Here is a 57,671-nt window from a genome sequence, read left to right on the forward strand (position 1 = left end):
CATCGGTTGCACATGCTACTGGTAAATACAAAGCTAGCAAAATTGTATCAACATCGGATAAATACGATAATTCATCGGGTGATGTTTCTTTTGAATTATCAAGGGTTATCCAAAGATCCCCTAGTTGTTCACGTAAGACATTTAAAAACTTCTCTTCATCTATGATAGGTACTGTTTCACTTTTATCATTATATTCTTTCGTTACTCCGTTGATTGTAATGTTCACAAGGCGCTCTTTAGTTCCTGTAATTAACTCATGCCTATTTGCAAACTCATAAGTTGAATCTAGCGCTTTAAAATGACCATTGTTCGTATCATATTTTGACAAGTCTAATGGACCAAAAACCTGTAAGTGTCTTTGGTTTGGAATTTGTTCCTCTATGAACTCTTCTAGGTTCATGCTTTTGATAAAGCCCCGTGCTGGATGCTCGCTGTTGAAGCGGTCATAAGCTTTCTTTATCCAAGGTGTTGCCAGCAAAAATATTAATAAATTCCATGCTTGACTGGCTTTTGAAATTTGAAAAATAGTGACTTCGCTAAACTTATTTTGACAAAATAATGGAAGCCAATTGTTTGTTGGTTTACATAGGTGTTCTGTTGAATACACCAACTCACTTAGTAAAGGCACGTAGTTAAGCCCGATAGCTTTGAATATGCTATGTATCCACCATAGAGGAATAATTAAAATGCCTTTTGTGTATACTAAAAACCCTACAATTTGAGGTTTATAAGCAAACCATACAGCCAAAAAAGCCACTAAAACCATAACAACAGTAAATATATAAATATGATTCTCATGTACAAGCTTATCTTTTGGATCTGCCATTTTATAGCCTATTAATATGTGTATTGTTGGGTATTATATAGTTAATATTGGTTTTAATCTAATTCCCCTTAAACCTTTTAAGGATTTTAAGTCTGGTTTTAAGCTCTTGACTAAAGTGGCATTTAATACCTTTTAAAGCTTAAATCAGGTCAATCTCAACACTAAGCCAGTATTCTTGGTCAAATACTAAAAAGAATGAATAAGAAGCCCTCCCCTACTAGACATTTAAGTGGATTAACCGCCTATATAATAAATTTCTCTATAAATATTGTTGGTAGTCTTTTTATTGAATAGGGCACTCCCCTACTCAGCTAATATAGATCATTTTCAGTTGTGCATTTCACAACGTCTACTCATTTATTTAACTGTAAGTAGTAGTAAGCCCTCCCCTCTTCTTGGCAACTCCATTTTTATCAGTCTGATAATGAATAAATCAACGATTTAGAATCGAAAAACCGTTATCAGCCTGATAATGAAAAAACCACGCCAAGGGATCTAAAGCTGTTATCAGTCTGATAATGAAAAAAACCATGCCAAGGAATCTAAAGCTGTTATCAGTCTGATAATGAAAAAAACCACGCCAAGGGATCTAAAGCTGTTATCAGTCTGATAATGAAAAAAACCACGCCAAGGAATCTAAAGCTGTTATCAGTCTGATAATGAAAAAAACCACGCCAAGGGATCTAAAGCTGTTATCAGTCTGATAATGAAAAAATCCACGCCAAGGGATCTAAAGCTGTTATCAGTCTGATAATGAAAAAATCCACGCCAAGGGATCTAAAGCTGTTATCAGTCTGATAATGAAAAAAACCACGCCAAGGAATCTAAAGCTGTTATCAGTCTGATAATGAAAAAAACCACGCCAAGGGATCTAAAGCTGTTATCAGTCTGATAATGAAAAAATCCACGCCAAGGGATCTAAAGCTGTTATCAGTCTGATAATGAAAAAATCCACGATTAAAAATCGAAAGCTGTTGTCAGTCTGATAATGAAAAAATCCACGATTAAAAATCTAAAGCTGTTATCAGTCTGATAATGTAAAAAACCACGCCAAGGGATCTAAAGCTGTTATCAGTCTGATAATGAAAAAATCCACGCCAAGGAATCTAAAGCTGTTATCAGTCTGATAATGAAAAACACATAAGATATGGACACATGTTAGGCATATAGATTGAAAAAGTTGAAATATATTAAAAATAAAGTGAAAAAGTATTTTAAATATTTTTCAAATATTGTATTGTTTGACTTTACTTGAAAGGTGATTGAAAAATGGAAAAGAACTCAGGAAAAACTTATATTTGTACAAGCATCCACTTTAAAGGTGGTGTGGGCAAAACAACATCTACGGTGAATTGTGCTGCTAAGCTTGGAAAATTAGGTTATACGGTTTTAGTAATCGACTTAGATAGCCAACGTAATGCAACAAAACATATTTCAAATGTTCCAGATATTAACGATATAGATGGCACTCTAAAAGATATTTTTGAAAACTATAAAACAATTAACATTCACGATGTTATACAAGGTCCAGATAAAACCAACTTTGAAAATGTGTCTTTGATTGCTTGTGCTAATAACATTCGTGATGTTGAAATCAATATTCAGCGTTCTAGTCCAGTTCCTAATGAAATTATTAGAAGTGTATTAAGAAAGATAAAAGGGGATTTCGACTTTATTTTGTTAGATTGTCCACCGCGAATGGAAACTCTAACTTTTAATGCTTTGTTAGCATCAAACAGTTTATTAATTCCATTACAGGGTGAATACAGTATTCAGGGTTTGGAAGATATACTTAACTCTATGGATGACTTAGAGACAAGCAATCCAGATTTAAAAATTCTATCGCCAGTACTAAACTTTTATAACAAGCGTAATACAGTGGATCTTACCTTGGCTGAAGATATTCGCAATGAATATGCTCAACCAAAATTGCAAGAAAAACTGGTAAATAAGGAATTAATCTGTATTCCAAATGCTACGGTTTTTAGTCAAGCATCATATGTTAAGTGTTCCGTATTTGATCTGGATGCTGGAAAAGAAACACCAGCAAAACAAGCAATTAATCAACTTGTAGATCTAATGGTTTCTGAATACAAAAAATTATAAGGTGCTGATATGAACTTTAAAGATAAAGTAAAAAGCATGAAAAAAACATCTGTTGCTAATGCAACAGGGAGTGATGCTCAAGTTACTGATGTAAAAGAAAATACAGCGACTCCAACCATAGAAGAGGGGAGTCTTAACCCACTAGCTAAGCGAGAAACAAAAAATATTGTTAGCGGATCTCATTTAGAATCAATCGACATTGATTTAATTGATCCATCACCTTATCAACCACGTATCATGAATAAACGTGTATATGAGAAGTTGCCAATTTTGGCTGCTGATATAGAAACTAATGGACAAATTAACCCGATTACAGTTCGACAGAAGGGTAATCGTTACGAGTTAATTGCTGGTGAGAGACGTTTTAGAGCAATTAAAGAGATTTTAAAGCTCAAGAGAATTACTGCTTTAGTTAAAACATCTATGAATGATGATAAAGCTGCTATAACAGCTTTATTGGATAATACTGCTAGACAAAATCTTTCAGATTTTGAAAGCATATTAAAAATCAAGCAATTATGTGAAGAGTTTGGTTATCCTTTTGAAAGTTATGAATTTGTTACTGAAAAATTTGCGATTGATAAGTCGAAGTATTTCCGTCTCAAATATATTCTAGACTTACCTGAGTTCATTTTGGACTCTTTGAACGAAGATCCTGAGCTAATTTCTGGATATATTGCTCAAGAAGTGAATACCGCAATAAATAAAGCTTTAGAAACTAAAACTGAAAAAGCAATTTTCGACTTGTTAAGACCAGAATGGGATAAATACGTTGAAGAATTTAAATCCACGGGCAAGCGTCATAAAGGATTTATAGCTATTTTGAGTGAAGAAGAAAAAGCAAATAAGGCGACTAAGCCTGAAAAAACTGAAGAAGCTACTACTGAAGAACAACCGAGTAAGATTAAATTCGATTTTAAGACAGATAAGGGCGTTAAATTTGGTTCTATGAGTTCTGAATGTGGTACCAAAGGTAAGAGTGTACTTAAGTTGCGAGTAGCCTTGGATGCAGATATTACAGAAGAGAAAGCTAGAAAAATTGAAGAGTTTTTTAAGAGCTTGAATGATTGAAGTTTCAAAACTTTGAATGAAAAAAACCGGCATTGCCGGTTTTTTTTATAATAGATCTGGATTAAAAGTCTGGTTAAGCCAATCCGAACTACTTGGATTGGTTACTGGTTTTGATTCAGATACGTTTTGACTTGGTTTAGCATTGTTAATTTCGGACGTTTCGGTATTTTGAGATGTTTCAACGGTAGGGGAGTGGTCCTGAATGTTTTTATGTTCAGTATGTTTAGCTTCCTTTATCTTAACTGCTTTTTGAACAGGAACCTCCTTGCTCTTGATAGAATTAGTTACGGGCTTTTTAGGTGATTGTTCAATTTGCTCCTTACTACTTTCTGGTATTTGTATGGATATATGATCAAGATACTTTTTTTCAAGATATTCAATATCGTACACATAGTAAGCAGTATTAAACTTGGTGTATGTTTCAACACAAGTACTTAAGCCAAACCTTAATAGGAAAGAATTGACAGAATATAGGCTTGCCATATCCTCATTAACTTCATACAACTTATAAAGGTATGAAAGCTCAATTAGAACCGCTATACCAGCATGTAAAACAGCAGTTATGTAATTTCTACGAAGCTTTCCTTGAGGATGTTTTTTAATTGAATTAAATAGTTTTTGATTTGCATTTTTATCTATTTTCATTCGTACAGGCTGTGCAAACGTCTCGTCTATTTCATTTTGCACTGGCGCATTTAGAAAAATCTTCTGCTTGTCAGTACAAAAGATAAATCCTAAATACAGCAGACTTAAACTAAAAGCGTTTAAGTCTAGACCTGGTAGATTTCTATTAACATTACTAATCACATCAAGATCTTCTCTTGTTAAGTGAATTAATTGATAGGATAGTTGTATGTAGTTTGAATCTGTCATTTGATTTCTGCGTACATTTTATACATGTATTTAGCTAACTTATATAAACCTTTAGCATTGGCGTACTCTGGTGATTCAGCGATTCTTACGTTCGGTAAGTCGTACTTTTCTTTAATCTCTTTTTCAAGAAAAGCTGCACCGCCTCCACAAAATAATACTAATGCTAAATCATCGCCTCCACCGATCTGTTTAGAGATAAAGTTATTTAATTCGATCATGAATTCGTTTTTAGCTTGCTGAATTAAACCTGTAATATCTTTGGCTTGAGATCCTATACCATAAGTTCCAGATTTTAGTGCGAAATCTAGCCAGTTAGCGTTAACTGTTTTATAGCCAGATTCAAGAATTAAGCTAGTGATTCGTTCATAGATGGTAAGAATACCAAGGTTACGTGATGTAGAACGATGGCCATCAAGCATGTTTCCTCCATCTAATGTGACTACAATATCAGTGGTTTTACCGCCAATATCGATTACAGCACATTCAGAACTTATTAAAAGATCACTATCTTCTGAACCGTTTCCGTGTACATCAATAATCTCATTAAAATAAGCTGTTTGAGCTTCACATTTAACAATATGTCTTTTAATGATATTAAGCGGTTTACCAGCTTTATGATCTTTTAAGTTGAAGCAAACATCACCATTGAGTAGAAAATTAGTTTTCATATCAATAAGTGGCATGTTTTTGGTTTTTTCAGGTGTGTAATAGCGACTAACAGGAAGTGAAGTAGCGATTGCAAACGCTCTACCATCATATGTTCCGATATGGTCAATATAGGCCTTAATTGCCTGGTGTATTAGTGCCTTGTTATATTCAGATGTCGGGTATTCGTCTGTTCTGGTATCCAGAGGAACACTACTATTGATCTTCTTACCAACTGTATAAAAGTTTTCATTTACTTTAACCACATAATAGTCAGTAGAATCCTCTTCGCCAGTGAGGACTTTTCCTGAATAAGCAATACTAGGAATAGTCAGTTTGATTTCATTTCCATCTTGATCTAGACCAGCATAAAGCTTTGTACCGCCATGTCCATCATCAATACCTAGAACAATATAACGTTCTTCAATCGCTGGTTTTTCATTTTGAGTATTTTTCATAAGTTTACCTTTCAATTTTTCAAGATTTACAACGAGTAACGTCTTCTACCGCGTCTAGTGTATTTATTGCCCCCAAAAACTAAGCGTCTAAGAGCAGAGGGGATATAGCTGTATTTGTATTTAAATACTTTTTCAATAACCAATGTTGCTACTATCAAGCCGATGAAAAGCATAAGTTTGAACAAGGAAAACTTAATAACAACAGCTAGAAAAGGTATAAACAAATATCCGTTTAAACCGCCCCATAGGATTAGATTTAATCTAAATTGCGACCAGTGTGCATATTGATCATCCATATTCGCCTCTTAATAAATCAGTTTGTAATAGTAGTCTTCATGCAAACGACCAGCTTTGAGTAGATCGTCAGCTTGTTTCCTGAAACTCTTACTGATGTTTGGATCTGAACCATCAGAATTAATCATTAACTCTCGAATAAACTTCTGTTGAGCATGAATATCATCAATTAAAAGCAATTCTTCTTTCAGTTGAGGTGATAAAATTAAGTGTTCCCTTACAGCAAATACCTTGCCGTTCACATCTTTAACAAGACGTTGAGCAATCAATGTATAAACTGAACCAATAATGTCAGCTGCAGCCTGAAGATGTTCTTCATGCTTAAAGCGCTTCAACATACGTGGAATAATTTTGTCTACGGTGGTTGCGTGAACCGTTGCAAAAACAGGGTGGCCAGTTAAAGAAAGTTCTAGAGCTGCAGAAATTGTTTCTTTATCTCGCAATTCACCGATTTCAACTGCAGCAGGACGTCTACGCATCGCCTCTCTATTTGCATCCGCAAAAGTCTCGAAGTTATTGGGGATTTCGCTTTGACTAACAATACTGTGTGTGCTTTCAATTGCGTCATACTCGTATTCGATAGGCTCGTTGTGAGTCAAAATATTTCCACGAATATGAGTATTATTTTCCAACACATAGCGAATATTTGAAGCTAGTGTTGTACTTTTACCAGAACCAGTGATTCCGCCAATGATGTAGCAACCATTGTGAGGTAGCGATCTTTTAATGAAATCTTCATCTAAACCCACTTTTGAAAAGTGAGGGGGAATGCCAGAAATTGTACGTAACGTTATCTGAAAAGAATCTCCAGATCCACGATACGAAGTTCGAGATACGTTCACACGAAAGTTATAACGAGTTTCCTTACCTGAAGCGTCTTTCTGCAGAATACGATATGCCTTATTAATAAACTTATTATTAATAAGGACTAAGTAGGCATTTTCATCAGCAATCGTTCTTAGGATGTGTAGAGCTTCATCACGATTGATAATACGGTGTGTTAACGAATATAACTCCAAGTCTTTCATCATTGTGATGGGGCGATCTGGACTAATGAAAATATCTGAAGCACCATGAGCTAATGCTTCATATAGAAGACTTTCAAATTCATCGCGACTTTTAAACCCTTGTTTCGGATCTTTGTATGTCGTTATGGCTGTTAATGTAGCCAAACCAAAACCACGGCTAGAATCGTAGTCTTTGCGAATGTCTTTGGTAGCTGTCAGAATCTTATTTTCAGATCCTTTAATCTTGTTAACATCAAATAATGCAGATTTTGCTTTTAATGTCGAAACCTTCATTTGCATTTAAAACTTCCAATTGAGTTAGCGAACTTAAGGTTCGCTAACAAGGTTAATTTTTGGAATTTGATAGCTAGGTGCAATTTGTTCAGGTTGGAGAATTGGTTTCCAAGTTTCAATATTTGAATTGAACTGCGGTAATTGTTGGATTTGAAGCAATTTCATATCAAGAGCAATAGTGTCTTGTGTAGAAGAAACAGCCAGTGATTGACTGCTAATTGCTGGCATTGATAACTTGCCCTCTAAAACAAACTTATGGAAAGTAACCATCCCCAAATAATCTCGTTTAAGACGATCTACTGCATCTTCAACAATATTTCGGCCCTCAACTAAACCCATTTCATAAGACTTAGCAGCAGTCTCTTTCCATATTTTTCGTTCTTGTTCGTTAGCTGGTAACATTTCTTTCGGAATGAAAGTCACGTAATCAACATTGCTATCAAGTGTAGGGAAAACAAGGTACTGACGCCAATCAGGTGCACGAGTACTGAAACGAGCTTGTTTCAAGATTTTATAAGTCTGCTTAGTCGTCTTGTACGACATGGCATTAGGTGTCTCAGTTACATCTTTTGATTCAATAATAACCGGGGGAACAACAACATCTTTGATCATGTAAGGTTTAAAGTTAAAGATTGTATCAAGGTTACGCTCTTGGCTTTTGATGACCTCACGAGCGTTGCTTAAATAAGTATTGATCCCTAACTTAATACCTTTTTGCTTAACTAATTCAAGCATGGCTTCATAACGAGCTTGCTGTTCAACATTACTAACATGAACTTCTAAAGAAGACTGGTTAGATGGGTTTAGTAGCTCTTGTAATGAAGCATTATTAGAGTAGTCCATAAAAACTCCAGATATGTATAAAAGGATTTAAAGGGTATTAGTTATAAGTCAATAAAATACTTTTATTTTGATGATCTAGAGTTATCGAAGCAGTATTTAAATATGCAGAAACATCGCGTAAAGCTTCTACACCAGTAAGACGCTTTTTATTAAAATTAACAATTGGAAGCTCATGAGTAGGACCAGCTTCTACAAAACGGTATCCGTATTGGCTAGAAATACTTTTAATTAAAGGTATTGGATCGCCTATGTAGTCGATATTTAAAAGGTCATGGTTGATGCTACCTTGTTTCTTCTGAACAGTTTGCATTTGAATTGCAGAAGAGTTCTTTAAGTTCTGTTGTGCAATTAAAGCCTCTTGAGATGCTTCAGATATAATAGATAAAGGGCTTGCTACGTTTAATTGCGTTACATCACGACTAGCACACCCAGACATCATTAAACCAATTGCAAGAACGCTTAAAAGCTTTTTATTGTGCTTCATTTTTACTCCGGATTAAGTGGGTATAAAGACAAAATGATTTTAGTCTAAAAACTATTAAAATGCACTTTATTAATTATAAAAAATCCCTTAAAAGGTATAAAGCCGACTTTTAGGCACTCGCTTAAACCTAATTTATAAGCTTTAACGCTTATCTAAGGGCGTTCTTCAGGCAGTCGTACCTGGCCTAAACAAGACAAATCTGTAAAAAATACTCTTTTTAAGTGCATTGTCTGTCCAAAACAATGCTTTTTTTTAGTAGTACCTATCTGAAATGGAAATACAACGTACTTTTTTCAATCAATTATAGAGAGTAAATGAGCTCTTATAGTTTGCTGGACGTCTTTTATATTCCTTTATAGTCTTATTCTTTCTTTTTATTATCTTTTCTATTCTTTTTTGTTCTTTTTTTAGAATATAATTTATACAGAAAATAACAAAGTACATTTATTCTTTTTTTAATTAAAATATTGTTAATACTGTAATTTATATTTTACAGTATAGAAGTATATTAATAAAGATGTTAATATGCTTTTTTTAATTAATATTAAAAATATTATTGGTGATAATGTAATTTATTTATAAGCCAGCTTCTTTAATATTAAATAAATTGATAAAAACTGTTTGAAGAAAAAATGCATCTTGGTATATACCATTCCTAATTTAAAAGTTTAAAGACATTAAAGCTGCTACTTTTAAAAACCTACCTTATGGTTTAGTGCTGTGCATCTTAAATATAAAGATTTGACACCTTAAACACCAATTAAACTGCAATAATGATAGGCTTAGAGTCGTATTTTTCCCTAAAAATTTAAGGCATCGCAACTGGCAAAAGACTATTGAAACTATGCATATCAAGCACTTCACTGTAAAAAAGGTCCACTGTGTTTTTATGATTTATCAACTTCATTTTTTTGATTTTTCCACTGTACTAACAAGAGAGGAGTCAAAAAAGACATTCGCATTTATTGGGCTTAAAAGTGAAAAACATTTTGCTTAAAGTGAAAAACGTTTTAACGAGTACTTTTAGAAAGGTGTTTAACGTTGTAGTATGTGCTCATGTTTTGCATGTGGATAAAGGGTGGTAGTGGTGAGCAGTTTTGAGAATCCTAATAGCTATCCAAAGACATTAAAAGAATACACAAGTCGTATAGAGGATTTTCCGTATTCTACTAAGACCAAATATGATATTGAGCTTAAGCAAAAAATTGATAAACATTTAGATAGTTCAGAGCTAGATTTAAAAATGTTGTATGAAAACATATATTCTGAATTTAAAACTAAATCTGAAAATGGTTATTACGCGGAATCTACATTTAGAACATATCGTGCATATTTAGTGTATGGAATCGGTCTAAAGCTTAATGAGCTAAATAATGGCTCTATTAATGATGAAGATATAGATGCTGGTTTTGATGAATATTTTTTAGAAGAATTATATTTAAGAATCATTAACACAAAATATACAGCTAATAAGGACAAACCTAAGCGTACTTCTGAGCTGAAAACAAAGTACTTTGAACGCACGTTTTACAACTACTTGATAAGAGAATTCGAGCATAAGAACGAGAGTAACACCAGGGTTAGTGAGTTTGATCGGATGATGGTTGCTTTTGTTGATGCCAATCTTGTTGTTGGATTGCGTCCTGTTGAGTGGTTTTCCGTTTCATTCTGTTGTGCAGTAAAAGGACCAAAACTGATCATGATTGTGGAAAATGGCAAGGCTACACATGGTCGGGCTAATGGACTTAAAAGGTATTTAATACTTGATGACCTTAAACATGAAGATCAAGAAAAGATATACCTTTATTGGAACTTGCTAAATAGGTATGTGAGAAAGGTATCTAGTTTAAATAAAAGTAGTGGCTATACCTTTGGATGGGATGAAAAACAGACTTTTATTAAAATACTGCAAGAGCGTTTACGTTTAAGTTATATCAATTACTTTAAGCTTAGAGGCAAGGTTTTAACTAATGAAGATCAACGACCTACTTTATACAGTACAAGGCATCAATGTATTGCAAATGCTAAGGTAAAGGGTATTGATAAGTTTGTGATAGCTGGTGCTTTTGGACATGCTGGTAAAGATACTGCTTCTAACTTTTATGGGCGAAAGTGGAGAGGCCATAGTGGTTTTAGTATAAAGCCTACTTTAGATTCTATTGAAAACGTTAATGGTAGCCATGAATTTGTTAAAACACTTTTAGCTAATAACCTAGATACCTTTTATTATTTTGATCTTAATATAGCAAATGAGTTTAATACCGACTATTATAAGGACGAATTAAAGTCGGGTTTAGTGATTGACTAAATGGATAACTCTAAAACTAATTTGACTACTTCAACATGGGGTTCTCCTTACGCTGAAGTATCAATAATAGGTAAAAGAAAATACGCAAGGCTTTTAAGAGTGTTGGTTAGTACGTTTGCCTCATTGTGCATTTTAACCGTTTTAACAACGCTTAGTTTTGTAGCTTTTAAACTCACCACAACAGATTTTGAATCTTTGGTTTTTGATGACGGCACACCAGTTAAGTGTGTGCTTAGCTCTAAATCAGATCGTCCAATTCCATCTGTTATATATCAGCCAGCGAAATAGGAGTGCTGTTGTGTCTAAAGACAAATCTAATGAAAACGCTGAAATAGGTTCTTGTGATCCTAGTCTTTGGCTCAGAAAACAGGTGGATGAAAAAGATAAGGAGATTGCAAAGTTAAGACGATGGCTTGTTTTCGTGTTTTTCGCTTTTATCGTGAGTGCTGTTCTTGCGATGATTATTTTTGCTGCCTTTAATGCATACCCAAAAGTCAAAGCTGTTCAAACAGTAGATAACTCGGTTATCTGTCCAATCGAAGCATCAAAAAACCCTCGCGTTACTGACGTTGTTATTTCTGAATTCGGTAAGAGTGCAATTCTTTCTGTCTACAACTTTGATTTCTTGAACTGGCGTGACGTTATTAACAATGCTGGTTCAATGTATTTCACTGAGGGCGGTAAAGATTCATTGATGAAGCAAATCGCTCAATCACAAACAGTTGGCACAATCGTACAAAACAACCTAACGATGCGAACTACTGCTACTGATGTTCCACAAATCGAAAACCGTGATTTACATGCTGCAGAACCTAGTTGGACTGTTCGTGTTCCTATCACTACTCAATTCTTCTTAGGTGACAAACAACCTAAAGAGACTCACCGCTTCATTGCGACAGTTACTATTGTTGAGCATCCACGTTCTTATCTGAACTACAACGGTATTGCTGTTAAGACAATTACGTTAACTCCAGCGCGTTAATTGGATGATACTTATGAAATTGAAAAAATTATCTTTGGCTCTTTTTGCTTCTACTGCATTAACTACAATAGTTAATGCTGCTGATATGCCTCCGAATACTTTTGCGGATGCTCAATCTCCTTTGGTTGCACCTGAGGTAGTTGATACAGCATCGGAAATTGACAGACAGGTTCACAATCTTGTTGGTTTGCAGTTCACACCTGAGCAAACAAAAATAGTTAAAGGACTTTTGTTGCAACAAAAACGAAGCCTTTCTAGTCCTTATGTAAATACGCCACAAGCGAAAACCCGTAGTTTGGGTATTTCATTAAACCCTGGTGAGGAACCGCCAGTAATTCGTTTAAGCGCTGGCATGCTATCTACTATTGTCTTTACCGATTCTTCAGGAAATCCATGGAACATTGAAAAGATTTCTTTGGACCGTGGACGTTTCTCAGATGGCTTAGGTGAGCAAAACGAAAAAGAGCCAGACGAAATCCCTGAAACTAACATCCTTTCAATCGAACCATTAGATCCAGCTGCTTTCGGAAACGTAACGGTCACATTAAAGGGATTGGGTGCTCCAGTAATTTTGATGTTAGCTACTGGCCAACGTGATTTAGATGTTCGTGTAGACGCACGTATACCTGGTCGAAGCCCAACAGCCAAAGCTATGTATTCAACAGGCAATCAAACATCGATTATTCCAGATGGTGTGAGTTTGCAATTTATGGATGGCTTAGCGCCTGAGGGTGCTGTTGAAATGCGAACCGATAGTCCTAATGTCCGTGCTTGGAAGTTTGGTGGCTATATATATGTGCGTAGTAACTTTGGTGTTATTCAACCAGCCTTTTTGAGTTCTTTCCGCGCTAACAACGGTATGAAGATCTTCCGTTATGAAGATTCTGAAGATCTGAAGTACATCACATTTTCAACGACTGGCGGTACACCTAAAACTGTTTACCTCGAAGACGCATTTTAAGTCATTAAGTGAGAATTAAAAATGGATTCAACGAACCAACAAAATAACCCGAATGACATTGAAGAGAATTCTAGTCGTAGCACTGAAGTAGGTACTACCGATGAAACTATTATTTCTGCAAACCAAGTTCATTCAGAAGAAGACCAACCTAAAAAACTGAAAAATACAAGTATTAAAACTGCTAACAAAAAACGTGTTTTTGCAGATACGCGCTTTCGCGTTGTTGCAATTATTGGTTTGGTAGTAGTTGGTGGATTAGGCTTTTTTATGTTTAACCCAATGGGGAAAAGTGACCAACTAGCTTTAGATAATCAGGTTGCTATTGCTACACCAGAAATCCAAGGACAGGGTACAAATGTTATCCCTCCTGAATATGTAGAATATGAACGTCAAAAACAAGCTGAAGAAGCTGCTCGAGCTGGCAAAAATGGTGAAAGCTATTTGCCCGAATTTAAAACAGTTGCAACACAAGATCCAAACGGCGATCTGAACGATCAGAATTTTATTACAGGTCCAAATGGGCAACCTGTAAACGGTTCTGCAACAGGTGGTACACCAAATATTACGCTTGAACTTGACCAGATGGCCAGAGCTAATATGGCAAATCAAGGTGGTGCATTACCTCAACCAACTAGCGGTGGTCTACCACAACAACCACAAACACAAAACGGTGCTAATCAAAACGCACCGATTTATCAAACTAACTACGCGCAACAATATGAACATGCTTCATCTGCTGCTAATGATGTTGCTAGTGTATATAGCCAACAAGCAGCTGCTTATGCAGAACGTAATGCTGCAACGCGTGAATTAAGTCAAACTGCTTTTGTTGATCAACTTGCTGCGTTTTCTAATACAAAGAACAAGGTCAACGGATATTCAACATATAAATATTCACACAACACTAAAGCATCGGAAGGGCAACAAAACCTTGGAAGCTTGAACGTTGCGAATACGACTAGCGAATCTACTAAAGGACTAGCAATCATTAAAGCTGGTACAACAATGAAAGCGCGTTTAGATACAGGTGTGAATACTGATAAAGGTAAAAACCTATTTGCTACTGTTATTGGCGGTAAATTTAACGGCGCAAAACTTATTGGTACTGTTGGTCTGAATACTGCGGATATTGAATTTAACTTTACCCGTATGTTGTTTAAGGGCGAAGAGTATGCAATCCAAGTACGAGCTTTAACTCTTGGAACAAAACAATCGGGCATGGCTGATAAAGTCCAAAAACACACTTTGCAAAAGCTTGGCGGTATGGTTACTGCTGGAATCTTTGAGGGTTACGGACAAGCCTATCAAAACATTGGTACAACCCAAATCACAAATACTGGCAATGTTGTAAGCACGAAGGAAGAGCCAAACGATAAAGAAATTGCCGGGAACATCATTGGTAACGTTGGTACGGAAATGGCGAACATGGCACGTACATCAACAGTTCGACCAACTACGTATATCGTTAACAGCGGAAAAGTATTTGAAGTCTTTTTTGATGCTGACGTAACAACACCGAAAAGTAAGGGGTAAGCGAAATGTCTGATAATCAAATGACTGCTGAACAGGCAAAGAAAAATCTAAAAGATGCTGAAGGCAAACCCCAAAAAGGCGAAGGTAGTGCGAAGGGTGGTATTCCTCCAAAACTTCTTATTGTTATTGGTGTTATTGCCTTAATTATGATTGGTACTTTCTTTTGGATACAAATGAGTAAACCAAAAGACGTCAGCACGGCAGTTGCTCCAGAACAAACACCAGAATCCATTGATACTGTTGGTCAAGGCATTCAACAAACACAAGCAACATACAACCAAAATCAACAACCTTTAAAGGACAATAGTATTGCTGATGATACGGCGTTCATTGTTGATGAAAATATTGTGTTTAAAGATCCTACCACTGGTCAATACATGATTATGTACAAATCCATGTCGTATCCGATTGATTCTGATCTAGGAATAGAGGCAGTTAACTTCTATCAAAGTCAGGGTACGAATGCACTTATTTTATTACAACGTTTGAAAGAAAAAGAGCAAGCGCATGGGCAAGTACAAAACGGCGAACAAACTGCAGTTGCTCAATCAGAAACCATAATCAAAAATGAACAACTGAAAGCTGAAAATGACGATCTTAAAAACCTTGTTGAATTGCAAGAACAGGCAATTAAGGAATTAAAGACTAGTTTAATCAAAATAGCTAAAGACCAGACTAAGCAAAAGGCTTTAAGTACATCGGGATCTAAAACCTTATCAATTCCAAAAGGTGCAAAACGCTTGGATGCTTTTGCGGTTGTAGGCGATCGCGCTTGGATGACAGATTCTCAAAACCATACATATACAGTCTATGTAGGTCAGAAGATGCCAGACAATCGCACGGTCTATGCTGTTGACGAAAACGAACAAGCCATTTGGGTGAAATAAGGAAAATAGCGTGGATGCATTAGATATAGTTAAAGCGATATTAAACATATACGGTCCACTACTAAGCTTTATACGCATTTGCTTTGTTGTAACGGGGTTGGTGATTACTGGCACGGCGCTTTTTGACTTAATGCAAGCATCATCACCTCAACAAAAGTTCTTTGGTCATGGAATGAAAGAGCCTACCACTGGTGGGGCATTGTTGAAGATTCTTATCGGTGGTGCTTTTGCATCACTTGGATATGACGGATATATCATTGGTGCACTAGGTTCTTCATTGTTTGGTGGTAATGGCATAGAACTTGTAACGGTACAAAGTTACTTGCCTGATGCTGGTGCTAATGATTTAGGTGCATATATCGTTACGGCGGTTGTAGGTTTTACGCAACTGGTAGGGATTATAGCCGTAGCTCGTGGCTTATATGGTTTTGTAGAGAAAATTGATGCTCAAGGCAATGCGACATACCGCAAAGCATGGGTTTTAATTATAACAGGTGTATTATGCGTATACGTTCAGGACGTACACGATGTCTTTGTTAATACCTTTGGAACACAAATAGGAGGAACCTTTTTTACAATATTTTAAACAATCTTCTTAAAATAGGGTGAGAGTTTCTTAAAAACCTTGTATAAGATATTGAAGATATTTAACGAGAAGTTTAAAATTAAGCAACTTAAAGCAATAGGGTTTTAAGAATGTTTAATTACAGTGCGGAGATTAGCTCCCGTATATTAAATAAAAGGAAAATGACAATGGTATCATTAGTAAAACACTCAGTTCGCACTGTAAAAGCGACTGCATTCCGCGCAAAAGTAATGTTTTTAGCTTTTGTTTCTGCATTAATGGGTCAAGTTGCATATGCAAACACTGGCACATGGAACCCAGGTGGTACAGCTTACGGAAAACACGCTGCTGGTTCTGATGCGAATGAAATCTTAGGCCGTGGTGAAACATTAGGTCAAAACGTTTATAAATTCTTAATCGTAGTGTTCATGGTGCTTGGTTTAGGCTTAGTTGGTACTGGTTTGTATATGATGTATACATCAGAAGAAGATCAACAAAAGAAAAAGAAAACTGCTTGGATCTGTATTGGTGTGGGTGGTGCGTTATCAATCGTAGGCTTCATCATGTTCTCTGCTGCGAACACTATTACTGGTAAAGCGTAATACAATAATAAATAAGTTTAAAAGCGTGGCTTAGGCTGCGCTTTTTTTATTTTAAAAATAGTATATACATGTTTTAATTAGACCTTACTTAATAGTATTAAGGGGTTTAAGTGAAACATATAAACCGTAAGTTTGGTATTTTAAGACCTATTAACGGCGTAAACGACAAGCAAGAGATACGTCAAGATAAAACTATCCATGATGGTTTTAAAACCAATGAGACAATAAAGCAAATAATGTCTTCACAACCAGCTAAATGCTATTTTTGTGATTTCTATGACGAATACTTTTTAGAGCCACATCACTTAGACGGCGATCATAGCAACCATACGGCTGAGAACATTGTAGCGGTCTGTACGCTATGCCATGCACAAAACCACATCTTTGCACTATCACTGGAAAAGAAAGCTGAAATATGCGTATTGAGTACGAACATACCTCAAGAGATCTTTAATCAATATCAACGTGCATTACTGGTGTTATCGCATAAGTCTGACAACCAAGATCCTGAGCTTGCTAAGTTCGCACGGCGACATCGCCAAAGCTTGCTTGTAGAGCCGTTAAAGCGCCATCAACGCCCTAATCCTACAAAGATGTCTGAAGCAGAATACGCACGTAATATGTTTGAGGATATACAGGCGTTTAATGCGATTAAGACACGAACCCAAACAATTGATACCCAACTGTACTTCACGGACATTAAGTTCAACACAATGGCTGAATATGAAGAAGCCAAGCAAGAAGATATGTTGGTAGCGAACGTTGATTACGTAGACCAGCTCCGCAAGTACAAAGAGTGGTATTTGAATGCCATCAAAGAGAACAAAAACTTTTCTTTGTATCAACTCGCAAAAGCTTTGGAAAAGGTATCAGACGAAGCATACGAGAGCTTTAATCTGCCAAACCACTACATAGTATTTTCCCCGAATATCTTTACTGACGAGCAGTATGAGTACTACCAAACACTAGATGTATTTAAGGGTTTGGGTGATAAGTGAGTTCACATAAATGACAGAATGCTTAACAGATACCGAATACATAGATATGAGCTTAGAAGACGTTATATCGGGCATAGTGTTACAGCCATTTAAGCCTGACATAGTGAATGATATAGCGGTATTGGATAGCGTATTTGAGACGGACATATTGAATGATGATGAATACTCATTTATTGGTCCATACATCTACAAATATTGGGAACTTGGGATAGATGCACTACCAAAGGAAACGCACGATCAGCTATCGATATTTCGCTTATGCGTTATAGGTACTGAGGCTTTCAACTTCCTGAACGATTTGTATATACCAACGACACGCGACACTGGTCATACATCTAACACGCTAATGCTACTCCATGTTGTACATATAGCGATAGGGAATCAGACAACAACTGGTGAAGACTCAACGGGGCATTTTCAAGATCCACTGATTAAAGCGCTACTGTTGATGAATATCCCCGTTAACAGCGATTGTTTGCTGTTGGATGACACTTTGGTACACCTAAACAAAATAACGGCGCTGAGTGGCTTAGACGTTGAAATACAGGTTAAGCAAAGTGTGAGTGTGAAGCATAAGAAATTACTGAGCACCAACTTTGGATTTGACAATCCATTATCAATTATAAGCGTTTTGGAACAAAAGAAACTGTCTGAAGAACTGACACGCTACTTTCCGATGATACATCTACCAACGTCCGTAGAAGATGCGACAAACCAGATAGATACGGGCAACTTAAAAATGAGTTCGCTGCAATCTTTTTGTATATACCAAAACTTAAAGCTATCGGTGTCTAAAGTTTTCCACGAACAGGGCTTATACCAGAACAAAGAGATCTACATAGAGCTTGATAAGGTTCACTTCCAACTTAAAAATACAGGTTCCTTAAACTTCAAGGTGGGTACTTTAGGTGAAAGCCAAGAGGTTTTAGAAACGGCGTTTTGGCAACTGCTTAATAAGGGTTTAGTGTTTGACCTAAATAGTTTTAAGAAGTATGTCGAATTAAAAGAGGACGAAACCGTTAAAACTGATGTATTTACTAATTCAAAAAATGATAATATCCCTTTTAACAGTACCTACTATGAGCTTTTATTAAGGTTGGTTTTAGATACGAGCTTAAAACCCTCTGTTAAAAGTCTTGAGGTCGCAATTCAAAATAAGGATTTCGACAGTGCGATTAACGTTTTAAGAGAATTACCGTTTTTTAGTGCTTAATGCTTAATGCTTAATGCTTAAAGGCATGTCTAATCAAAGATAGACGTAGAAAGGTGAATAAAGGTGTTTAAATGAGTAAGAAGAAAGCTGAGAAGTCTGGTTATAAAAAGACTGGTTACTCCAAGATTGAAATTATATTGATGTTATTCCTACAAAGCATGAAAGCTGACGTAGAGGATTATTGCGATTTAGAAACAGTATCGGACGAACATACGTTTGTCACAAAAACTGGTGCAATGATTACGATCATCGAATACAAGGGGATTAAGAGTTTAATTAGTGGTGATGCATTCAGCCGTCAAATTGGTTTGATGACGAGCAACATGCGTAACTACTTCAAAGACCGTGGACATACGATTCATCTAGCGTTCAAAGTAGACCATGAGACGCCATACGCGATTCATGACTTGAATGCCATGCAAAAGGCGACCACGGCGCGTTGTGCGATGAATCTAGACATCATCATTGATGAAATGACAGAAACCATTTCAGGCGGTGTATTTAACGAAAGCTGTTATATCGCTTTAATCTCTGAGCCAACCTTACTATCGCCAATCGATAAGGCTCAAGACTCAAAAAACCGTAAAAAGCTACTGTCGCAAATTACAATGCCAAGTACGGTCAATGCTCAAGACATGCTTAAATCATCGGACAGCTTATACGTACACCATGAGTCTTTTGTCTCACAATTCTTAAACTCACTCTCAACTGAAGAATTTCCAGCAATCTATGAAGTATTGAATGTTGTTGAAGCTGGTCTAGCGATTAAAAAACAAATTGCCTCACATTCAACTTCAGATGACTTCACCTTGTCTGTGCCGATGCTGAATACACGCTTACCGATGCGTTGGAAAGAAATACCATCAGAACATGATGCGTCACACGTTTTGTATCAACCGATCTCAGAACAACTCATGACGAATGCGATCTTACCTGGTACAAGTCAAGGTTCATTCTATCCAGTGGGAAGTGTTATCACTGACGGCGTTGTATATGCTCCATTGATGGTAGATATATATCCAGCGAAGACGAATACGTTTGAAACGCTATTCCGCTTATTACACCAGGCCAAAACGCACGACACTAGCGGTAACATCCGTTCTATCCCATATGCGGTGAGTTACTGTATTACTGGTGATGGTATGGCTGGAACCATGATGAAACGCACGTTATCAAGCGTTATTCACTTTATGACGGCACAAAACAAAGCCATTCGTAATGCTGGTAACATTTTGATGGCCACTAAAAATGACCTAGATCAAGTAGACACTGTTGCTGGTCTGCAAATGACCATGATGACATGGGCACCAAATACCGAAGATGGTGTAAACATTCTTGTAGGACGGCGCCAAAAGCTTTGGAAGAGTTTTGAAGCGTGGGGCGGTGCAAAAGTCATGGAACAGGCTGGCGATCCTATTTTGACTTGGGCATCACATATACCGGGCTTGATGGTACGTAATCACGCACCTATTTCACCAGCACCGTTGTTTGATGTGTTCTACATGTTACCGCTGACACGTATTAACTCACCATTCCATAAAGGGCATCAGCTCAACAAAACCTTAGACGGTAAACTGATTATTCTTGATTCGTTCTCAAATGAAGTGACTGTATGGACGACTATTAACATTGGTAAACCGGGTACGGGTAAATCGGTCACAATGAACAAAGGCATGCTTGAGGACATCATGATGCCTGGTAACGAGCGTATCCCGTTGACCTATATTGTCGATGTGGGTGAGTCAAGCCGTGGGTTAGTAGAAACAGTGCAAGATTCATTGCCTGAAGAGCTACGTCACTATGCCATCTATAAGCGTATTAAAAACTCAAAAGAAGAAGCGATTAATCCGCTTGAATTCAGTATGGGCTTACGCTACCCGTTAAACTACGAAATGCGTCAAATGACAGCGTTTTTAAGTTCATTGGTAACACCGCCTGAATTGAAAGGGCAACCAGCCAAAAATACTTCTGACGTTATTGGTGCGGTCCTACGCCGTACATTCTATTTTGCTGATGATACGAATGCTGATCATAAAGCACGTAAGTACATGCGCTTTGCAGATCCAGAACTAGATCGCATCATGGAAAAACACGGACTGATTGAGCCACATTCTGAACAAGGTAAGGATATTTCTTATTACGCTCTACGTGACCTTTTCCATTCTTTGAATGAGATCCGTGGACGCACGTTGGCACACCGTTACGCAATGCCGACTATTGGCGATATGATTGAAACCCTTTCTGATTCATCAATTTTAGATGTTTGGAGTGATGTTCATATTGATAATGAACGAGCACTGGACTTTTTGGCGCATCAGATTATGGCTGCACAAAATACCTATCCAGCATTCTTCTATCACACTAACTTTGACATCGGTAACGCTCGTGTAGCTTCTATCGACTTAAACGAAGTTGCGACATCATCAGATCCTAAAACTACATCGCTATTCTTCCAGATTGTACGGATGTTCATTAAACGTAAGTTCGCCGTGAGCCGTGACGATATTCCAAAATTCCCACAAGCTTATCGTGAATATGCAACCCAACTGATTAATGAGCTTCTTGAAGACCGCAAAATTATGTCTTATGACGAATTGCACGTTGCGAAAGGCGATCCAATCCTATTAGAAGAATTGGCTGAAGACGCACGTACATTGCGTAAATGGGGTGCTCGTCTTAACTTGGCATCTCACAAAGTAGAAGACTTTAAAGACTTGGTGGGCTTTGCTACGGCGTATGTGATTGTCGATCCTGGTACACGCGAATCTCGTGAAGCTATTCGTGACAGCATCGGTCTAACTCAACTAGAAATGGATGCGCTTGGTTCAGGTAACGTAGGTTTCTCAGATCAAGGCTTAACGTACTTCAGTAAAATTAAACTCGAAAAAATGGAATGTTCGGGCTTATATACCGTTTCACTTGGTCCAATCCTTTTATGGTCACTCAGTACACATCCCGATGAACGTGCGCTCCGTAACTACACGTATGACCTTATCGGTGAACGTGGTAAGGCGTTGAAGGTCCTTGCACAATTCTATCCAAAAGGTGCGAAGAATCAGATTAAGACACGGCGTACCATGATTGAGAAAAATGCCAAAAATAAAGGCACGGACTTTGATGAAAACAAAGCAACTGCTTCAGTGATTTCTACCATGGCACAAGAGATGGTTGTTGAATATCAACGCTATGAACTTGAGCAAAACATGAAGAAAAAATTACTGAACCAACGTAAGTCTGAAGCTGTTTCTTCTTAACTCCAATCAGCTACATAGATTTGCGTTAATTGGTATATACATTGAAGTGCTTGGATATGGGTAAGGTCGTTAAACAACGACTTTGCCTATTATCCTGAAGATAAAAGAGTAGGTCGCAAAGTATGGCTTCTACACAAAAATACGGCACACAAACAAAGTTCAGACCTAGTTCGCTTAAGCGTGATACACGATCAGGCTTAGAGAAAATCCATTTAAAACTTACAGCGCCAGACGGCGCTAATTATTTGGTTGGCGTTCTTGGTGCTATTGCAGTTATTTTGTTTGTTGTTCCGTTTGGCGGTGAGATATTTATAGGGATCGCGTATTACCTATTAAAACGCTACACACATCCGAATGATTACTTTTTTGAGTGGCCATTCCGTGCGCCGTTGCATTCAAACTCACTGGATGCGTCAACTGACATTACATCACGCGTAAAAGATGACGTACTGGACAATCCAAAAGCCTTTTTGGAATACGCACGTACCAATCGCGATAAGCTACAAGGTGAGGGTGTGACTTACCTTGGTCGTTGCCGTGAAACTGGTCTACCTGTTTATGCATCCAACTCCGATGACCGTACACATCAAATTGTGTTAGGTACTACGGGTTCGGGTAAAACAGAATACATGCTAGGTAACTGTGCCAACCAGTACGTACAAAACTCAGGTTATATCTTTGTAGACGCAAAAGGTGATACCAAGGCTCAACAAGACCACTATCGTTTATGTAACCGCTTTGGGCGTAATGAGGATCTATTAACGATCAACTTCATTACCTCAGGTCGTAACATGCTACGTGCACAAACCGACAAGATGACCAACTCAATGAACCAAATGAGCAACACCAGCTCAGGGATGTTGATTGAATTCTTGATCAACTTGCTTGATGACTCAGGCGGTGGCGGTGGTGACATGTGGAAAGGTCGTGCGATGGCCTTTATCGCTGCACTTACACGAGTTTTGGTCTATCTACGTGACAATGGCTTCATTCAGCTTTCACCAAAAGTATTCACGCAATACATGGAACTTGAAGCACTTGAAGAATTGGTATTTTGTCATAACGATAAATACGGGATTGACTTTGAACGTGTGGCTGAACAGCTTCAAGGCTACCTCGTTTCATTACCTGGTTATTCAAGCAACCCTAAAAAGTTAAAGAAACAAGAAACCAAAACCCGTGAGCAACACGGTTATATCACCATGCAGTTAACCAAGGCGATTAACGACTTGACGTTTAACTATGGTCACATCTTTGGTGTAGAGCATGGCGGTGATATTGATATTTTTGACGTTGTACTTAACCGCCGTATCTTAACTGTGCCATTACCAGCTCTTGAGCGTTCACCAGACTCACTCAAAATGCTCGGAAAATTAATCATTGGCTCAATTAAACAAATGATGGCTGGTTCCCTTGGTAACAAAATGGAAGGTTTACGCCGTGCCATTATTGACGCACGACCAACCAACGCCTCTACTTCATTTAAGCTATTTTTGGACGAATGGGGCTACATCGTTATTGTCGGTGCTTCGGTTTTACCAGCTCAGGCACGTTCGCTTAACTTCTCTATTACGTTCGGTGCTCAAACATTTGAAGATATTGAACGTGGATCTAAAGAGGAAGCAGCTGCTACATGGGGTAACACGACCGTTAAAGCCATTGGACGTACTACTTCGGGTGCTGAAAGTACAACATACAAATTGGTTGATGGTTTTGCTGGTGAAGAGTGGCAAGGTAAAGTTAACTCAATCAATATGTATCAAGGTCTAGTATTCAACCGTTCGGTACCACAAACAGAAGTCCAGTTCGCCAAAGAAAAACGTGTGACAATTGAACAAATTGCCGGACAGCACAACGGCGAATTTACCTTGCTCATATCAACTAAAGGGGAAGGTGGTAAAACTTCAGACGTTAAAATCGTATCAATGTTGGCGTTCTATGTGGCTGATACTCAACCCAAGTACTTACGCTTAAATGACCTTTGCCCAATCTTCAATATCCAAAAATCTGAAATCTACGATCCTACTTTAAAAATTGAAGACTTCATTCATGAGATTGAGGAAAAACACACGCTACTGACAGACAACAATTCATCTGCCAATGTCACGGCGCTTGGTGATTTTGAGATCTGCAGAAAGCTCAATAACACCTTGTACGAAAACAACAACACGGTAAAAGACTTTACTCAAGATTTTGTACATCAGATTCTTGAAGCAAGACGTCTTGAATCCATCACACCTGAAGGGATGGCACCTGGTCAAAGAACAGTAATGTCTTCGTCCACGGCGAAAGGTGAAATCTCCAAAGAACAAAAACACCGTGAAAGTATTGTTTCAGCACAAAAAGAAGCAAGTGATAAAGACCAGACTATTGAGAACCGAAAACAGTTGCAGTACTTCGGTAGGGGTTCTGATATTTCACCTCAAGTAGAAGCTGGTGCTTACAACAATGCGGATCTTGATGCTGAATTTAATATCTATGGTGAACGTATAAGCGAACCTGAACAGGCTCAACAGGAAAGTGATGCTGAAACTGTGACTCGCGCCGTTATCACACCAATGAACCTAGACAGCTACTATGATGAATTGAAAGAGATCCTAATGGGATATGAGGATTTAACAGTAGCTCCAATTACTGAATATCAGCTTGTTCAGATACCACGCCATGTAAAACCTGAAGATCAGACACAATACATTGCGGAAAACAAAGCCAGTCTTGATCAAGCCATCTCACATAGCACTAAAAATGAAATGGAATTCGTAGAACAACAGTATGCAGCTAAGTTTGAAAAAGCTTTGATGAAAAACCCGTTCTCGCACGAATGCGTTACTTTTGAAAAATTGTTGGTGATACTTGGTTCAAAAGGTTCTTCAGCTTCATTACGATCAGGCATTACAATCAAAAAAAAGGATGACTAAACGCATCCATGTAGAAGACATAAGGCTGGTTATCCAGCCTTTAGTTTTTTTGGGTGAGCTGTTTGTACTTAATACGCCTTAATTCATCACTCGGCATGTATTGGGCTATTTCATATTCGCTCTTATACGGCGTTTCATTGAATATGGCCAATAACAACAACTGCGACAGCGGAATGGCTTCAGGCACCATCATTTCGATTAAGCGAAACTTTTCAGACGCATTCACATCAAATGCAACCAATAGCGCCGTATATGGAATGTGGCGATCTGCAAGTGATAAATCGGGGTAAATAGGTTGGTCCTAGTGCTAACGTTTGAAAGTCATACATATTCAAGCAAGAGATAGCTTTAGGTACATTGGATAGGTTCACGGCGTAAGATTCAATGTTTGAACACATATTGGCATCCAGTTTGGTTTTAACCCTAGTTTAGATGCATTTTAATATAATAACTTAGTTTTAACGTGCATATTCTTAAACATAACTAAACCACTTCTTAAAACCTTGTTTTGTTTTAGGCTTAATCGGTATATACCATTTCATAAAAAGTTTAATGAACTGTGTTTTACCCTTTACAATCCTTAATACATCAATTAAATTGCCCTTAAATCACATCCAATATACAGGATATAGGCAATGACTAAAGAACAGCTAGACAACTTACAAACACTTGGAATGACTGACTATAAAACACGTTTACACGTTAAAGGTGTGCGAATTGTTGAAGTGCAACAGTACTCAAAGTCTGTCGATAACAACGCCGTACAACCACTTGCAACTAATACCACTCAACCGCAATTCTTAAATTAATTTTCCAAAAAAATACTTATAAGCACTTTCTGTATTAATATATCTTTATTAGTTTTAATAAAGCATTAATCAATGGAGTGCTTAAAATGTTAGACACTTTACTTTCGGTATTTTCAGCAAAACATAAGCTTTATAAGAATCTCAAGTTAAAACCCTTTATTGATACCCGTTTAGTCAATTCTGACAGCATCGCCATGACCGATGTTTTCCCTTTTCATCAAATCAAAGATTCTCTTTGTATGACTGGTATATCTCCTACTAATTTTGTACCAGGCAAAAACATTGTTTTGAATCCACATGCCAAAGATAACGATTCCATCAGCTACCTTGGTCAAGATACGCAAAATCATAAGCCGTTCTACATCTCTACCTTTGCTGAAGAATTGGCTGAAGTATTTAACCCGATTTTTGCAGAAATCATTCATCTTGAAACACCATGCTTACTTGACCTATCTGAAATTGGGGGCTTCTCAAATTCCAAGTCGGATTTAAGCCAGTACCGTAGCATTGATGATTTTGTAAAAAACGCATGCCCTGATTACATTAGTGATGTGAGTATGGAAAATTTAGATCGAATGTTGTTATGGCCAGAAATCCGTTTATTGAACTCTCCAGATACAACCACTGATCAATTTTTTATCTATGGCTGGAGTCCTAAGATTTTTGTTCAAAATGCTGGTGGATCACATCACATGGCTGCTGCACATTACTTGGCTAAGAAACTGAGCCAATGTGTGCCGATTCAAGGCAAAGTAAGTTTGAATCTAATCTCAAATAAAGCACTTCAAAACTTTGATTCAAAATACGCTGCGTTCGCCGTACCAGATGATGCATTGATTGATATGGGGAATGATTTATCAGAATCAGGGCTTGAATATCAGCTGGTGTTTTTCCGTGAACGTGAAGTTAATTTTATCTTCTTCAAAAAGAATGATCAGAATGCCCGTGTTATTTCGCTATTCAACAATCTGCATGCTTCATTGAATGGTGCATTAAAGACGGCGGTTCAAGCGCAATTCAAAAATGAAGCACTACTCACCATCATGAGTGCTAACCTCTCTGATACATCAAAAGATCAATTTTTTAGCACACGCCCTCACTTGGCTGAGATCTACAATCACGTTCAAAACGAAGTTTGTTTGAGTGGTCCTAAACCGACTAGCCCGACAATCTAAGGGGTAGGGAATATGGATCACCAATCATCAACTACACCACATGCACTCATTCTCGGTCTGACACTTGAACAGGCCATTTCTGTTTTAGCAAAGAAACCCGTTGATGCTACCCACTACAACTATCTTGAAGATGACGAGTACAACACCTACGTCATGATGAAACCTGAGTGGACTAGTCTCAACAAACATGCCTACCTACATGTAGATGGCTTAACCCATGAGCGTAAATGGATGTTTATGCCGAATGCTTCAGGTGAGTACAACTTGCTAGAGGGCTGTATTGACCTGTTTGAACTTAACCAGGCCATCGAACAGCAATATCTTGTGTTTGAACAATTCCTGAATAGCCACGGCGCACCGTTCCGCAAAGTTGGTGAGAAGTTTTCTTTTGTCACTCAACTTCTCTTTGATGCATGGGTGATAGATCCAGAACGTGCGATTCAAAAACTTCATGAGATGAAGGAAACAAAAATCTCATTACAAGTGCCTTTGCTTCATGGGGATAGTCAGCATGATTGATACGCAAAATACTAATGAAAACATTGCTTCAGAAATTGAAGCTCGTAGCGCTTTTGAAAATAGATACGGCGTGGTCGGTAGTCTGTTGGCCAGTGGCAATTATTCTTCTTGGGTGCATCAGGCGAAATGGGAAGCTTTTCGTGATGGTTGGATGCAAAGTGAAGTAGAAACTAAAAAATCTATCTATCAAATGCAAACACCAGCCATCAGCGATGACCAATTGGAAGTGGAAAAATTACTGCAGTTGCTCGATGACTTTTGGAATAAGAAATGGGGCGATTGGAAATCATCTGCAGATATGGTGGCGCAAGGTGAGGCAAATGCCTATGAACATGCGAGAGGATTGCTTGAAACGGCGATAAAACAAGATGAAGCCACATGCCAGTGGTTACGCAATCAATTGGCAACGATTCAAACTGAATTGGATGCTTTTATCACATTCGTTAATGAACACCTTGTTTACCATGAAAGTGATGGTCCAGATTTAATGTCGAAGATCCAGAAGCTCAAACATTTGATAAAGGTTAAACCATGATTACGGTTCAAATAGAGATGTGTGGCTTTGGGATTAAACGGCGTTGGGAGTTTGGAGATCCGCGCCGTGCGCCAATTACAGTTTTAGAAATGGGCTTCATTAAGGTTTGTAAAATGCGTGGTGATAGCAAACTGGTTGAGTTCATGAGGGGTTATGCAGACGACAAAGAATTCAACTGGCATCCCAAAGTTCGCATTGCACGTAGAAAAGCAGAACGTAAAGCCTATTCGTACTATGACAACCACTACAAACAGCAGATTAGAGAACTTTTCGATCGCCAAAATGTAGACCGTCAAAAACAATATGAATTGGAACGCCAAAACAAAGCGTTATTGGCTGTTATTGAACTTAAAAAAGAACAATCGTAGGTATATACCATGACGGGAATTGAATATTTTCAGAAGTATGGCTGGAGTCACGCCGTCCAGTCCGTTAGTCGAATTCCAAGTGAATACAACGAATATTCACCAGATCTCAAAACTGTTGTTGTAAACGGCAACTTTCGTTATGCGATGGCTGCGGAAATCAGCAAAAAGAAAACTGAAGTCTATGTTACTGAGCTCAAACAAATCATTGAGAGTGAAAAGCTACTAGAAGACTTCTTTAACTTGAATCTGGTTGGTATAGAAAAAGGCTTAAGTAATGCTAAGCGTGAAATGCAAGACATGGAAGAACAGGGGATTGTTGAATTCAACCATCGTTTTGATGACGACCTGACTTGCACCACGGAACGCATGAAACTTGCCATCGCTCAAATAGACCATCTTTATCAAAACAACATTACAAAAAGTGAGTAATGCCCATGTTAGAAATGTTCCAAAATCAAACCATGCGATATATCTCTATTGCCATTGGCGTGATTAGTATCTTTATATTCCTATACCTACTTAAACTCGGTGAGGGGCTTGTCATTAGCCTTATGGTTGCTGTGTTCATATGTGGTTTGAGTTTATTCAAACTGAAAAACTACTATGAAAAAAATAACCCATACATCAATGCAGAACACCTTGCTTGGCTGTATGGTGAATTGCAAGAATATGACCAGGATCTATTCACAACTGTCAGCAATCTGACCAAGAGTACTGGACGTTTAGAATTGAGCCAGCTTAAATCAATCCGTAACCGCTATGCTTCTTCCATGAACGAAACTCAACTACAAGCATTGGCCAGTGAACATACTGAAGAAAGCAAATATCGCTTAGACCAGTACAACTACTCAATTTATGTGATGGATGAAGTCATTAATCAATATTAATGGCTGTAATCTAATGGTGAGAAATATGAGTCAGCAAAAACAAATTAAGCAAAAAGTGAAGCTTTTAGATATATCCCCTCTATCCGCTTTTTTTGGATTTTAATGTCTGAACTCTCAGTCGTTTATGCGTTTTATTCGCCCTTATATGATGAATTATCGGGTGCCAACCTGATCATCATTCTTTATGCAATCTCTATTAACATCGCCGTGTTATATATCTGCTATACGCGGTATCAAATGTATAAAGAGCTACAAAACTATTGAAAGGTTTATAAAATGAACACAACTCTACCTATTCTTATTCATAGCGTTATTGGTGGTATTGGTGAACATCCAGATGCTAAAAAACGAAGCTTAGGATACGGCGCTATCATGCTGTATATACCGATTGAACATATGGTCGGTTCAGGTGTACTTAAGCTGATGATTGATGTGAATACACTGTCGATCTATGCGTCTGAAAATCCTAATTACCTAAAACAACCACATACCATCAATGAAGCTTCTCACTTGTGGAATGCATTGCGCTTTGACAGTGCTTCTAAAGCCAGTCGGAAGGTCATTCATGATAATGGGTATGTTGAGTGTTTGTTTTCCATTCCTATGAAGGTTCTTGAGCCATTTATGGGTGCTGAATTGATTCAAAACGAATTAGGACTTCCATACATGGCCATCGATCAAAGTGACAAGTCGAAATGCATGCCGATTTGGTATGATGTCAGTAAATCGACCAATCAATTTATTGATGGCAACTACAACGATTATCCTGGTGTACAGCCAACTTAAATTTTTAAGAAAAGTTTTTAGCTTTGATGATTTGTTAATTATTTATATCGACCAGATTGGCGATGATGAAGAGAACAGACTCAATATGGCCCGTTTAATGGGCCACATTTATTTTTATAGATTAGGGATGCTAACTGCGTGAAAACAAAAATCATTTTAAACATCATTTTGTGGACCTTAACCGTCCTAACTTGTTATGCGTGGATTGCCTTTACGTTTATTGAACCAGTTGGCTACACCATGACTTTTCTTGTTATTTTAATATTGATGACAGTAGTGCTCAGCTGGTGCTTGGCAACACCTTATATTAAGACCAAAGACCGAACCAAGCGACTAGACGAAAACTTTAAGCTACTTATGCTCTCTGTTGCTGTTGTTCCACTCCTAATGTTTCTACTGTCATATGGTTTTATATGGTGTTTCAAAACGCTAGAAAAGAAACAGTTCAACCATGACCATATTGCTGCGATGGTACCGGGTAGTAACTTCAATCAACTACAAAAGTTTGCCAAGGAAAACTACAACGCGCCACTTGTGTTAGGTGACTTTAACGAAAGTTGGGCTTTAACTTCCTTAGATATACCGCAAGCTTCTCCAGCTTCATTAAGATCTAGTACAGGATATTGCCTGGTGAATATGTCTAAAACCAGCATGAACACCATGTATAAAGAAGCAAAAACCGATGTAAGCTACAACGATTGGGAAATGCTGATATTAGCGCACGAGTTATCTCACTGTTTAGATCGTGCGACCGATGTGCCTGGTGAACTTGGCCAGCCACTTAAAGCATTAAATTCAATTGCGCCGTCTGATCGGTCCAAAGTAAAGATGGATGATGTATCTACCTTTGTAACGGCTGAAAGTAGCGGTAAAACGCAACTATGGCGAGAATCTTATGCGGATCTGTTTGCGGTAGGTTTTATGTCACTTGATCCAAAATACGATACTGCAGCGTTAAGAGAAAGCCTGATTAAATTACGTGAAAAACGTAAGGCACAAGATCCAACCCATAATTCGGTGTGTTGGTTGCAGTATTCTAAGAGTCAGCCTTTCCCACAAAAAGGTTCGGATGTTTATTCTTGGGCAAATAACATCAGAATTAAAGCGCCGTGCGAGTTGAAATAACTTGTCTTCAGACAAATTAAAAGCCCGAATTTCGGGCATCTTTTATACCAGCTAATTAACAATAAAAGCCAGGGCTTATAGTTGGTGCAGACATATCATCATAGATGCAATCTATACTGACTGCAGGTTTATCAATGTGGCTAAATAAGCTTGGATTGACCAATTGATTTGTTAGCTTAGATTTTTCTATACTAAAGCCAACCAGTTCAACTTCACAATCACACACGTAATGGAATTTTGCCTTACCGTACAACACAAATACATTAGGTGACTTCTCATACATCTTGAAGTACTCGGCTTGAGTTTGTGACAATGGAACCTCCAGCACCACAAAGCCATTTGGTACGACAAAAACTGCAGATCCATCTTTTACTGAGTAAACGATGGCTTGAACATCAGAAGCACGTTCAAAACCCACACTTTTTTTTATCATTTAGATTACCTTTTTATTTTGTAATATTCGCCTCGAGCGCAGCGTTTCGTACATCAGCTAGGTTTAACCAATGGCGGTGCTCAGCTTTAGTTTTTTCAATTTTGTGTGGTGTTCTTGGGTATTCCCAACTCCAGTAATGCTTTTTATAAATCTCCTTATCTTTCACAAGATACGCCTGTATAGATTGACTATCCTCATTAGTTGCATAGCCAACGCCAAAGTAAATATCTAAACCTTGCTTTAGTGCAGTTTGATAATCGGCTTCAAATTGAATAACAAGGGATTCAATCCTAGCTTCATGAGAAAAGATACTAGATAGTTTTAACATCACACGGCTCCAAGTTTAAGGCAATATGCCTCGAGATAAAACCATTATAACGGTCAAAATCCACTAAATTAGTTTATTTAAAAAAATTTCATTAAAGTTAAACCCTTGAAGATTAAAACATACGGCGAAAAACTTAGGTTTTTTATTCAATATTAATCAGACTTACTCAAATTTAGTCTAGATGAACTGGTATTTTTAAAATTAAGGCTGCTTCGCGTTCCCATTTGTGAACAGATTCTCATTTTTGAGAATGAATTATATTTCATTTTTTGACTGACACTGGAACAATTAGCCATAGACGAGTAGGGGGTGGGTAAAGCCATATACCACATTTAAGAAATAACGCCGTAGTGGTGTTAATTCATTGTTAATTGAATATGGTTTGAATTAAGGCTTGATGGAAATGCATTAGTAGAATTATGGGTGCTGAATTATCAAAATTAAGTTTTGGATTATTTTAATCAATTAAAAAAACATCGTTTGCGTTTATAAAGCCAGCAGTTGATCAATTAGCTGATCAACGCAAGGGTATTAACCTTTTTTATGGTTTAAATACTTTTGAGTACGTTCTAATAATTTCGGGATGGTTTTTTCTGCTTCTTCTTGGGTGAGATGCAAACCATAAAATTTATTAGTTGTTCCGTAGCTTTCATTAAGTACTGAATAGGGAATATATAAGGTGTACATGTCTTGTTCTACTGAGTACAACGTGATGAAGTCAGTCGTATATGAAAACTTGCCATTTTCGCTCTCTAGCTTGATTTGTTGGTGTTTAACGAGCTTGAGTGGTGAAATGCAGTCACCGCCATAGATCGCAACTGTGCCACGCTCTTTGTACAGCTTAATGAGTTTTTTGGTGCATTTTAACGGCTTGCCGTGTTTGTCCAATTTTGGTTGGTTGCGAACAAAGATGTTATAGCGAAGATTCGAGTCACCAAGCATCCCGCTTGTTGTTTCACTGATGGTCAATTGGCGTTTAGACTTCTTATAAAACTCTAATAAGCGTTGCTGTAAATTGAACCGTGAAACACCGCATTCGATGTCAAAATCTAGACTTTTAAAAGCGTTTTTATTACTGTTGTTTCCAAAGTAACAAACTGCATCGTTAAACATTTGCGTTAAGTTTGCAAAAATTAAGAGAAAGTCGTTTTGTGGGTACGGACGTTTTTGATACATGCACCCAAACTCACTGTCTGACAACTTATAAAAATAGGTGCGAACGCCAGTATAACTGCAAAGTGAATCATAAATGCGTGTGCCTTTAATTTGAATCTGAGTAACATAGCTAGATGAAAATTCAGGGGTAGCCCAAAGCATAGGGCTGAACAGGATGTCTTTCACTAATCCATTGTCGTATGCACGGTCGCCAACGCGACTCTTTTGGTTAATGCGGTCGTTTTGGGTGTAAACATGGATGTTCTTCAGCTCCAACGTTTCACGTTTGAACACGGTCTTTTCAGCGGTAGCAGTAGCGGTCGTCATGGTGAAGTTCCTTATCGGCTTAAATACGTGTGTGCAAAAATTGCTTGCATGGTTTTAAAAATTTGGTCTGTTTCAAAGTAGTCAGAAATTTGCTCTTGGAATGGGCTTTGATGGTTGCGAACCAACGTGCGAATCGCAGAACTATTTAAGGTGTCTGAGTTGGTAAAACCATTTTTTAGTACTTTGATCTCAAAATATGGGCTAGTGGATGCAATCACACTGACAATAATGTTGCCGTCTTGGTCTGTCTTAACTGACAAATCAGCAATTGGGCTTAGCTCATGGCGTAAAAAATACATATTGTCGGGGTTATAGATTGCTTTAAATCTGATTCCGTCTTGGCATATAGCGCAAAACAGTTCATTCACCGACTCAGCAGTAAAGATCGCCCCAAACGTCACAACAACAGGCCCGACATTTTTTTGCTGTTTTTCATCATGTTTGATGGTTAGCTCGCAATGCGCTGTAATTAGGTTTTGCATGGTTTATATCCTCAAATGTGATTCAGTGGCATACGCACGTTATCCGTGCGTATGGGTGAATTGAATTAAGAAAGTTCGCGTGACCAACAATCTTCTATACGGTCGTATGCGTAGCCGTTTTGAGCCATTAACGTGCAAATGTCTTCAAGGTTTTTGCCAAAGATATTTACTGAGGTAACTTGGTCGAGTACTGATGTATGACCAAAGTTTTCTTTTAATGTTGCAACGTAGATTTCAACGTCCATGAAGAAGAAATTTGTTTTATCAGCCAATGTCGGCATGTGCTGTTGAAATTGAAGTTGAGCATAGTCACTATCCGCTTGAAGATCCGCAAGGGTTAAATCACAGTTGTTGTCGATGTAATCTGAGATTTCATCAAACAATGTTTCCATGTGAGCACCGCTAAAAGTTTTAGGGAAACCGATGTATAAAGTGCCTTGTAACTGTACTGATTGAGCGTTTAAATTTGACATGCTGTTCACTCCAAGTTTTAAGCTTTCTGCTTTTGATAGTTTCATTTTATGGGAAAACACAACCTGGCAAACTTTTCTCGAAAAATAAGATTTTCAATCTTTTTTAATCAATTAAAAAACATCGCTTGCGTACTAATATGATTTTTCTATTAGCCGTATCGCCGTAATGCATTAAGAATAATTTAACGAGCAATTAGTTAATTAATTAAGTTTAATTAAATTGTTAAGTTTTAAAACATATGAAGATGAACCAGCTCAAGACCGTCTTGTGCTTGAAAACATCACCATTGCTGAAGCGATGAAGTTAGCTGAAAACAACGGATTCTTTAAAGCAAAGTACCAGGTGCTTAAAGTGATTCAATATTTTGATGTTGAATTGGTACTCACGGCGTCTGATGTTGAGTACTGTGCTGAATTACACCAGTTTAGCGGTGGCTATAACGTGACGGTGCTTGCTGATACACCTGAACAAGATCTTATTGCAATTCTCAATTCATTGGGGATATTGAATTAGAGCCATCTCGTGATAAGAGAATGCAGCTCCGAAAAATGGAGTCTAAATTTAAATCTGCCTTTAAGGGATATGATTTATCCCAAGTATCCATAGTGATATGGTCAGTGTATGTTCACCAGTGGCACGATCGCAAAATTAGTACCGTATATATCTAAAAAAAAACCACAATAACAATAGAGATGGATCCGGAAATTTGAACAACTCCTATAAGTGATACTCTGCTCCTCAAATGATGTTATAAACATCAATATATGGAGTATTTTATGGCACGTAGACCAAGAAGAAATCATTCAAATGATTTTAAGGCTAAGGTAGCACTTGCTGCGATCAAAGCAGAAAAAACACTTGCTGAATTGAGTTCTGAGTTTGATGTTCATCAAAACCAAATTATTGACTGGAAAAATCAATTGATCTCAGCTTCCTCGCAAGCTTTCGATCAATCAAAAGCTCCATCAGAACCACCCATCGATCTAAAAAAACTACATGCAAAAATCGGTGAGCAGGCATTAGAAATTGATTTTTTAGAAGGTGTGTTGAAGAAACTGGGCCGCTTCAACCACAAAAGTTAATCGATCACTCACTTCAGATTTCAGTATCTAAACAAGCTAAGTTACTGAAAGTCTCTCGTGGTTGTTATTATTATCGCCCAAAACCTGTTAGCTCATCAGATCTGAAGCTGATGCGATGTATTGATGAATTACATATGCAATATCCTTTTGCAGGCAGTCGTATGATGCGTGATTTGTTGAATCGTCAAGGGCATCATATAGGACGACGTCATACACGTACTTTAATGAAGAAAATGGGTATTCAGGCGTTATATTGCAAACCAAATTTAAGCCAGGCTAATCAAGCTCACCGTAAATATCCATATCTGCTCAAAGGGTTGGCTATTCAGCGCAGTAATCAAGTGTGGTCTACGGATATAACGTATATCCCTATGGCAAAAGGCTTTGTTTATTTATGTGCTGTGATTGATTGGCATAGCCGCAAGGTACTTGCGCATAGGGTATCGATTAGTATGGAGGTGGATTTTTGTATTTCGGCTTTAAATGAAGCGATTGAAAAATATGGTCGACCTGAAATATTTAATACAGACCAAGGCAGCCAGTTTACCAGTGATGCATTTATTGATGTATTGAAATCAAATGGCATTCAAATCAGTATGGATGGTAAAGGTCGATGGGTAGATAATGTGATGGTTGAACGATTATGGCGGAGCGTTAAATATGAAGAGGTGTATCTCAAAGCTTATAGCAGTGTCACAGATGCGAAAAAGCAATTAAGTGCATATTTTGAGTTTTATAATTTGAAACGACCTCATTCGAGTCTAGACAAAATGACACCAAATGAGTTTTACTATGATCAGCTACCCCAACAAAACAAGGTGGCTTAACTAGAGCGGAATATCACTTATAAATACGCTTTTAGTTGTTCAAACAAGTGGGACCACCTCTCAATTGATGGTTTTTTAATGAGCTTTATAAAATGGGTTCATCATACGCACGGCGTTTGTGTTTTACATTTGGATCTATGCCAATTTGATTCGGATATAACAGGTTTAATACCTGGTTAATGCGATCAACTACGCATTGATTAAACAAGATATGACAGTTACCGTTTTCGTAGATCTTAATGCGTAATAAATTATCATCAATGCTATGCCAGATACCACGATCTAACCTGAGTTTATCTAATCTAGTGTGGTCTAAAGGCTTGCCAAATAACTGCCTTGCTATAAAGCGTACTTCTTCCACTAAATTATCTCGTCTGCAATAAGAATGGTAGCTATTGTGATGAATGATCACGCACGGGTTAATACCAGCACCAAGATTGGTTTTGTATTTGCTTGATAATTGGCAAAACAATGAATCAACTTTACGAGCATATGCCATGTGGCGCGTAGACCAGATAGATTCTAAAAATACATTCACGTTATCCATCGTGAAATCTTCAATTTCATGACGAGCAATTTTATCTGACAACGCATCATATTCTTTTTCAGATATAAAGTTTCTAAGATTGATGATCTCAGTTAACTTCCTCCAGAAGCATGACGATATTTGTTTTAAAGCAGATTCTTCAGTATTGAATGATGATGAATATGATTTTCGGGTGATTGCACTCACAATCTGGTAAGCATCAAGTTCAATATCTTTGATGCTTTCATAAATAACCTTTATTGACGATTTTGCTTTTTCGCATTGCAAAATTAGCTTTTCGACTTCAATAAAGTCTAATTCAGATGCTTGCACTTCTCTTTTTATATTTACCAACATATTCATAATTGCCCACCTAATTAGCTTAATTGTCTATATAGATATTTTAATAAAAACCATGGTCATTAATTTTTTTTTAAAATTTATAAGCTAACTTTTTCACTATAATTAAATTAAATAAGCACAACGCTTAAAACTTGGTGTAGTGGAATATGGCTCAACCTTTAAAATTCCTTATTACCTCTACTCATAAATGATGATGTCGATATGCTTATGAAAAAACAACATTCAGTTATGTTCTCAACTGATCGAACAAATACCAATGCTATAAAAATCTGTAATGAGGATATTGTTAAATGAAAAAACTCTGTACACGACAAATTTCACAGAACCCTTATCCTATCAGGATTCTGCCTTCTTAAAATTGCCAAAATTTCCTTAAACTCTTCTTTTTTCCCAAAACCAATTAAACGCTGAATCGCCATTTGAACATAGTCTAAACCATAGCGAAATAAACTCATTGAGAGTCGTCCATGCTTCTTTATTTTTATCGCTTTTTTTTGATCATGTTGCCATTCACCCGTTAAGTAACACCAACAGAAGCTTATAGCTAACACCGCAATCAATTTTTTCACTCGTCTAGGGTCTGTCAAGCGCGTATTTTCAAGATTAAACCCGCGTCCTTTGAGACAACTGAATAAGGTTTCAATTTCCCAGCGTAATGCATAATCCTGAATAGCATTGGCATTAAACTGAGGAGAAACGACGAGTAAAAGCTCTCCATTTTCTAACTGTAGTGCACTTATATATAGTTTCACCCGACCAACCAAAATCCGTCGTTTACGACATTCAATTTGACCAACTTTAAGATGGCGAAATAAATCACTAATTTTATGATTCTTTCCTAAATGATTGGTGACAATGAAGTTTTTTTAACACGAATGCAGAAGTTGATGTCTTGTTCAATTAACCATGTAAACCACTGCTCACCGATAAACTCTCTGTCTGCGAACACATTCACAATACGGTCTTTACCAAAAATGGCTATAAAGCGTTGAATCAAAGCAATACGCTCTTTCGTATCTGAATTTCCACGTTTATTAAGCAATGTCCAAAGGATAGGTATCGCTATTCCACGATAAACGATTGCGAGCATCAGGATATTAATATTTCGTTTTCCCCATTTCCAATTGGTTCTATCTAAAGTCAGTTGCACTTGGTCGAATGAAAACATATTGAAAATCAACTGAGAAATTTGACGATAATCAAAATACTGACCTGCAAAGAAGCGCTGCATACGTCGATAAAATGATTGTGGTAAGCACTTGATGGGCAAGGCTTTAGATGCAGAAGAAAGATTACATGTTTGCTTTAAAATAATCACAAGCATGATGAGCGCAAAGCACTTTAAATGTGACTTGTTCCATTTTAGAGATTTGTTTAAGATAAGATATAGAATATCTCCATTATTGTCGCCGCCAGCCTTAGTTACAGCTGCTATGATGAATGAGATCGAAAACTGAAATCCCCCACTAGAATTGTTGACTGGAGTCAAAATGAATAAAAAGCGGCCGGTTAATCTTGATATTCGAACCATTCAGCTTCCTCTCACGGCGCTTACATCGATTCTGCACCGGATTTCAGGAATTATGCTCTTTATTTTTCTGGGACTGATACTGTATATGCTGAGCAAATCGTTGGAGTCAGAAAAGGGTTTTAATGAAGTCAAGGAGATTTTTTCTTCACCTTTCGGCAAAGTTAGTTTCTGGTTGGTATACTCTTCATTTATTTATCATCTCGTAGCCGGAATTCGACACCTAGTTATGGATGTGGGTGTTGGTCATACTTTGAAAGGCAGCAATCGCGCCTCTACTATTGTTTTAGTAGTGTCGGGTGTTTTAATGGTTGCTGGCGCCGTATGGATTTGGTAGCTGTGGAGTCGTAATGCGTATTTACAAGGACTAAAAGCGTCCTTTAAAGCTAACTTACGAAAGTATTTATAATCGACGGTTCACGCTTAAACGGTTGAATCCTTTCGGGCTTCCGAATAGCTGTTAGCTGAAAGCTATCATGAGCTAAGTTTTCTGTGCATCATCAAATGTGTTAATGGGAGCGCCATAGTACTAGGTACAAATATGGCTCTAGGACAATGTTAGATGTTTTGGATTTTGAGGCGGATCGCTCTTATCGAAGATCGTCTAATTCGCTCTGAAGCGCAGGTTTTTTGAAACTATCACCTGGTTGGCACACTGTGCGAATCAACATCAGATATGAGAAAGCCAATCAGGTGAACACTACCCTCGAGGGCTCATCTGTCCAGTTAAAGCCTCGAGTCTTTCTGGGTGCGCAAAAGACAAGAAGGTTATATGGGAAAATTATGAGGCCTGGATACCATGCGTCATGGGCGTGCCGATGCTGTGAGTGACAGAGCGAGAAGCAAGTGAAAGTCCCTGAAGTAGGGGCGGGATGCGCCCGAGTGGCATTTTTTGTCTTAAGGTAGATCGCGTAGCTGTTCTTCAGAATAATCTTCAGAGCGTTGACGACAGCCATCGCTGTGCATTCCTCAAGAATAGAATGTGTCGGAAGGGTGGCGTCATTGGTGTTAGTCATCGCTTAGGATTTCTCAATCTGGCTTACACGGGCGCCTGTACCGATATCCCCGCGGATGGCGACGTATCGATGTTGAATTCCTCGCCAGACGAAGTGCAATGAGCTGCGGCTATAGGCTTGCGCAGCCTTAGATAGCCGGCCGTCGCAGGCGCGCCGGTTGGCCGGGATCTTCTTCTGCCCGTCAGGTGTCCGGTCGGAACTCCAGCACGAACGCTACGACCTTTTCGGCGGACATTTCGCACGGCTTCAACAATGTCCTATCTGATGTAACGCGGAAGAGGTTGAAGCTGACAATGTCAGTCCCGTCCAACTCCCTGGCGAACAGACTGTTGCGACGTCCGTCCCCAGATCGCCGGACGATCAAGCTGAAACGCCGGCCTTCATAAGTCCCTTCTCTGTATCCCTCCGCAAGCTTCGCGAAAGCGGCATCGAACTCGGAATGCTCCATGTCATCCATCCTTATTGATAGAACAGAGGCGCGGCGGGTGCGAGACCGCCAGTGCCGGGTCGCGCTAAGGTGCCGGGCAGATTCCTGCAGCCGACGAGGCCCGGGGTGGGCAGGATAATTGAGATGTCGGCGCCCGCATGGCTATCAGCGAAGTCGTCCGTCCAGTCTGCTAGGCAACGTCCACGCCTTTCCAGAAAGCGATGTAATCCCGGATACCCTCGGCATCCGGAGTGGGGGCGGGATAGGTCCAAGCGGCGTTCACGTTGAGCGCGTCACCCGCGCGAACATGAAAGAAGCGCGCGGCGCCTTTGATCGGACAGACAGATGTGTGCGGGCTCATCTCAAGCAGGCTCAGGTCGACTCCTGACGGTGGGAAGTAGTGATTTCCCTCGACGATGACTGTTTCGTCGCTTGTGGCGATAGTAGTGTCTTTCCAGATGGCTGAGACCAACGGACTCTCCTTTTGTATTCATCAACCGGCGAAGGCTCGCGGGCTGGCTGCCCCAAGCCGCACCTCCTCAGGTGGCAGGCGGGTTGCGCCCGAGAAGTTTGTCGAGCTCGCCTCTGACATCGAGCGCGAATAGCTCATCGGAGCCACCGATAAGGGTGCCATTGATGAAGATCTGCGGCACGGAGCTTCGCCCCGACGCTTCCGCCATGGCCTGCCGGTGAGCCGGATCCGCCTCAATATCGAGCTCCTTCCATCGCACGCCCTTTTCCTTGAGGAGCGCCTTCGCTCGGCGGCAGAACGGGCACCAATTCGTGGTGTACAGCAATACATCAGTTGTCATATTGCATCTCCGGCAGTTGCACGCGGATCGCTGTCATGGCGTTGATCTCCAATTCGCGGCGTTCAAAGATGGCGACTGCACCTTGGCCGACATCGGAGCAGATGCTGACGATTGGCCGCTATCCAGGCGACATGGCCCAAAGTGCTTTCACCGCCAGGCAGAGGCCGCACGCGCCTCCTGTAGCGCCGAGCCGATGCTCTAAGGTAACCGAGCCTCGATTGGGACGGAAGCGGTCCCGCTCGAATCGCCCATCATGCTGGTCGAGCATATCAGGACGACGGATAGTGCAGGAACTTTCAAATTGAGCTTGATGTCGAGCCAGGTATCGCGAGCGAAGGCGTTCTAGAGGCCGGGGGGTACGAAGACTGTGTTCGGCAAAACGGTTCACGTTGATCGCCAAAGCTTCCCAGGGCGCACGTCTACGATCGGCGCGACGTGAGATAGCTCGCGCCGCTAGCCCCCGTAGCGCTCCGTCTTGATGATGGAGGCGTCCAAGCCCGCCAGCAGCGCGCTATCGGTTGCGATGTTGACGAATCCGTTAGACCCGCAGACGAACACTTGCGTCGGCTTTCCCTGAAGCCTGGTTAGAATTTCTTGGACCATCATGCCGTCGATCCGTCGCGCAAAGTCCGATGCGCGAACCGGTTTCTCGCGCGTAATCGCGAGCGCCAGGACGAACGCCGGATCGCTGATTTCGATGCAATGAAGTTCTTCTGAGAAGAGAACGTCCTCGGCGGTTCGTGCGGACAGGAGCAACGCTGTCGGAACGGCTTGGGCCAATGCGCGGCGCTGCCGGATCATTGCCATCAACGGCACGAGGCCGGAGCCTCCCCCGATCAACAGAACCGGATCTATGGCAGGCTCAGGCCAAAGGAAATGGCCACCGAGCGGACCGCGAACTTCGATTTCGTCACCAATCGCCGCGATGTCGTGAAAAAACGGCGAAACTTCGGCATCCGGCATGCGCTCGATAGCTATCTCGACGATCGGGGTCGAAACTGCCGATGACGCGATCGAGTAGCTGCGCATTGCACTGTAGCCGTCGGGCGCGGTCAGCCGGATATCGACGTGCTGACCTGCGGTGTGCGCGAACGGCTTGCTCAACCGAAGGAAGAAGCTCTTGATACTCGGTGTTTGCTGGATGATGTCGTCGATCACGCATGATTGCCACGAACGGACTTGCGCTTCGTTTTCAGTCATGGGTGTATCGTTGTTCGCGCCACGGATCGCCGTAGATGTGATAGCCGTGCAGCTCCCAAAAGCCGGCCTCGTCACGCGTCGTGAATTGCAGCGCATTCACCCATTTGGCGGATTTCCAGAAGTAAAGGTGCGGCACTAGAAGACGCGCCGGCCCCCCATGATCGCGGGAAAGTGGCTTGCCCGCATAACTGAGGGCGACCATCGCTTTCCCGGAAAGCAGATCCGTCAGAGGGACGTTTGTCGAATAATTATCGTAGCAGTGCGCCAAGACGAAATCGGTAGGCCGATCAAGCTCTGCATCTGCAAGGATGTCTTCAATGAGTACACCCTCCCAAACGGTATCCAGTTTGGACCAAGAGGTGACGCAGTGAATATCCTTTGTCACCTGGGTCTTTGGTAGAGTGTTGAATTCGCCCCAATTCCACGTTTTGACGGGCTTCGGACCAATTTTGACTGTGAATTTCCAGTCGGAGGGCTCTACCCTCGGCGTAGGGCCGGCCGACAGAACAGGGAAATCCTCCACCAGATGCTGACCTGGCGGAATCCGATCGGACTGGTCGCCTGAACCGCGACCGGTGAAACCTCTGGTGACCATAGTGACCCCTCTTGCTCGATACGGCAGACCGAAGCCGGCCTTCATTTCAGTACTCTGCGTAAAGCATTTGCCCGCACATCCGCCGAATAAGCCAATCGACTAAAAATCAGATACAGATGCTCTATCATCGTAAAAAATCGCGTATCGAACATAGCGTCAGGCCAGCATGATTCCCAATACCCAATGGCTATAGGGTAGATAACCCCAAGGCTGCGTACGCTGATCTGCGGTATGCGGAGCGGAAGTTGCAGGTTCGCTCTCAAACGGATGGGCAGCGTGCAAAGCTCAAGGCTCACCAGCGCATGGTTGCCCAGTTCGCGCTCGCCGGCAGCTTGAGTATATTAAGGACGAAATGTCGATCTGATCTATTCTGGCTTCAGGAAATAGGGAAAATAAGGTCGGACGTTCGCGCACCGTCGCGACGCGCGATCATCCACTAAGCTTCTGTATCGGGGTTGGAGGATCAGATGAACGAGATCGAACGACAAGCGCCTGAGCTGCGGGTGCAAAAATGGATTGGCAAAGATGGGGAAAGTATCGCGCCGTTCAAACTGTCAGATATCGGGCCCGGCCCGAAAATCTTGTTTGCCTTCCAGCATTGGTGCCAAGGTTGCCATTTGCATGGGTTTCCGACGCTACAAAAGTTGCATGCAGCGTTGAGCTCAAAAGACGTGGGGTTCGCAGTGATCCAGACCGTCTTCGAAGGAACGCATGAGAATACCTTCGAGAAGTTGCGCGTGAACCAGCTCAAGTATGAGCTTCCTATCGTTTTCGGTCACGACGAGCAACCGACCGGCTCGCCGTTTCCAACCTTCATGGAAGACTACCGCACACGAGGAACTCCGTGGTTTACGGTTATCGACGCTGGCGGTAGCATTGTTTTCTCGGACTTCCATCTCGACGCGGAGCTAGAGTATGGCTTTTTGCGTGTGCGCTGTGAAGATTGTCATCACGAGCGTTTGGTCGCTTTCAGCTGCAAACGGCGTGGTTTCTGCCCCAGCTGCGGTGCCCGCCGGATGGTGGAGAGTGCCGCACTTTTGGTGGATGAAGTATTTCCCGCAGAGCCTATTCGCCAATGGGTGCTGAGTTTTCCTTTCCAGTTGCGCTTTTTGCTGGCCCGTTACCCGGAGCTGATGGGCAAGGTCTTGAGCATCGTTTACCGTATACTCTCAACCCATCTGATTAAGAAAGCGGGTTTTACCAAGGCTACGGCACAAAGTGGATCGGTAACGCTCATCCAACGCTTTGGCTCCGCGCTGAATCTGAATGTACACTACCACATGCTGTTTCTCGACGGGATTTACACCGAAGACGGCCATGGTAAACAGCGCTTCCATCGGGTCAAAGCGCCGACCCACGATGAGCTGAATACCCTCGTCCACACGCTTAGCCATCGCATTGCTCGCTGTCTGGAAAAGCGAGGCGTATTAGAGCGCGATGCCGAGAATACCTGGTTGACTCTGGAAGAGGAGGAAGGCGATGTGCTGACGCAACTGCAGGGCGCATCAGTGACCTATCGCATCGCCACCGGTCCTCAGCAGGGGCGCAAGGTCTTCACCCTACAAACCTTACCGGGGCGAGAGAATCAGGCCGACACCAACAGCCGAGTGGCGAACTATGCCGGCTTCTCGCTACACGCCGGTGTCATGGCCGAAGCGCATCAGCGAGATAAGCTTGAGCGCCTGTGTCGCTATATCAGTCGGCCAGCGATCTCGGAAAAGCGTCTGGCATTGACCGCCAATGGACAAATCCGCTACGAGCTCAAAACCCCTTACCGCAATGGCACTACGCATGTGATCTTCGAACCACTGGATTTCATTGCCAAGCTAGCGGCTTTGGTACCCAAGCCTAGGGTCAACCTTACTCGATTCCACGGGCTTTTTGCACCGAACAGCAAACACCGCGTTCAAGTAACACCCGCTAAGCGGGGCAAAAAGCCCGATCAATCGGAAGGTCTCGATACTGGCTGGTGTGACAAGAGCCCCGCAGAGCGCCACCGCGCTATGACCTGGATGCAACGACTCAAGCGTGTTTTCAACATCGACATCGAGGTCTGTGAACACTGCGGTGGCCAAGTCAAAGTGATTGCAAGCATTGAAGACCCGAAGGTGATTGAGCTGATTCTTAATTACCTCAGGCAGAAAGCCGCTAAGGTTGACGCTGCCAAACAGCACGAATTGCCGCCAGAGCGAGCCCCGCCACTGACTCCCAGCCTGTTCGACCCATCGCAGACTTGCCTATTTAATTGACGCGCCTAAGTTCTCAATCCATGCACTGTCAGCCTTTGCGGCAGGCCGGTGGGGCAACTGTCGGCTAGAGATCCATTCGCCAGGCACTTTTCGGTCAAATCGACCAAAATACGACCTGCTTTAGGCGCTGTGAAGCTAAATTCTGGGGCTTAGGCAATAAAAATGAGCAGCAATTTCGGGTATGATACTTCAGCTTAGGGGTGAAAAGGTGCTTTATACTTCCTATACTCAAATCTATATCTTTAATGCGTAGTTGTAATAACTCTGTCAATCTCATGCCTGTGCCATAGAGCATTTTAGCCATTAACAGATGAATACCTGATAAATGTTTAAAAACGGACTGAACCTCTAGGTGTGTTAATGCTACAGGTAATCTTTTGGGTTTATTGGGTCGATTTAATTCTAGTAACCAAGGTAGCCCTACGCCAAGTACCTCCTTATATAAGAAAAGTAATGCTGAAAGTGCTTGATGATGTGTAGATTGTGAAACATTTCCCACGTTCACCAAATGTGACAGATAAGATTCCACTTCCAATCGACCCATCTCTTGTGGATGACGCATTTGATGAAAAATTACATAGCGTTTTATCCAACCACAATACGCTTGCTCAGTTCGATAACTCATATGCTTATAGCGTATACGTTGTCTAACTAAATCGAATAGTTTTGGGTGCTGAGTTGTCATCATATTATCCTTGTTATTTTTTTTGTTTAATGATAATTTTAGTTTAAATAAATCAATGCTTTTTGTTGTATTTTTAATCAAATAGGTGTCTTATGCAGCAAGTTTTTTTTTCATCTTATGTGTCACCTCTGCCGCATAAGAGTAGTTGGGCGTCTTCATCCAATCTGTGAGGCTTTCATCCAATGAAGAAAGCAATCCTTCTCGTTGTGTCTCATGTGTGCGTTCTCGCGGCGGGCTTCGCGCTTGGTGTCTATGCGCTTCCTATCCTTACCGCCCCTACTGCACCCACGCTAGCCGAAACCTCGCTAGCAGCGAGCCAAAGCATCTACAAGGGGGAGTTCCGGCGCGACCTCAAAGACAGTGACGCCCTCCATTGGGGGCAAGGCACAGTGAACGTGGGCTCAAAGAGCATTGCGTTCACCGGCAAGCTAGCGCCTGGCCCTGACTACAAGCTCTACCTATCTCCTGAGTTCGTGGAAACGGAAAAAGACTTTGCACGTCTGAAGCCGCAGATGAAACGCATAGGCGATGTTCGTACCTTCGAGAACTTCGTGGTTCCTGTGCCTGAATCAATAGACGTCTCGCAGTACAAAGCCGTCATCGTCTGGTGTGAGTCTTTCTCACAGTTCATTACTGCCGCTGAATACAGGTAGTCCATGCTCAGTGCAAAGACGCCCAACACTTCCATCGAGAGGGACGTCCAAGGGCTGTCGCCCTCGGCCGCCCCTCATGTCAAACGTTAGGCAATAAAACTATGTCATCATTTTCAGACTCTAAGGCAATCAGTGGCTACGCAGAAAACGCTACATTCGATAATCCCACAGAGCGACTAGTGAAGCAACTTGAGCAAGGTTAATCGTTGGAAGGTGGGCAATCATCCTGATTGCCACCCATCCCCTGATGCCCACTACAGGCGTTGCGCGCTGTAACTCTGTTGATCAGCGTGCGAAAACCCGGATCCGGATAGGAGGAGCGTCAACGATTGAATCAATCCGTTGGGAGAGGGCGGCTCCGCTCCGTCAGCTCGGCAATAGATAACCCATTCTCGCCGAGCAACTCTCTGATCCGATCGACGATATGAGCCCCTAGCGCCGCTGTCTTGGTCCCCCCCACAGATTCCCAAGATGCGAGTTCACACGCCGATACCTCGTGGTCAGCGCCGAAGTGCTTCTGTCGGTATGTCACCGCCGCCCTTCAATGATAAAGGCGCGGTAACGGGAACCGGCAAAGCGTTGAGCAGCGATGGTTTGGTAGGCGGGACTGTCATACCAGTCGCGAGCGGCCTGCATCGTCGGGAAACGCAAGATTACGGCCCCTTCGATGGGCGGCCCCTCCAAATGCTGGATCGCGCCATAAGCGGCGAGAAAGGTAACGTCGTGACCATCGAACGATGGTCCGACGCCTGCAGAATAGGTTGCGAGTGCATGTGGGTCGCTGGTTTCTTCCCGCGTAAAGACGACGAACGCTTCCATCATTAGGCCTCTCAAAGGTTGGATCTGTTGGCCATTACCACCGGTGATGGCCTCACAGTCGTCAGGCTGGCAACTGGAACCCGATTTTCATGAGTGCCTCGACGCACGCATCCTGATCCTGCTGATAGTTGCCTCCGGAGATGCCTATGCCGCCGATCAACTTCCCATCCTCCAGAATCGGATAACCGCCGCCGACAGCGACCATCCGAGGGCGATAGGCTAGCGGCGCCACTTTTGGATCGTTGGTCACATAGTCGTTCCAGACATGGGTCGGGAACCCAAACGAGGCGGAACTCCAGGCCTTGTCGATGGCAACATCGACGGTAAGGAACGGCGCATCGTCGGTGCGCTCGAACGCGCGCAGGTTACCGGTGGCGTCGACGACGGCGACGGCAGCCGGGATGCCGATGGCACGGGCCGCAGCGAGCGCCGCGTCGATGAGGGCGACTGCGGTTTCGCGGTTGATCGAGGCGGTGGCAATAGATTTGGTCATGGGATTCTCATCGCTGGGGCATAACCCGTTCGGCTTTTTGAGGTTGGACAAGATGTTTGGCGATCGCGGTCGTTAGAAGCCTTCGAGGACGATCTTGCCTTTAGCCGCGCCACTTTCGATCAGTGCATGCACCGTCTTCAGATTGGCGGCATTGATCGGCGACAGTCGCCGGGTCAGCGTCGTGCGGATTTTGCCGTCGTCAACCAGCGCTGCCATCGCATCCAGAATCTCGCCCTGCTCATTCATGTCGGGCGTGCCGTAGATCGACCGCGTGAACATCAGCTCGTGGTGGATCGACACCGCCTTGCGCTTGAAAACCATGATATCGAATGCCTTGGGATCGTCGATCAGTCCGAACCGTCCTTGTGGGGCGATCAGTTCGGCGATGTCGGCGACATGTTGCTCGGTATGTGTGGTCGAAAAGACGAAAGCGGGAGCACCGATGCCGAGTTCGGCGATCTGTGGCGCGAGCGGACGAGAATGGTCGATGACGTGGTGAGCTCCAAGCCCTCTTACCCACTCTTGGGTTTCCGGTCGAGAGGCTGTGGCGATGACGGTGAGGTCCGTGCGCTGTCGCGCGATCTGGACGGCGATCGACCCAACCCCGCCCGCGCCACCGATGATGAGGATCGCCTCCGCCGCACCGGGTACGGGCTTCGCCACGTCCAGGCGGTCGAACATCGCCTCCCAGGCCGTCAACGTCGTCAGCGGCAGCGCCGCCGCTTCCGCCCAGGAGAGCGACGCAGGTTTGTGACCGACAATCCGGGCGTCGACGAGATGGAACTCCGCATTGGTACCGGGCCGTGTGATCGATCCGGCATAATAGACCTCGTCGCCTAACTCGAACTGCGTGACGTCGGGGCCGACCTCGCGCACAATCCCGGCGGCATCCCATCCCAGCACCTTCCAATCGCCATCTGCCGGCGGCGTGCTGTTGCGGACCTTGTAGTCGACCGGGTTGACCGAGACGGCCTTCACCTCAACCAGGATATCGTATCCTGCAGCGACAGGCCGAGGCAGATTGATGTCGACCAGCGCGGCATCCGCGGCGATGGGTCCCGGAACCTTGTAACCAATGGCTTTCATAAATGTCTCCAGCTTGCTTGATCGGATGACGCGAATGCTCGTTAGTCAACTTCTTCTACATTGAGGTCCCGACTCTTGAACTGGGTCGCGGTAGCAGATTTCATCGAACACGTCGATCAACAGGCCTTTATGCTCTGTCGCCGGATCGGTGATCGCGTAGATGTTGGAGGCATCTTCGCCGTCGTCCCCGCTCTCGAGGCGCAACGCCGCATCGACGCGAATGCTGCATGCATCGAGGGTTGACCCTAGTTCGAGATCGACGAGATTGCCGTCCTTGACGCGGTATTCGCGGTCATAGCCGTTGGCGATGAATGACTGGACTGCTTCTAGAACGTCGGTCACCTGGGAGGTCATGGAAGCACCTTCATCTTGAACTGGATTGGACACGCTCGCGCACAAAGCGCGCTGTGACTCGGCGGACGGAGAAGCTCGCGAAGTGCGTTACTCATAGCCACTTGGCCTTCTTGAAGCGCATGAACAGGAGAAGGCAGAACACCGCTATCACTCCGAGCACGACGAAGTAGCCATATGGCGTGTCCAGTTCCGGCATGTGCTTGAAGTTCATGCCATATATTCCGGCGATCGCCGTCGGGACCGTCAAGATCGCCGCCCAGGCCGCGAGCTGGCGAGTGACCACACCGATCCTTTGCGCTTCCAGAAGGCTGCTGGCCTCGAAGACCGTGGACAGGACAAGCAGGAGGCCGTCGACCATGGACTGCACGCGGTGGACATGGTCCGCGACGTCGTGGAAATATGGTGTCATTTCGGCGCTGATGCAGGGAAAGTGGCCGCGAACGAGCTTTCGCACCAGCTCGGCCATAGCCCCGAGCGTGCGCTGGAACCGCGTGAGTTCGGACCTTAGTTCGAAGATTCGCGCCACCTCTTCTGGCCCGAGGAAATCGTGCAGCGACCGTCGCTCCATCGCCAGGACGTCGTCCTCGATCATTTCGAAGATGGGCAGATACTGGTCGACCACTCGGTGCAAGATCGCGTGCAGCACATAGTCGACACCCTTGCCGAACTGCGTCGGCGATGCCTCGAGTTGCTCCCGAAGTTTGCCCAGCGCTCCGGCATTGCCGTGCCGCACGGTGATAAGGTGATTGTGACCGGTGAAGATCGCCATCTTGCCGTAGCTGATCCGGTCGCCGACCAGCTCGGCGGTCTGGGCGACGACGTACAACTCATCGTTGTAGACCTCGAGCTTGGGCGGGCACAGCGGGTGCATGGCGTTGTCGATCGCCAAAGGATGGAGGTTATACGTCGTCTGGATCGCGCTGAGTTCGTCTGCGGTGGGCTCGCTAAGCGCGATCCAGCAGAAGCCCGAGCGATTCTCGTTTAGTTCGACGTGCTCATCGAGCCTGATTTCACGGACTCGCTTACCTTCGTTGTAATAATATGCGGCGATAATGGTCATGCAGGCCTCGCAGGAATTCGCAGGCCACGCTGTACAGCCGGTCGCGCCAGCCCGCGTTCGAGCCATGCCTGCACGTTCGAATAGCTACTTAGGCCGAGGATGTCGCCCGCTGCGTAGAATTCGACCAGCGCATTCACCCAGCCAAACGTCGCAATGTCCGCGATCGAGTAATCATCGACAATCCATTCGCGGCCCTCCAGCCGGTGATCCAGGACCCCGAGAAGACGCCTGGATTCATCAACAAAGCGCTGCCGAGGTCGCTTGTCCTCATAGTCCTTGCCGGCAAATCGCAGGAAAAAGCCTAGCTGTCCGAACATCGGCCCGATGGCCGACATCTGAAAGAACACCCACGCTAGGGTCTCGTAACGCTGGCCTGGTTCGGTGGAGATGAACTGACCCGTCTTGTCGGCCAGATAGAGGAGGATCGCACCGGATTCCCATAAGGCGATGGGTCTACCGTCAGGGCCAGCCGGATCGATGATCGCCGGTATGCGTCCGTTCGGGTTCAGCGACACGAACGCCGGATCCTTCGACTCGTTGTTCGAGATGTCGATCAGGTGGGGCTCGTACGCCAGGCCAGTCTCCTCAAGCATGATCGAGACCTTGACGCCATTGGGCGTAGGGGCTGCGTAGAGTTGCAGGCGATCGGGATGAGATGCCGGCCAGCGCTGCGTGATCGGAAAGGACGAGAGGTCTGGCATAAATCTGCGATCCTGGTGTTGCGATGGCGACTGACTGGAACGAGCCGTCACTCTGAAGTAGGGTTCGATGACCGCGTCGCTGAACGACGCGGTCACGAAGATTGCGGACCGGACCGGCGCAGTGGCAACGGCAGTGAAGCCTATTCCGCCGCGGTCCCGGCCGCTGGCTGTACGTCGTCAACCTTTTGGCGCTTCGGAAGCACCCAGCCGGGACGGACGAAGTGGCAGGTGTAGCCGCCCGGGCGCTTCTCCAGATAATCCTGGTGATCGGGCTCGGCCTCCCAGAACTCGCCGACCGGCTGGACCTCGGTCACCACTTTGCCATCCCACAGCCCCGAGGCATCCACATCGGCGATCGTATCCTCGGCGACGCGCTTCTGCTCCTCGTCGACATAATAGATGCCCGACCGGTAGGAGAGCCCACGATCATTGCCCTGGCGGTTCAGCGTCGTCGGATCGTGGATCTGGAAGAAGAATTCCAGGATGTTCCGGTAGCTCGTCACTGTCGGGTCGAAGACAATCTCGATCCCCTCGGCATGCGTGCCGTGATTACGATACGTGGCGTTCGGAATATCGCCGCCCGTGTAACCCACACGGGTCGAGATGATGCCGGGCCGCTTGCGGATCAGATCCTGCATGCCCCAGAAACATCCTCCTGCGAGAACAGCGCGCTGATGCATGTTAAGCCTCCTCTACTTGATCGAGATATTCACCGTATCCCTCGGACTCCATCTCGTCGCGCGGGATGAAGCGAAGGGACGCTGAGTTGATGCAGTACCGCAGACCGCCGCGGTCGGAAGGACCATCGGGGAACACATGGCCGAGATGACTGTCTGCGTGTACTGACCTGACCTCCGTCCGGACCATGCCGTGTGCGCTGTCCCGCACCTCGTTCACGTTTGCCGAAACGATCGGCTTGGTGAAGCTGGGCCAGCCAGTACCCGAATCGAACTTGTCCGTCGAAGCGAACAGTGGCTCTCCCGACACTATGTCGACGTAGATGCCAGGCTCCTTGTTGTCGTTGTACTCGCCCGTGAAGGGCCTTTCGGTGCCCGCCTCCTGGGTAATTCGGTGTTGCTCGGGAGTCAGGTGGTCGATTGCTGTCTGTGACTTTTCAAACTTCATTACAGTCTCCAATACTTATCTAGAGGGCCAGGCACGCTACCGCTAATTTTTTATGTCTCCTGATTTGCTCCTACAATGGTAGTGGGATGGCAAACGAGGTTTTACTAAGTGTTGGAAAATTAGAGATTTAAATTTCGCGTCTATTAATTCTAGCGCAACTGAGTGGTTAAGCAAGTACGTAATCAGTAAATATTAAAAAAATAACACAAAAGCACGATTATATAATACAGTGTCAGTGTTTTATGATAATCAACAACGCCTGTTTAGATGCTGGTAGATGCGAATTTTTTGGCGTACAGTCAAAATTTTCTGATGGTTGCTTAGTGTGTTGGCGCTGATGGAAAATTGACCCACCCTGCCGATTGAAATTTGACCCAGGGCGGATTGCTGATTTTGTTACCAGCAACTGTGGATAAGTCTACCAGCGCAGCTGCTGTTGCCCCCACTCCTTCGCTAGCCCAGTTCAGTTGTTTAAGACCTGCCACACGCAGCCATGTAGCAGGCCGTCGTCGCCATGAAATCAGAACGGCTCATCGTCCTCCGGTTCCTGGCCGCCCTTACGCTTTCGCTCCCGTGATTTGATCTTGGCCTGGGCCGCCAAGCTACTGTGTTGCAGGCGATAGGACTCGTTACCGGTTTCGACGATGTGGCAGTGGTGGGTCAGCCGATCCAGCAGGGCGGTGGTCATCTTGGCGTCGCCGAACACGCTCGACCATTCGGCGAAGCTCAGGTTGGTGGTGATCACCACGCTGGTGTGTTCGTACAGCTTGGATAGCAGGTGAAACAGCAACGCACCGCCGGCCTGGCTGAAGGGCAGATAACCCAGTTCGTCGAGGATGACCAGATCCATGCGCAGCAGAGCTTGGGCGATCCGCCCGGCTTTGCCGTCGTGCTTTTCGCGCTCCAGCAGATTGACCAGATCGACCGTGGAGTAGAAGCGCACGCGCTTGCCGTGCCGGGTGATGCCGGACACGGCCAGCGCAGTGGCCAGGTGGGTTTTACCGGTGCCAGGCCCACCGATCAGCACCACGTTCTGCGCGGTGTCGGTAAAGGCCAGACTGGCCAGTTCGCTGATCAAACGAGCGTCTGCGCTGGAGGCGCTGAAGTCGAAGCCGGCCAGGTCGCGGTGCATCGGCAGCTTGGCCATGTTCATCTGGTGGCTCACCGAGCGCATGGCGCGATCTGTGTGCTCTTGTTCCAGCAGGTGTTCGAGCAGCCACTTGGACGAGGCTGTGTTCGACTCACCCTGCGCAGTCAACTCCGCCCAGGCCGTGGCCATGCCGTGCAGGCGCAGCTCCTTGAGTGATGTGTGCTGAAAAAACAGGAGGTTTTAACTTGGTAAACTAAACACACTCATCAGGAGTTTACCATGAGCAAGAAACACAAGACTTACACCACAGAATTTAAAGCTGAAGCCATCAAATTAATTGAAGCCAATCAAGGCAATGTCTCGGAAACAGCTAGACAACTTAGCATTTCAATGCAAACTCTTTCAAATTGGAATACCAAAGCAAAGGCTGGAACTTTAGCAGGTACAAAACAGTATTCACCTGATCTAAACGCTCTACTCGAAGAAAATAAAAAACTCAAACAACAGCTCAAAATAGCTGAAATGGAACGTGAATTTTTAAAAAAGGCAGCAGCGTACTTTGCCAAAGAAAGTCAGTAAGGTACGCCTATATGAAACAAAAAAGATATTCTTTTCCAATTACCTTAATGGCTCGATTACTTCATGTTTCAGTTTCATGTTTTTATGATTGGCTCAAGAGAGGCGTGAGCAAAAGAACGATTCAACGAAATCAACAGACGATATTGGTGAAAATAGCCCATGAGGAGACAAGGCAGAGCTATGGTTATATTCGATTAACCAAATACTTACAAGCTCAGGGCATAAAAATGAGTATGTACGCTGTACGTCAGATAAAAGCGCTGAACCACCTGTATTGTAAGCGACACAAGCGTTTTAAAAGGACTACGAATAGTGACCATAATCGAGCGATCTATGAAAACCTGCTGGAGCAACAATTCTCAATGACTAGACCAAATCAAGCATGGTCAAGTGATATTACGTACATATGGACTGTTGAAGGATGGCTGTACTTAGCAGCGGTAAAAGACCTTTACACGAAACAAGTGGTTGGCTATAGCTTAAATGAGCGCATGACAGCACAGCTTGTTTGTAATGCGCTAAATATGGCTATTCACAATCAAAAACCAACCAAAGAACTGATTGTGCATTCAGACAGAGGAAGTCAATATTGCAGCCATGAATATCGAAATATACTTGAGCAATATGGTTTTCAAGGTTCAATGAGCAAGCGCGGAGACTGTTACGATAATGCACCGATTGAAAGCTTTTGGGGAATACTGAAAAATGAGTTAGTGCATCATTACAACTATCAAACCAGAGAAGAAGCCAAAGCAGATATTATAAAATACATTGAATTATTTTATAATCATCGAAGAATTCAAAAGGGTTTGGGTTTTAAGACACCAAATCAAATGGCCGAAGACTTTTATAAGTTGGCTGCCTAGAATCTCCCAAGGGAAAGTCTCCTGATAATTCAGCGTATATCATTAACTTTTTAAATCTAAAAAACAGGAATTTCATTTATGTCTAAACACTATGATTATATTGCGATTGGCGGAGGCAGTGGCGGTATTGCATCAGTCAATCGTGCTGCCATGTATGGTAAGAAATGTGCACTGATAGAAATGGGTGATATTGGTGGAACCTGTGTCAACGTAGGATGTGTTCCTAAAAAAGTGATGTGGTATTCAGCTCAAATTGCCGATGCGATTCATAAATATGGTCCTGACTATGGCTTTAATACAGAATTGAAATCCTTTAACTGGAAGAAATTAGTTGAAAACAGACAAGCCTATATCAGCCGAATACATACATCGTATGACACAGGACTAGCTAAAAATAATGTTGATGTCATTCGAGGTTTTGCAAAATTTTTAGATGCTCAAACAATTGAAGTAAATGGTGAAACGTACACAGCTGACCATATTTTAATTGCTACGGGGACTCAAGCATTCAAACCTGAAATTGAAGGTGCTGAATATGGTATTGATTCCAATGGTTTCTTCGGATTAGAACACTTACCGAAGCGGACTGCTATTGTTGGTTCTGGCTATATTGCTGTGGAATTGGCAGGTGTTCTTAATGCATTGGGTTCGAATGTACAATTATTTATTCGTAAACATCAGCCTTTGCGTGGATTAGATCATTTCCTTGGTAAAACACTATTAGAGAATATGCGCAGTGAAAATATTAACGTGCATACTCATAGTCAGATTAACAAAGTGACTAAAGTTCAAGATAACTCACTTGTATTACACCTAGAAGATGGTACAGAACATAGTGTAGATTGCTTGATTTGGGCAATTGGTAGAAAACCTGCAACTGAAGCGATCAATCTTAATAAGACTCAAGTTCAATTGAACGAGAATCGCTTTATTCATGTTGATGCATATCAAAATACAACACAGTCTGGCATTTATGCAGTGGGTGATATTACAGGTAAAGTCGAGTTAACACCTGTTGCTGTGGCAGCGGGTCGAAGACTGTCTGAACGTTTATTTAACAATAAGCCAAATGAACATTTAGATTATGAAAATATTCCGACTGTGGTGTTTAGTCACCCACCTATTGGAACAGTTGGATTAACCGAAGATCAAGCCATAGAAAAATTTGGTAAAGATGCCATCAAAATTTATAGTTCTTCCTTTACATCCATGTATACAGCGATAACAGAACATCGACAACTCACAAAAATGAAATTAATTTGTGTAGGAACTGATGAGAAAGTGGTCGGAATTCATGGTATTGGATACGGTATGGATGAAATTCTGCAAGGCTTTGCTGTTGCTTTAAAAATGGGAGCAACTAAAAAAGACTTCGATAACACTTTAGCAATTCATCCGACTTCTGCTGAAGAATTCGTCACAATGCGTTAATCATTGATCATCTAAAAGAGCATTTATTTATATATTTGCTCTTATTTTTATATTCTATATCCAAATTATGAACTTTCAACAACTTAGGATTATTAGAGAACTCACTCAACATAATCTCAATTTATCACAAACAGCACATGCTCGGCTTTGTTGCACAAAGATTTGAAATGCAAAGCGCCCCTAATTGAGCCAAATTTAAGGCGTAACTTGGGTAAGTGGTCGACCTAATTCCGTAAATCTGTTAAGGACTGCTACACGTGCATGGATCTCATTCACTTGGCTATCAAAACTCCTTGCACTGAGTTTATCTCCTAATAATTTGATGCAATGCATCTTAGTTTCAACCAAACTTCGCCGATGATAGCCTGACCATTTTTTCCATAGTGTCCTGCCTAAACTTTTAATTGTTCGAAGTAATTCATTTCGCTCTAGCGAGCTGCTTGTTCTTTGTATCTTTCCATGGTTTCGCATTTTTTTCTAGGTGGAATCATTGCATGCGCTTGCCGATCTGCAATGACCTGACGGCATTGCTTGGTGTCATAAGCTCCATCGGTATAAACAGAGTCAATCCGCTCATCTTGTGGAATCTGATTAAGTAAATCACCAAGCACCTGTGAATCACTGACATTATTGGTTGTAAGCTAAACTGCTCGTATTTGCAGGGTTTTATCATCTATACCAATTATGTAATTTAAGCCATTGGCGACGAAATTCAGGTCCATGTTTCTTGCGTTTCCATTCGCCCTCACCTAGAAACTTCATGCCTGTAGAGTCCATGAGTAGATGCAGTCCATCGCTACTTTTTTGGTAGCTAATTGCAATATCAATATGCTTTTGTCTTCTACAAAGCGTGGTGTAATCTGGAGCTATCCAATTTAATCCGCAAAGTTTAATCAGACTTTGCACAAAGCCAGTAACCATACGTAAAGACAGACGGAATAAGGATTTAATCATTAAGCAGCATTGGATGGCTGCGTCGGAGTAGGTTTGATTTCGCCCTTGTTTGCCTTTTGATGGCGCATACCATTGCGTAGCAGGATCAAACCAAATGGCAATATTTCCGCGACTCATGAGTGCTCGGTTATATGCGGGCCAATTGGTTGTGCGGTAGATTTTGTGTGTAGGCTTCTTCATTTGAAAATTATATCGCTGAAAAACCCTTTACAGATAGGTTTGTGCAACAAAGCCGTTTCCGAGACATTGCCTTGATTGGCTTCAATTAATTTGATGGCTTCAGCTTTAAATTCTGTGGTGTAAGTCTTGTGTTTCTTGCTCATGGTAAACTCCTGATGAGTGTGTTTAGTTTACCAAGTTAAAACCTCCTGTTTTTTCAGCACACATCAAATGGCTGGATGTCCAGATCTTCCGCATTAGAGCGTTTAGAACAATGGAAAAACGTTGCGTTTAACCAATATCTAGATCCAACGATCCGCAACCAAAACAACCAAAAAATTGTCATTTCTCTTTTTGATTTGTCTGGCACATGGTCTCAACCATGGGTTGATGCTGGCTATCAAGTATTTCGCTTTGATATACAGGCAGATCCTTATTTTGGCGATATTAATAACTTCAGCGTGGA

Annotated in this window: 60 protein-coding genes and 3 pseudogenes (2 of these 63 running past the window's edge); 32 read left to right on the plus strand and 31 right to left on the minus strand. The window is 42.1% G+C overall.

From position 1 onward, the window contains the following. Positions 1–826 carry the 5' portion of a Type IV secretion system protein IcmP/DotM gene (locus CDG62_RS19515; RefSeq protein WP_024160802.1) on the minus strand. Its footprint begins 704 nt before the window's first position, so only the first 826 of its 1,530 coding nucleotides appear in the window; its start codon is at positions 824–826; the stop codon falls past the left edge of the window. A 1,269-nt stretch (positions 827–2,095) separates the two neighbouring features. Between CDG62_RS19515 and CDG62_RS01420 the strand changes: the two genes are divergently transcribed. Next, the gene (locus CDG62_RS01420) at positions 2,096–2,932 is read left to right on the plus strand and encodes a ParA family protein (protein WP_005028640.1); all 837 of its coding nucleotides are present in this window, start codon (positions 2,096–2,098) and stop codon (positions 2,930–2,932) included. Between the two features lie 9 nt (positions 2,933–2,941). After that, on the plus strand, positions 2,942–4,003 hold the full coding sequence (locus CDG62_RS01425) for a ParB/RepB/Spo0J family partition protein (RefSeq protein WP_024160785.1): 1,062 nt from the start codon (positions 2,942–2,944) through the stop codon (positions 4,001–4,003). Positions 4,004–4,048: 45 nt separating this feature from the next. Here CDG62_RS01425 and CDG62_RS01430 read toward each other — a convergent pair whose 3' ends face one another. The 5 genes from CDG62_RS01430 to CDG62_RS01455 all read right to left on the minus strand — a co-directional run bounded on the left by CDG62_RS01430 (position 4,049) and on the right by CDG62_RS01455 (position 8,901). Continuing rightward, positions 4,049–4,876 carry a hypothetical protein gene (locus CDG62_RS01430; protein WP_024160786.1) on the minus strand — a complete coding sequence of 276 codons (828 nt, stop codon included), beginning with the start codon at positions 4,874–4,876 and terminating at the stop codon, positions 4,049–4,051. Beyond that, positions 4,873–5,979: a ParM/StbA family protein gene (locus tag CDG62_RS01435; protein ID WP_024160787.1), complete on the minus strand. Its 1,107-nt coding sequence runs from the start codon at positions 5,977–5,979 to the stop codon at positions 4,873–4,875. Before CDG62_RS01435 ends, CDG62_RS01430 begins: the two co-directional genes overlap by 4 nt. A gap of 305 nt (positions 5,980–6,284) precedes the next feature. Next, entirely contained in the window at positions 6,285–7,580 is a 1,296-nt protein-coding gene (locus tag CDG62_RS01445) for an ATPase, T2SS/T4P/T4SS family (RefSeq protein ID WP_024160788.1), read from the minus strand. A 27-nt stretch (positions 7,581–7,607) separates the two neighbouring features. Next, positions 7,608–8,417: a type IV secretory system conjugative DNA transfer family protein gene (locus CDG62_RS01450; RefSeq protein WP_024160789.1), complete on the minus strand. Its 810-nt coding sequence runs from the start codon at positions 8,415–8,417 to the stop codon at positions 7,608–7,610. Between the two features lie 37 nt (positions 8,418–8,454). Further along, positions 8,455–8,901, minus strand: coding sequence for a DotD/TraH family lipoprotein (locus CDG62_RS01455; protein WP_044103272.1), 447 nt, complete (start codon positions 8,899–8,901; stop codon positions 8,455–8,457). Between the two features lie 1,087 nt (positions 8,902–9,988). Here CDG62_RS01455 and CDG62_RS01460 point away from each other — a divergent pair. The 12 genes from CDG62_RS01460 (at position 9,989) to CDG62_RS01510 (ending at position 25,122) form a co-directional block, all read left to right on the plus strand. Further along, positions 9,989–11,209, plus strand: a complete 1,221-nt coding sequence (locus CDG62_RS01460; protein WP_228254383.1) for a hypothetical protein — start codon at positions 9,989–9,991, stop codon at positions 11,207–11,209. After that, positions 11,210–11,497 carry a hypothetical protein gene (locus CDG62_RS19275; protein WP_024160792.1) on the plus strand — a complete coding sequence of 96 codons (288 nt, stop codon included), beginning with the start codon at positions 11,210–11,212 and terminating at the stop codon, positions 11,495–11,497. Between the two features lie 10 nt (positions 11,498–11,507). Continuing rightward, the gene (locus CDG62_RS01465; protein ID WP_005005897.1) at positions 11,508–12,191 is read left to right on the plus strand and encodes a DotI/IcmL family type IV secretion protein; all 684 of its coding nucleotides are present in this window, start codon (positions 11,508–11,510) and stop codon (positions 12,189–12,191) included. 13 nt (positions 12,192–12,204) lie between these two features. After that, positions 12,205–13,152 carry a DotH/IcmK family type IV secretion protein gene (locus CDG62_RS01470; protein ID WP_005005900.1) on the plus strand — a complete coding sequence of 316 codons (948 nt, stop codon included), beginning with the start codon at positions 12,205–12,207 and terminating at the stop codon, positions 13,150–13,152. A 21-nt stretch (positions 13,153–13,173) separates the two neighbouring features. Further along, a complete protein-coding gene (locus tag CDG62_RS01475; protein WP_024160950.1) occupies positions 13,174–14,685 on the plus strand; it encodes a DotG/IcmE/VirB10 family protein in 1,512 nt (503 codons plus the stop codon). 5 nt (positions 14,686–14,690) lie between these two features. Further along, positions 14,691–15,572, plus strand: coding sequence for a hypothetical protein (locus tag CDG62_RS01480; RefSeq protein WP_024160794.1), 882 nt, complete (start codon positions 14,691–14,693; stop codon positions 15,570–15,572). A gap of 10 nt (positions 15,573–15,582) precedes the next feature. Further along, positions 15,583–16,158 (plus strand): hypothetical protein, encoded by a 576-nt coding sequence (locus CDG62_RS01485; protein WP_087528442.1) that lies wholly within the window; start codon positions 15,583–15,585, stop codon positions 16,156–16,158. A 167-nt stretch (positions 16,159–16,325) separates the two neighbouring features. Beyond that, positions 16,326–16,739: a hypothetical protein gene (locus tag CDG62_RS01490; RefSeq protein ID WP_024160796.1), complete on the plus strand. Its 414-nt coding sequence runs from the start codon at positions 16,326–16,328 to the stop codon at positions 16,737–16,739. A gap of 110 nt (positions 16,740–16,849) precedes the next feature. Next, on the plus strand, positions 16,850–17,737 hold the full coding sequence (locus CDG62_RS01495) for an HNH endonuclease (protein WP_024160797.1): 888 nt from the start codon (positions 16,850–16,852) through the stop codon (positions 17,735–17,737). A 10-nt stretch (positions 17,738–17,747) separates the two neighbouring features. Further along, entirely contained in the window at positions 17,748–18,950 is a 1,203-nt protein-coding gene (locus tag CDG62_RS01500) for a hypothetical protein (protein WP_024160951.1), read from the plus strand. 71 nt (positions 18,951–19,021) lie between these two features. Further along, on the plus strand, positions 19,022–22,204 hold the full coding sequence (locus CDG62_RS01505; protein WP_033917407.1) for a hypothetical protein: 3,183 nt from the start codon (positions 19,022–19,024) through the stop codon (positions 22,202–22,204). A gap of 122 nt (positions 22,205–22,326) precedes the next feature. Then, entirely contained in the window at positions 22,327–25,122 is a 2,796-nt protein-coding gene (locus CDG62_RS01510; RefSeq protein ID WP_087528441.1) for a type IV secretion protein DotL, read from the plus strand. Between the two features lie 40 nt (positions 25,123–25,162). Here the strand turns inward: CDG62_RS01510 and CDG62_RS19280 are convergent, their stop codons facing one another. Continuing rightward, the gene (locus CDG62_RS19280) at positions 25,163–25,348 is read right to left on the minus strand and encodes a hypothetical protein (protein WP_058952567.1); all 186 of its coding nucleotides are present in this window, start codon (positions 25,346–25,348) and stop codon (positions 25,163–25,165) included. Positions 25,349–25,757: 409 nt separating this feature from the next. Between CDG62_RS19280 and CDG62_RS19285 the strand changes: the two genes are divergently transcribed. The 9 genes from CDG62_RS19285 (at position 25,758) to CDG62_RS01550 (ending at position 31,326) form a co-directional block, all read left to right on the plus strand. Next, positions 25,758–25,931 (plus strand): hypothetical protein, encoded by a 174-nt coding sequence (locus tag CDG62_RS19285; RefSeq protein ID WP_162904006.1) that lies wholly within the window; start codon positions 25,758–25,760, stop codon positions 25,929–25,931. 86 nt (positions 25,932–26,017) lie between these two features. Then, a complete protein-coding gene (locus tag CDG62_RS01515) occupies positions 26,018–27,106 on the plus strand; it encodes a DUF6685 family protein (RefSeq protein ID WP_042892355.1) in 1,089 nt (362 codons plus the stop codon). A gap of 12 nt (positions 27,107–27,118) precedes the next feature. Continuing rightward, positions 27,119–27,625: a hypothetical protein gene (locus CDG62_RS01520; protein WP_005005926.1), complete on the plus strand. Its 507-nt coding sequence runs from the start codon at positions 27,119–27,121 to the stop codon at positions 27,623–27,625. Continuing rightward, entirely contained in the window at positions 27,618–28,160 is a 543-nt protein-coding gene (locus tag CDG62_RS01525; protein WP_005005928.1) for a hypothetical protein, read from the plus strand. The genes CDG62_RS01520 and CDG62_RS01525 overlap by 8 nt, the downstream gene beginning before the upstream one ends. Further along, positions 28,157–28,528: a hypothetical protein gene (locus CDG62_RS01530; protein WP_005005929.1), complete on the plus strand. Its 372-nt coding sequence runs from the start codon at positions 28,157–28,159 to the stop codon at positions 28,526–28,528. Before CDG62_RS01525 ends, CDG62_RS01530 begins: the two co-directional genes overlap by 4 nt. 9 nt (positions 28,529–28,537) lie before the next feature. Then, the gene (locus CDG62_RS01535; protein WP_000145713.1) at positions 28,538–28,957 is read left to right on the plus strand and encodes a hypothetical protein; all 420 of its coding nucleotides are present in this window, start codon (positions 28,538–28,540) and stop codon (positions 28,955–28,957) included. A gap of 5 nt (positions 28,958–28,962) precedes the next feature. Further along, a complete protein-coding gene (locus CDG62_RS01540; protein WP_087528443.1) occupies positions 28,963–29,415 on the plus strand; it encodes a hypothetical protein in 453 nt (150 codons plus the stop codon). 276 nt (positions 29,416–29,691) lie between these two features. Next, positions 29,692–30,201: a hypothetical protein gene (locus tag CDG62_RS01545; RefSeq protein WP_005005975.1), complete on the plus strand. Its 510-nt coding sequence runs from the start codon at positions 29,692–29,694 to the stop codon at positions 30,199–30,201. A gap of 138 nt (positions 30,202–30,339) precedes the next feature. Further along, positions 30,340–31,326 (plus strand): hypothetical protein, encoded by a 987-nt coding sequence (locus CDG62_RS01550; RefSeq protein WP_024160941.1) that lies wholly within the window; start codon positions 30,340–30,342, stop codon positions 31,324–31,326. Positions 31,327–31,381: 55 nt separating this feature from the next. On the opposite strand, the gene CDG62_RS01555 is transcribed toward CDG62_RS01550, so the two are convergent. From CDG62_RS01555 to CDG62_RS01575, 5 genes are all read right to left on the minus strand, one after another. Next, on the minus strand, positions 31,382–31,759 hold the full coding sequence (locus tag CDG62_RS01555; RefSeq protein ID WP_024160775.1) for a hypothetical protein: 378 nt from the start codon (positions 31,757–31,759) through the stop codon (positions 31,382–31,384). 13 nt (positions 31,760–31,772) lie between these two features. Then, positions 31,773–32,087 carry a hypothetical protein gene (locus CDG62_RS01560; RefSeq protein ID WP_024160774.1) on the minus strand — a complete coding sequence of 105 codons (315 nt, stop codon included), beginning with the start codon at positions 32,085–32,087 and terminating at the stop codon, positions 31,773–31,775. Between the two features lie 531 nt (positions 32,088–32,618). Then, a complete protein-coding gene (locus tag CDG62_RS01565) occupies positions 32,619–33,569 on the minus strand; it encodes a hypothetical protein (RefSeq protein WP_005005981.1) in 951 nt (316 codons plus the stop codon). A gap of 11 nt (positions 33,570–33,580) precedes the next feature. Next, entirely contained in the window at positions 33,581–34,051 is a 471-nt protein-coding gene (locus tag CDG62_RS01570) for a hypothetical protein (RefSeq protein WP_005005983.1), read from the minus strand. Positions 34,052–34,116: 65 nt separating this feature from the next. Next, positions 34,117–34,524 carry a hypothetical protein gene (locus CDG62_RS01575; RefSeq protein WP_005005986.1) on the minus strand — a complete coding sequence of 136 codons (408 nt, stop codon included), beginning with the start codon at positions 34,522–34,524 and terminating at the stop codon, positions 34,117–34,119. Between the two features lie 220 nt (positions 34,525–34,744). On the opposite strand from CDG62_RS01575, the gene CDG62_RS01580 reads away from it, so the two are divergent. Then, entirely contained in the window at positions 34,745–35,038 is a 294-nt protein-coding gene (locus CDG62_RS01580; protein ID WP_005005987.1) for a hypothetical protein, read from the plus strand. A 263-nt stretch (positions 35,039–35,301) separates the two neighbouring features. After that, positions 35,302–36,434 (plus strand): IS3-like element ISAba14 family transposase gene (locus CDG62_RS01585; protein ID WP_228254384.1). Its coding sequence is split into 2 segments (ribosomal slippage): positions 35,302–35,554 and positions 35,554–36,434, totalling 1,134 coding nucleotides; the frame shifts between segments, so codons are not numbered across the junction. A gap of 85 nt (positions 36,435–36,519) precedes the next feature. Here the strand turns inward: CDG62_RS01585 and CDG62_RS01590 are convergent. Together CDG62_RS01590 and CDG62_RS01595 are read right to left on the minus strand one after the other, a co-directional pair. Then, positions 36,520–37,323 carry a DUF4942 domain-containing protein gene (locus CDG62_RS01590; RefSeq protein ID WP_005005990.1) on the minus strand — a complete coding sequence of 268 codons (804 nt, stop codon included), beginning with the start codon at positions 37,321–37,323 and terminating at the stop codon, positions 36,520–36,522. Positions 37,324–37,640: 317 nt separating this feature from the next. Further along, positions 37,641–38,716 (minus strand): IS4-like element ISAba1 family transposase gene (locus CDG62_RS01595; protein WP_117008103.1). Its coding sequence is split into 2 segments (ribosomal slippage): positions 37,641–38,191 and positions 38,191–38,716, totalling 1,077 coding nucleotides; the frame shifts between segments, so codons are not numbered across the junction. Positions 38,717–38,813: 97 nt separating this feature from the next. Between CDG62_RS01595 and sdhC the strand changes: the two genes are divergently transcribed. Continuing rightward, a complete protein-coding gene (gene sdhC / locus CDG62_RS01600) occupies positions 38,814–39,188 on the plus strand; it encodes a succinate dehydrogenase, cytochrome b556 subunit (protein WP_005005993.1) in 375 nt (124 codons plus the stop codon). Between the two features lie 860 nt (positions 39,189–40,048). On the opposite strand, the gene CDG62_RS19520 is transcribed toward sdhC, so the two are convergent. The 5 genes from CDG62_RS19520 to CDG62_RS01630 all read right to left on the minus strand — a co-directional run bounded on the left by CDG62_RS19520 (position 40,049) and on the right by CDG62_RS01630 (position 42,901). Beyond that, entirely contained in the window at positions 40,049–40,315 is a 267-nt protein-coding gene (locus tag CDG62_RS19520; RefSeq protein WP_003464988.1) for a hypothetical protein, read from the minus strand. 169 nt (positions 40,316–40,484) lie between these two features. Further along, positions 40,485–40,766 (minus strand): DUF427 domain-containing protein, encoded by a 282-nt coding sequence (locus tag CDG62_RS01615; protein ID WP_003464986.1) that lies wholly within the window; start codon positions 40,764–40,766, stop codon positions 40,485–40,487. Between the two features lie 67 nt (positions 40,767–40,833). Further along, complete coding sequence (gene grxC, locus CDG62_RS01620; protein WP_005005995.1) at positions 40,834–41,106, minus strand: glutaredoxin 3; 273 nt, start codon at positions 41,104–41,106, stop codon at positions 40,834–40,836. Between the two features lie 453 nt (positions 41,107–41,559). Continuing rightward, positions 41,560–42,306, minus strand: coding sequence for a ferredoxin reductase (locus CDG62_RS01625; protein ID WP_002118292.1), 747 nt, complete (start codon positions 42,304–42,306; stop codon positions 41,560–41,562). Then, entirely contained in the window at positions 42,299–42,901 is a 603-nt protein-coding gene (locus tag CDG62_RS01630) for a sulfite oxidase-like oxidoreductase (protein ID WP_003464980.1), read from the minus strand. The genes CDG62_RS01625 and CDG62_RS01630 overlap by 8 nt, the downstream gene beginning before the upstream one ends. A gap of 467 nt (positions 42,902–43,368) precedes the next feature. Here CDG62_RS01630 and CDG62_RS01635 point away from each other — a divergent pair. After that, positions 43,369–43,809: pseudogene (locus CDG62_RS01635) on the plus strand (TlpA family protein disulfide reductase); the annotation flags it as partial. Then, positions 43,807–45,150 (plus strand): annotated as a pseudogene (locus tag CDG62_RS01640) (transposase); the annotation flags it as partial. The pseudogenes CDG62_RS01635 and CDG62_RS01640, both read left to right, overlap by 3 nt. Before the next feature lie 94 nt (positions 45,151–45,244). Here CDG62_RS01640 and CDG62_RS01645 read toward each other — a convergent pair. Further along, on the minus strand, positions 45,245–45,916 hold the full coding sequence (locus CDG62_RS01645) for a phage integrase N-terminal SAM-like domain-containing protein (protein ID WP_198054698.1): 672 nt from the start codon (positions 45,914–45,916) through the stop codon (positions 45,245–45,247). Between the two features lie 101 nt (positions 45,917–46,017). Between CDG62_RS01645 and CDG62_RS01650 the strand changes: the two genes are divergently transcribed. Further along, the gene (locus CDG62_RS01650; protein WP_039048263.1) at positions 46,018–46,488 is read left to right on the plus strand and encodes a DM13 domain-containing protein; all 471 of its coding nucleotides are present in this window, start codon (positions 46,018–46,020) and stop codon (positions 46,486–46,488) included. 528 nt (positions 46,489–47,016) lie between these two features. On the opposite strand, the gene CDG62_RS01660 is transcribed toward CDG62_RS01650, so the two are convergent. The 9 genes from CDG62_RS01660 to istB all read right to left on the minus strand — a co-directional run bounded on the left by CDG62_RS01660 (position 47,017) and on the right by istB (position 53,405). Continuing rightward, complete coding sequence (locus CDG62_RS01660) at positions 47,017–47,310, minus strand: DUF1330 domain-containing protein (RefSeq protein ID WP_010591688.1); 294 nt, start codon at positions 47,308–47,310, stop codon at positions 47,017–47,019. Between the two features lie 58 nt (positions 47,311–47,368). Next, positions 47,369–47,800: a GlcG/HbpS family heme-binding protein gene (locus CDG62_RS01665; RefSeq protein WP_005006001.1), complete on the minus strand. Its 432-nt coding sequence runs from the start codon at positions 47,798–47,800 to the stop codon at positions 47,369–47,371. 72 nt (positions 47,801–47,872) lie between these two features. Then, on the minus strand, positions 47,873–48,886 hold the full coding sequence (locus CDG62_RS01670) for a zinc-binding alcohol dehydrogenase family protein (protein ID WP_002118279.1): 1,014 nt from the start codon (positions 48,884–48,886) through the stop codon (positions 47,873–47,875). 45 nt (positions 48,887–48,931) lie between these two features. After that, the gene (locus CDG62_RS01675; protein WP_005006003.1) at positions 48,932–49,240 is read right to left on the minus strand and encodes a hypothetical protein; all 309 of its coding nucleotides are present in this window, start codon (positions 49,238–49,240) and stop codon (positions 48,932–48,934) included. A gap of 91 nt (positions 49,241–49,331) precedes the next feature. Continuing rightward, the gene (locus CDG62_RS01680) at positions 49,332–50,300 is read right to left on the minus strand and encodes a magnesium and cobalt transport protein CorA (RefSeq protein WP_002118270.1); all 969 of its coding nucleotides are present in this window, start codon (positions 50,298–50,300) and stop codon (positions 49,332–49,334) included. Continuing rightward, on the minus strand, positions 50,297–51,001 hold the full coding sequence (locus tag CDG62_RS01685; protein ID WP_005006007.1) for a glutathione S-transferase N-terminal domain-containing protein: 705 nt from the start codon (positions 50,999–51,001) through the stop codon (positions 50,297–50,299). Before CDG62_RS01685 ends, CDG62_RS01680 begins: the two co-directional genes overlap by 4 nt. Before the next feature lie 140 nt (positions 51,002–51,141). Continuing rightward, on the minus strand, positions 51,142–51,681 hold the full coding sequence (gene msrA / locus CDG62_RS01690) for a peptide-methionine (S)-S-oxide reductase MsrA (RefSeq protein ID WP_003464967.1): 540 nt from the start codon (positions 51,679–51,681) through the stop codon (positions 51,142–51,144). Between the two features lies 1 nt (position 51,682). Beyond that, positions 51,683–52,126, minus strand: coding sequence for a peptide-methionine (R)-S-oxide reductase MsrB (gene msrB, locus CDG62_RS01695; RefSeq protein WP_003464965.1), 444 nt, complete (start codon positions 52,124–52,126; stop codon positions 51,683–51,685). A gap of 520 nt (positions 52,127–52,646) precedes the next feature. Beyond that, the gene (gene istB, locus CDG62_RS01700; RefSeq protein ID WP_074964445.1) at positions 52,647–53,405 is read right to left on the minus strand and encodes an IS21-like element ISPst3 family helper ATPase IstB; all 759 of its coding nucleotides are present in this window, start codon (positions 53,403–53,405) and stop codon (positions 52,647–52,649) included. Positions 53,406–53,495: 90 nt separating this feature from the next. Between istB and CDG62_RS01705 the strand changes: the two genes are divergently transcribed. Both CDG62_RS01705 and gorA read left to right on the plus strand, forming a co-directional pair. Further along, positions 53,496–54,661 (plus strand): IS3-like element ISAba22 family transposase gene (locus CDG62_RS01705; protein WP_085944217.1). Its coding sequence is split into 2 segments (ribosomal slippage): positions 53,496–53,754 and positions 53,754–54,661, totalling 1,167 coding nucleotides; the frame shifts between segments, so codons are not numbered across the junction. 78 nt (positions 54,662–54,739) lie between these two features. Next, positions 54,740–56,092 (plus strand): glutathione-disulfide reductase, encoded by a 1,353-nt coding sequence (gorA, locus tag CDG62_RS01715; RefSeq protein ID WP_002122354.1) that lies wholly within the window; start codon positions 54,740–54,742, stop codon positions 56,090–56,092. Positions 56,093–56,287: 195 nt separating this feature from the next. On the opposite strand, the pseudogene CDG62_RS01720 reads toward gorA, so the two are convergent. After that, positions 56,288–57,226, minus strand: a pseudogene (locus tag CDG62_RS01720) (IS5 family transposase). Further along, positions 57,223–57,369, minus strand: coding sequence for a transposase (locus tag CDG62_RS01725; RefSeq protein ID WP_005028587.1), 147 nt, complete (start codon positions 57,367–57,369; stop codon positions 57,223–57,225). Before CDG62_RS01725 ends, CDG62_RS01720 begins: the two are co-directional and overlap by 4 nt. 75 nt (positions 57,370–57,444) lie before the next feature. Between CDG62_RS01725 and CDG62_RS01730 the strand changes: the two genes are divergently transcribed. Next, positions 57,445–57,671: the 5' end (the start) of a DNA cytosine methyltransferase gene (locus tag CDG62_RS01730; RefSeq protein ID WP_052146695.1), read on the plus strand. Its footprint extends 661 nt past the window's final position; the window shows 227 of its 888 coding nt (coding positions 1–227); it begins with the start codon at positions 57,445–57,447; its stop codon lies off the right edge, out of view.

This window comes from Acinetobacter sp. WCHA55, from assembly GCF_002165305.2.
In the GTDB taxonomy this organism is placed as follows: Bacteria; Pseudomonadota; Gammaproteobacteria; order Pseudomonadales; family Moraxellaceae; genus Acinetobacter.

Bases quoted from the DNA above. Each gene is read 5' to 3' on its own strand.
- CDG62_RS01545 (WP_005005975.1), top strand. From the start codon at position 29,692: ATGAACACAACTCTACCTATTCTTATTCATAGCGTTATTGGTGGTATT.
- CDG62_RS01630 (WP_003464980.1), bottom strand. From the start codon at position 42,901: ATGGTCACCAGAGGTTTCACCGGTCGCGGTTCAGGCGACCAGTCCGAT.
- CDG62_RS01590 (WP_005005990.1), bottom strand. From the start codon at position 37,323: ATGAATATGTTGGTAAATATAAAAAGAGAAGTGCAAGCATCTGAATTA.
- CDG62_RS01725 (WP_005028587.1), bottom strand. From the start codon at position 57,369: ATGAGCAAGAAACACAAGACTTACACCACAGAATTTAAAGCTGAAGCC.
- CDG62_RS01625 (WP_002118292.1), bottom strand. From the start codon at position 42,306: ATGACTGAAAACGAAGCGCAAGTCCGTTCGTGGCAATCATGCGTGATC.
- CDG62_RS01470 (WP_005005900.1), top strand. From the start codon at position 12,205: ATGAAATTGAAAAAATTATCTTTGGCTCTTTTTGCTTCTACTGCATTA.
- CDG62_RS01560 (WP_024160774.1), bottom strand. From the start codon at position 32,087: ATGTTAAAACTATCTAGTATCTTTTCTCATGAAGCTAGGATTGAATCC.
- CDG62_RS01475 (WP_024160950.1), top strand. From the start codon at position 13,174: ATGGATTCAACGAACCAACAAAATAACCCGAATGACATTGAAGAGAAT.
- grxC (WP_005005995.1), bottom strand. From the start codon at position 41,106: ATGACAACTGATGTATTGCTGTACACCACGAATTGGTGCCCGTTCTGC.
- CDG62_RS01430 (WP_024160786.1), bottom strand. From the start codon at position 4,876: ATGACAGATTCAAACTACATACAACTATCCTATCAATTAATTCACTTA.
- CDG62_RS19285 (WP_162904006.1), top strand. From the start codon at position 25,758: ATGACTAAAGAACAGCTAGACAACTTACAAACACTTGGAATGACTGAC.
- CDG62_RS01510 (WP_087528441.1), top strand. From the start codon at position 22,327: ATGGCTTCTACACAAAAATACGGCACACAAACAAAGTTCAGACCTAGT.
- CDG62_RS01500 (WP_024160951.1), top strand. From the start codon at position 17,748: ATGACAGAATGCTTAACAGATACCGAATACATAGATATGAGCTTAGAA.
- istB (WP_074964445.1), bottom strand. From the start codon at position 53,405: ATGGCCACGGCCTGGGCGGAGTTGACTGCGCAGGGTGAGTCGAACACA.
- CDG62_RS01575 (WP_005005986.1), bottom strand. From the start codon at position 34,524: ATGTCAAATTTAAACGCTCAATCAGTACAGTTACAAGGCACTTTATAC.
- CDG62_RS01435 (WP_024160787.1), bottom strand. From the start codon at position 5,979: ATGAAAAATACTCAAAATGAAAAACCAGCGATTGAAGAACGTTATATT.
- msrB (WP_003464965.1), bottom strand. From the start codon at position 52,126: ATGAAGTTTGAAAAGTCACAGACAGCAATCGACCACCTGACTCCCGAG.
- CDG62_RS01505 (WP_033917407.1), top strand. From the start codon at position 19,022: ATGAGTAAGAAGAAAGCTGAGAAGTCTGGTTATAAAAAGACTGGTTAC.
- CDG62_RS19275 (WP_024160792.1), top strand. From the start codon at position 11,210: ATGGATAACTCTAAAACTAATTTGACTACTTCAACATGGGGTTCTCCT.
- CDG62_RS01685 (WP_005006007.1), bottom strand. From the start codon at position 51,001: ATGCCAGACCTCTCGTCCTTTCCGATCACGCAGCGCTGGCCGGCATCT.
- CDG62_RS01650 (WP_039048263.1), top strand. From the start codon at position 46,018: ATGAAGAAAGCAATCCTTCTCGTTGTGTCTCATGTGTGCGTTCTCGCG.
- CDG62_RS01540 (WP_087528443.1), top strand. From the start codon at position 28,963: ATGTTAGAAATGTTCCAAAATCAAACCATGCGATATATCTCTATTGCC.
- CDG62_RS01555 (WP_024160775.1), bottom strand. From the start codon at position 31,759: ATGATAAAAAAAAGTGTGGGTTTTGAACGTGCTTCTGATGTTCAAGCC.
- CDG62_RS01515 (WP_042892355.1), top strand. From the start codon at position 26,018: ATGTTAGACACTTTACTTTCGGTATTTTCAGCAAAACATAAGCTTTAT.
- CDG62_RS01425 (WP_024160785.1), top strand. From the start codon at position 2,942: ATGAACTTTAAAGATAAAGTAAAAAGCATGAAAAAAACATCTGTTGCT.
- CDG62_RS01520 (WP_005005926.1), top strand. From the start codon at position 27,119: ATGGATCACCAATCATCAACTACACCACATGCACTCATTCTCGGTCTG.
- CDG62_RS01675 (WP_005006003.1), bottom strand. From the start codon at position 49,240: ATGACCTCCCAGGTGACCGACGTTCTAGAAGCAGTCCAGTCATTCATC.
- CDG62_RS01535 (WP_000145713.1), top strand. From the start codon at position 28,538: ATGACGGGAATTGAATATTTTCAGAAGTATGGCTGGAGTCACGCCGTC.
- CDG62_RS01665 (WP_005006001.1), bottom strand. From the start codon at position 47,800: ATGACCAAATCTATTGCCACCGCCTCGATCAACCGCGAAACCGCAGTC.
- CDG62_RS19520 (WP_003464988.1), bottom strand. From the start codon at position 40,315: ATGGAGCATTCCGAGTTCGATGCCGCTTTCGCGAAGCTTGCGGAGGGA.
- CDG62_RS01570 (WP_005005983.1), bottom strand. From the start codon at position 34,051: ATGCAAAACCTAATTACAGCGCATTGCGAGCTAACCATCAAACATGAT.
- CDG62_RS01670 (WP_002118279.1), bottom strand. From the start codon at position 48,886: ATGAAAGCCATTGGTTACAAGGTTCCGGGACCCATCGCCGCGGATGCC.
- CDG62_RS01455 (WP_044103272.1), bottom strand. From the start codon at position 8,901: ATGAAGCACAATAAAAAGCTTTTAAGCGTTCTTGCAATTGGTTTAATG.
- sdhC (WP_005005993.1), top strand. From the start codon at position 38,814: ATGAATAAAAAGCGGCCGGTTAATCTTGATATTCGAACCATTCAGCTT.
- CDG62_RS01660 (WP_010591688.1), bottom strand. From the start codon at position 47,310: ATGATGGAAGCGTTCGTCGTCTTTACGCGGGAAGAAACCAGCGACCCA.
- CDG62_RS01445 (WP_024160788.1), bottom strand. From the start codon at position 7,580: ATGCAAATGAAGGTTTCGACATTAAAAGCAAAATCTGCATTATTTGAT.
- CDG62_RS01480 (WP_024160794.1), top strand. From the start codon at position 14,691: ATGTCTGATAATCAAATGACTGCTGAACAGGCAAAGAAAAATCTAAAA.
- CDG62_RS01680 (WP_002118270.1), bottom strand. From the start codon at position 50,300: ATGACCATTATCGCCGCATATTATTACAACGAAGGTAAGCGAGTCCGT.
- CDG62_RS01450 (WP_024160789.1), bottom strand. From the start codon at position 8,417: ATGGACTACTCTAATAATGCTTCATTACAAGAGCTACTAAACCCATCT.
- CDG62_RS01525 (WP_005005928.1), top strand. From the start codon at position 27,618: ATGATTGATACGCAAAATACTAATGAAAACATTGCTTCAGAAATTGAA.
- CDG62_RS01420 (WP_005028640.1), top strand. From the start codon at position 2,096: ATGGAAAAGAACTCAGGAAAAACTTATATTTGTACAAGCATCCACTTT.
- CDG62_RS01565 (WP_005005981.1), bottom strand. From the start codon at position 33,569: ATGACGACCGCTACTGCTACCGCTGAAAAGACCGTGTTCAAACGTGAA.
- msrA (WP_003464967.1), bottom strand. From the start codon at position 51,681: ATGCATCAGCGCGCTGTTCTCGCAGGAGGATGTTTCTGGGGCATGCAG.
- CDG62_RS01530 (WP_005005929.1), top strand. From the start codon at position 28,157: ATGATTACGGTTCAAATAGAGATGTGTGGCTTTGGGATTAAACGGCGT.
- CDG62_RS01490 (WP_024160796.1), top strand. From the start codon at position 16,326: ATGGTATCATTAGTAAAACACTCAGTTCGCACTGTAAAAGCGACTGCA.
- gorA (WP_002122354.1), top strand. From the start codon at position 54,740: ATGTCTAAACACTATGATTATATTGCGATTGGCGGAGGCAGTGGCGGT.